General features: G+C 63.8%; 55 protein-coding genes (1 of these 55 running past the window's edge). 31 read left to right on the forward strand and 24 right to left on the reverse strand.

Translation table 11 applies throughout. From position 1 onward, the window contains the following. Positions 1 to 206: 206 nt before the first annotated feature. From lysM to NKI66_RS22840, 3 genes are all read right to left on the reverse strand, one after another. On the reverse strand, positions 207 to 680 hold the full coding sequence (gene lysM / locus NKI66_RS22830) for a peptidoglycan-binding protein LysM (protein WP_023810635.1): 474 nt from the start codon (positions 678 to 680) through the stop codon (positions 207 to 209). 154 nt (positions 681 to 834) lie between these two features. Further along, positions 835 to 1,272 carry an alternative ribosome rescue aminoacyl-tRNA hydrolase ArfB gene (gene arfB, locus NKI66_RS22835; RefSeq protein WP_023810634.1) on the reverse strand — a complete coding sequence of 146 codons (438 nt, stop codon included), beginning with the start codon at positions 1,270 to 1,272 and terminating at the stop codon, positions 835 to 837. An 84-nt stretch (positions 1,273 to 1,356) separates the two neighbouring features. After that, positions 1,357 to 2,982 carry a phosphoenolpyruvate carboxykinase gene (locus tag NKI66_RS22840; RefSeq protein WP_128302730.1) on the reverse strand — a complete coding sequence of 542 codons (1,626 nt, stop codon included), beginning with the start codon at positions 2,980 to 2,982 and terminating at the stop codon, positions 1,357 to 1,359. A gap of 343 nt (positions 2,983 to 3,325) precedes the next feature. On the opposite strand from NKI66_RS22840, the gene NKI66_RS22845 reads away from it, so the two are divergent. From NKI66_RS22845 to NKI66_RS22915, 15 genes are all read left to right on the forward strand, one after another. Then, a complete protein-coding gene (locus NKI66_RS22845; RefSeq protein WP_013528337.1) occupies positions 3,326 to 4,027 on the forward strand; it encodes a response regulator transcription factor in 702 nt (233 codons plus the stop codon). Between the two features lie 20 nt (positions 4,028 to 4,047). Next, positions 4,048 to 5,832 (forward strand): sensor histidine kinase, encoded by a 1,785-nt coding sequence (locus NKI66_RS22850; RefSeq protein ID WP_023810632.1) that lies wholly within the window; start codon positions 4,048 to 4,050, stop codon positions 5,830 to 5,832. Positions 5,833 to 5,864: 32 nt separating this feature from the next. Continuing rightward, positions 5,865 to 6,311 (forward strand): HPr kinase/phosphorylase, encoded by a 447-nt coding sequence (locus tag NKI66_RS22855; RefSeq protein ID WP_023810631.1) that lies wholly within the window; start codon positions 5,865 to 5,867, stop codon positions 6,309 to 6,311. Positions 6,312 to 6,475: 164 nt separating this feature from the next. Beyond that, positions 6,476 to 6,877 (forward strand): PTS sugar transporter subunit IIA, encoded by a 402-nt coding sequence (locus NKI66_RS22860; RefSeq protein ID WP_010912939.1) that lies wholly within the window; start codon positions 6,476 to 6,478, stop codon positions 6,875 to 6,877. Then, complete coding sequence (locus NKI66_RS22865) at positions 6,874 to 7,170, forward strand: HPr family phosphocarrier protein (RefSeq protein WP_023810630.1); 297 nt, start codon at positions 6,874 to 6,876, stop codon at positions 7,168 to 7,170. Before NKI66_RS22860 ends, NKI66_RS22865 begins: the two co-directional genes overlap by 4 nt. 172 nt (positions 7,171 to 7,342) lie before the next feature. Then, on the forward strand, positions 7,343 to 8,743 hold the full coding sequence (gene ahcY / locus NKI66_RS22870; RefSeq protein WP_023810629.1) for an adenosylhomocysteinase: 1,401 nt from the start codon (positions 7,343 to 7,345) through the stop codon (positions 8,741 to 8,743). 199 nt (positions 8,744 to 8,942) lie between these two features. Continuing rightward, on the forward strand, positions 8,943 to 11,498 hold the full coding sequence (locus NKI66_RS22875) for a sensor histidine kinase (protein ID WP_352753063.1): 2,556 nt from the start codon (positions 8,943 to 8,945) through the stop codon (positions 11,496 to 11,498). An 8-nt stretch (positions 11,499 to 11,506) separates the two neighbouring features. After that, entirely contained in the window at positions 11,507 to 13,018 is a 1,512-nt protein-coding gene (tsaE, locus tag NKI66_RS22880) for a tRNA (adenosine(37)-N6)-threonylcarbamoyltransferase complex ATPase subunit type 1 TsaE (protein WP_352753065.1), read from the forward strand. Next, a complete protein-coding gene (locus tag NKI66_RS22885) occupies positions 13,015 to 13,743 on the forward strand; it encodes a nucleotidyltransferase family protein (protein ID WP_352611034.1) in 729 nt (242 codons plus the stop codon). The genes tsaE and NKI66_RS22885 overlap by 4 nt, the downstream gene beginning before the upstream one ends. Then, a complete protein-coding gene (gene addB / locus NKI66_RS22890; protein WP_352753067.1) occupies positions 13,740 to 16,874 on the forward strand; it encodes a double-strand break repair protein AddB in 3,135 nt (1,044 codons plus the stop codon). Before NKI66_RS22885 ends, addB begins: the two co-directional genes overlap by 4 nt. Next, positions 16,871 to 20,389 (forward strand): double-strand break repair helicase AddA, encoded by a 3,519-nt coding sequence (addA, locus tag NKI66_RS22895; RefSeq protein ID WP_352753069.1) that lies wholly within the window; start codon positions 16,871 to 16,873, stop codon positions 20,387 to 20,389. Before addB ends, addA begins: the two co-directional genes overlap by 4 nt. Positions 20,390 to 20,463: 74 nt before the next feature. After that, on the forward strand, positions 20,464 to 20,787 hold the full coding sequence (gene trxA, locus NKI66_RS22900) for a thioredoxin (RefSeq protein WP_352440514.1): 324 nt from the start codon (positions 20,464 to 20,466) through the stop codon (positions 20,785 to 20,787). A gap of 132 nt (positions 20,788 to 20,919) precedes the next feature. Further along, entirely contained in the window at positions 20,920 to 21,201 is a 282-nt protein-coding gene (locus tag NKI66_RS22905) for a cupin domain-containing protein (protein ID WP_023810622.1), read from the forward strand. A 71-nt stretch (positions 21,202 to 21,272) separates the two neighbouring features. After that, on the forward strand, positions 21,273 to 21,521 hold the full coding sequence (locus NKI66_RS22910) for a plasmid stabilization protein (protein ID WP_352440513.1): 249 nt from the start codon (positions 21,273 to 21,275) through the stop codon (positions 21,519 to 21,521). Further along, positions 21,518 to 21,931: a type II toxin-antitoxin system VapC family toxin gene (locus NKI66_RS22915; RefSeq protein WP_352440512.1), complete on the forward strand. Its 414-nt coding sequence runs from the start codon at positions 21,518 to 21,520 to the stop codon at positions 21,929 to 21,931. Before NKI66_RS22910 ends, NKI66_RS22915 begins: the two co-directional genes overlap by 4 nt. 138 nt (positions 21,932 to 22,069) lie before the next feature. Here the strand turns inward: NKI66_RS22915 and NKI66_RS22920 are convergent, their stop codons facing one another. From NKI66_RS22920 to NKI66_RS22945, 6 genes are all read right to left on the reverse strand, one after another. Then, a complete protein-coding gene (locus NKI66_RS22920) occupies positions 22,070 to 22,489 on the reverse strand; it encodes a VOC family protein (RefSeq protein WP_352753072.1) in 420 nt (139 codons plus the stop codon). A gap of 24 nt (positions 22,490 to 22,513) precedes the next feature. Continuing rightward, positions 22,514 to 23,839, reverse strand: a complete 1,326-nt coding sequence (locus NKI66_RS22925; protein WP_352440510.1) for a bifunctional folylpolyglutamate synthase/dihydrofolate synthase — start codon at positions 23,837 to 23,839, stop codon at positions 22,514 to 22,516. 118 nt (positions 23,840 to 23,957) lie between these two features. Then, positions 23,958 to 24,884 carry an acetyl-CoA carboxylase, carboxyltransferase subunit beta gene (accD, locus tag NKI66_RS22930; protein ID WP_023810617.1) on the reverse strand — a complete coding sequence of 309 codons (927 nt, stop codon included), beginning with the start codon at positions 24,882 to 24,884 and terminating at the stop codon, positions 23,958 to 23,960. 48 nt (positions 24,885 to 24,932) lie between these two features. Continuing rightward, a complete protein-coding gene (trpA, locus tag NKI66_RS22935; RefSeq protein ID WP_023810616.1) occupies positions 24,933 to 25,772 on the reverse strand; it encodes a tryptophan synthase subunit alpha in 840 nt (279 codons plus the stop codon). Between the two features lie 2 nt (positions 25,773 to 25,774). Continuing rightward, complete coding sequence (gene trpB / locus NKI66_RS22940) at positions 25,775 to 26,995, reverse strand: tryptophan synthase subunit beta (protein WP_023810615.1); 1,221 nt, start codon at positions 26,993 to 26,995, stop codon at positions 25,775 to 25,777. A gap of 33 nt (positions 26,996 to 27,028) precedes the next feature. Then, positions 27,029 to 27,688 carry a phosphoribosylanthranilate isomerase gene (locus tag NKI66_RS22945; protein ID WP_023810614.1) on the reverse strand — a complete coding sequence of 220 codons (660 nt, stop codon included), beginning with the start codon at positions 27,686 to 27,688 and terminating at the stop codon, positions 27,029 to 27,031. 110 nt (positions 27,689 to 27,798) lie between these two features. Here NKI66_RS22945 and NKI66_RS22950 point away from each other — a divergent pair, with 110 nt between their 5' ends. Beyond that, a complete protein-coding gene (locus tag NKI66_RS22950; RefSeq protein ID WP_023810613.1) occupies positions 27,799 to 28,017 on the forward strand; it encodes a hypothetical protein in 219 nt (72 codons plus the stop codon). A gap of 5 nt (positions 28,018 to 28,022) precedes the next feature. On the opposite strand, the gene NKI66_RS22955 is transcribed toward NKI66_RS22950, so the two are convergent. The 4 genes from NKI66_RS22955 to NKI66_RS22970 all read right to left on the reverse strand — a co-directional run bounded on the left by NKI66_RS22955 (position 28,023) and on the right by NKI66_RS22970 (position 31,489). Continuing rightward, the gene (locus NKI66_RS22955) at positions 28,023 to 28,781 is read right to left on the reverse strand and encodes a M48 family metallopeptidase (protein WP_023810612.1); all 759 of its coding nucleotides are present in this window, start codon (positions 28,779 to 28,781) and stop codon (positions 28,023 to 28,025) included. A 195-nt stretch (positions 28,782 to 28,976) separates the two neighbouring features. Continuing rightward, the gene (locus NKI66_RS22960; protein WP_023810611.1) at positions 28,977 to 29,459 is read right to left on the reverse strand and encodes a DUF2852 domain-containing protein; all 483 of its coding nucleotides are present in this window, start codon (positions 29,457 to 29,459) and stop codon (positions 28,977 to 28,979) included. 117 nt (positions 29,460 to 29,576) lie between these two features. Continuing rightward, on the reverse strand, positions 29,577 to 30,719 hold the full coding sequence (locus NKI66_RS22965; RefSeq protein ID WP_352753073.1) for a benzoate/H(+) symporter BenE family transporter: 1,143 nt from the start codon (positions 30,717 to 30,719) through the stop codon (positions 29,577 to 29,579). Beyond that, entirely contained in the window at positions 30,719 to 31,489 is a 771-nt protein-coding gene (locus NKI66_RS22970; RefSeq protein WP_023810609.1) for an alpha/beta hydrolase, read from the reverse strand. The genes NKI66_RS22965 and NKI66_RS22970 overlap by 1 nt, the downstream gene beginning before the upstream one ends. 203 nt (positions 31,490 to 31,692) lie before the next feature. Between NKI66_RS22970 and infC the strand changes: the two genes are divergently transcribed. The 9 genes from infC (at position 31,693) to NKI66_RS23015 (ending at position 39,480) form a co-directional block, all read left to right on the forward strand. After that, positions 31,693 to 32,229: a translation initiation factor IF-3 gene (gene infC, locus NKI66_RS22975; RefSeq protein ID WP_023810608.1), complete on the forward strand. Its 537-nt coding sequence runs from the start codon at positions 31,693 to 31,695 to the stop codon at positions 32,227 to 32,229. A 128-nt stretch (positions 32,230 to 32,357) separates the two neighbouring features. Continuing rightward, complete coding sequence (locus tag NKI66_RS22980; RefSeq protein ID WP_023810607.1) at positions 32,358 to 32,984, forward strand: methyltransferase family protein; 627 nt, start codon at positions 32,358 to 32,360, stop codon at positions 32,982 to 32,984. Between the two features lie 142 nt (positions 32,985 to 33,126). After that, positions 33,127 to 33,771, forward strand: a complete 645-nt coding sequence (locus NKI66_RS22985) for a methyltransferase family protein (RefSeq protein WP_023810606.1) — start codon at positions 33,127 to 33,129, stop codon at positions 33,769 to 33,771. Positions 33,772 to 33,953: 182 nt separating this feature from the next. Further along, a complete protein-coding gene (gene rpmI, locus NKI66_RS22990; RefSeq protein WP_006201248.1) occupies positions 33,954 to 34,157 on the forward strand; it encodes a 50S ribosomal protein L35 in 204 nt (67 codons plus the stop codon). A gap of 148 nt (positions 34,158 to 34,305) precedes the next feature. After that, a complete protein-coding gene (gene rplT / locus NKI66_RS22995; RefSeq protein ID WP_023672281.1) occupies positions 34,306 to 34,707 on the forward strand; it encodes a 50S ribosomal protein L20 in 402 nt (133 codons plus the stop codon). 141 nt (positions 34,708 to 34,848) lie between these two features. After that, positions 34,849 to 35,946, forward strand: a complete 1,098-nt coding sequence (gene pheS / locus NKI66_RS23000; protein ID WP_352554632.1) for a phenylalanine--tRNA ligase subunit alpha — start codon at positions 34,849 to 34,851, stop codon at positions 35,944 to 35,946. Next, positions 35,943 to 36,365, forward strand: a complete 423-nt coding sequence (locus NKI66_RS23005) for a GFA family protein (RefSeq protein WP_023810604.1) — start codon at positions 35,943 to 35,945, stop codon at positions 36,363 to 36,365. The genes pheS and NKI66_RS23005 overlap by 4 nt, the downstream gene beginning before the upstream one ends. Further along, positions 36,362 to 38,839, forward strand: coding sequence for a phenylalanine--tRNA ligase subunit beta (gene pheT / locus NKI66_RS23010; protein ID WP_352753075.1), 2,478 nt, complete (start codon positions 36,362 to 36,364; stop codon positions 38,837 to 38,839). The genes NKI66_RS23005 and pheT overlap by 4 nt, the downstream gene beginning before the upstream one ends. A gap of 38 nt (positions 38,840 to 38,877) precedes the next feature. Then, positions 38,878 to 39,480, forward strand: coding sequence for a nucleotidyltransferase family protein (locus tag NKI66_RS23015; protein WP_128302735.1), 603 nt, complete (start codon positions 38,878 to 38,880; stop codon positions 39,478 to 39,480). Positions 39,481 to 39,752: 272 nt separating this feature from the next. On the opposite strand, the gene NKI66_RS23020 is transcribed toward NKI66_RS23015, so the two are convergent. Next, positions 39,753 to 40,748: an aldo/keto reductase gene (locus NKI66_RS23020; RefSeq protein ID WP_128302736.1), complete on the reverse strand. Its 996-nt coding sequence runs from the start codon at positions 40,746 to 40,748 to the stop codon at positions 39,753 to 39,755. A gap of 94 nt (positions 40,749 to 40,842) precedes the next feature. Here NKI66_RS23020 and NKI66_RS23025 point away from each other — a divergent pair, with 94 nt between their 5' ends. From NKI66_RS23025 to NKI66_RS23045, 5 genes are all read left to right on the forward strand, one after another. Beyond that, complete coding sequence (locus NKI66_RS23025; RefSeq protein WP_352753078.1) at positions 40,843 to 41,733, forward strand: LysR family transcriptional regulator; 891 nt, start codon at positions 40,843 to 40,845, stop codon at positions 41,731 to 41,733. A 58-nt stretch (positions 41,734 to 41,791) separates the two neighbouring features. After that, complete coding sequence (locus tag NKI66_RS23030) at positions 41,792 to 42,364, forward strand: cytochrome b (RefSeq protein WP_352753080.1); 573 nt, start codon at positions 41,792 to 41,794, stop codon at positions 42,362 to 42,364. A 68-nt stretch (positions 42,365 to 42,432) separates the two neighbouring features. After that, a complete protein-coding gene (locus tag NKI66_RS23035; protein ID WP_352753083.1) occupies positions 42,433 to 43,008 on the forward strand; it encodes a YceI family protein in 576 nt (191 codons plus the stop codon). Between the two features lie 69 nt (positions 43,009 to 43,077). Further along, positions 43,078 to 44,064 carry a Gfo/Idh/MocA family protein gene (locus NKI66_RS23040; protein WP_352753085.1) on the forward strand — a complete coding sequence of 329 codons (987 nt, stop codon included), beginning with the start codon at positions 43,078 to 43,080 and terminating at the stop codon, positions 44,062 to 44,064. A gap of 39 nt (positions 44,065 to 44,103) precedes the next feature. Next, the gene (locus tag NKI66_RS23045; protein ID WP_352753087.1) at positions 44,104 to 45,762 is read left to right on the forward strand and encodes an FAD-binding dehydrogenase; all 1,659 of its coding nucleotides are present in this window, start codon (positions 44,104 to 44,106) and stop codon (positions 45,760 to 45,762) included. A gap of 29 nt (positions 45,763 to 45,791) precedes the next feature. On the opposite strand, the gene NKI66_RS23050 is transcribed toward NKI66_RS23045, so the two are convergent. The 7 genes from NKI66_RS23050 to bcoG form a co-directional block, all read right to left on the reverse strand. After that, positions 45,792 to 46,730 carry an alpha/beta hydrolase gene (locus tag NKI66_RS23050; protein WP_352753089.1) on the reverse strand — a complete coding sequence of 313 codons (939 nt, stop codon included), beginning with the start codon at positions 46,728 to 46,730 and terminating at the stop codon, positions 45,792 to 45,794. Between the two features lie 208 nt (positions 46,731 to 46,938). Then, entirely contained in the window at positions 46,939 to 47,721 is a 783-nt protein-coding gene (locus NKI66_RS23055) for a carnitinyl-CoA dehydratase (RefSeq protein ID WP_352753091.1), read from the reverse strand. Next, positions 47,714 to 49,792 (reverse strand): acetate--CoA ligase family protein, encoded by a 2,079-nt coding sequence (locus tag NKI66_RS23060; RefSeq protein ID WP_352753094.1) that lies wholly within the window; start codon positions 49,790 to 49,792, stop codon positions 47,714 to 47,716. The genes NKI66_RS23055 and NKI66_RS23060 overlap by 8 nt, the downstream gene beginning before the upstream one ends. A gap of 3 nt (positions 49,793 to 49,795) precedes the next feature. After that, entirely contained in the window at positions 49,796 to 50,959 is a 1,164-nt protein-coding gene (locus tag NKI66_RS23065) for an acyl-CoA dehydrogenase family protein (RefSeq protein ID WP_023810592.1), read from the reverse strand. Between the two features lie 4 nt (positions 50,960 to 50,963). Further along, positions 50,964 to 52,067, reverse strand: a complete 1,104-nt coding sequence (locus NKI66_RS23070) for a carnitine 3-dehydrogenase (RefSeq protein WP_023810591.1) — start codon at positions 52,065 to 52,067, stop codon at positions 50,964 to 50,966. Further along, a complete protein-coding gene (locus NKI66_RS23075; protein ID WP_023810590.1) occupies positions 52,064 to 52,693 on the reverse strand; it encodes an HD domain-containing protein in 630 nt (209 codons plus the stop codon). Before NKI66_RS23075 ends, NKI66_RS23070 begins: the two co-directional genes overlap by 4 nt. Before the next feature lie 22 nt (positions 52,694 to 52,715). Then, positions 52,716 to 53,633 (reverse strand): 3-dehydrocarnitine:acetyl-CoA trimethylamine transferase BcoG, encoded by a 918-nt coding sequence (gene bcoG / locus NKI66_RS23080; RefSeq protein ID WP_023810589.1) that lies wholly within the window; start codon positions 53,631 to 53,633, stop codon positions 52,716 to 52,718. A 77-nt stretch (positions 53,634 to 53,710) separates the two neighbouring features. Between bcoG and NKI66_RS23085 the strand changes: the two genes are divergently transcribed. Then, positions 53,711 to 54,691 (forward strand): GlxA family transcriptional regulator, encoded by a 981-nt coding sequence (locus tag NKI66_RS23085; RefSeq protein WP_023810588.1) that lies wholly within the window; start codon positions 53,711 to 53,713, stop codon positions 54,689 to 54,691. Between the two features lie 14 nt (positions 54,692 to 54,705). On the opposite strand, the gene NKI66_RS23090 is transcribed toward NKI66_RS23085, so the two are convergent. From NKI66_RS23090 to xylA, 3 genes are all read right to left on the reverse strand, one after another. Further along, on the reverse strand, positions 54,706 to 54,909 hold the full coding sequence (locus NKI66_RS23090) for a hypothetical protein (RefSeq protein ID WP_023810587.1): 204 nt from the start codon (positions 54,907 to 54,909) through the stop codon (positions 54,706 to 54,708). A 177-nt stretch (positions 54,910 to 55,086) separates the two neighbouring features. Beyond that, positions 55,087 to 55,563, reverse strand: a complete 477-nt coding sequence (locus NKI66_RS23095) for a GNAT family N-acetyltransferase (RefSeq protein WP_023810586.1) — start codon at positions 55,561 to 55,563, stop codon at positions 55,087 to 55,089. Between the two features lie 252 nt (positions 55,564 to 55,815). Further along, positions 55,816 to 56,351, reverse strand: partial view of a xylose isomerase gene (gene xylA / locus NKI66_RS23100; RefSeq protein ID WP_023810585.1) — the end only. The gene runs 790 nt beyond the window's last position; 536 of the gene's 1,326 nt are visible here — the last part of the coding sequence; its start codon lies beyond the right edge, outside the window — the gene reads right to left on this strand; its stop codon occupies positions 55,816 to 55,818.

Here is a 56,351-nt window from a genome sequence, read left to right on the forward strand (position 1 = left end):
GACCTGGCATCTCAAAACACGAACAGGATGGAAACGAATCTCCATCCTGTTCGATAGGTCTTACCAGATCCTCATCCAGCCCAACTTAAGTGAACTGCATTAGACCCGAAAGCCGCCGTTCTAACTCTTTGTTTGGCACAATTCCGGACGGAAAACCGTTTCACACTTTTCCTGGAATTGCTTTTCGCAAATTGGCATCGCCTTGATCAGGCGAGATCTGGGATGCGCAGCACCTGGCCCGGATAGATCTTGTCGGGATGGGTCAGCATCGGCTTGTTGGCCTCGAATATGACCGTGTTCTTGACGCCTTGGCCCTGGCCGTAGCTTTTCTCGGCGATCTTCCAGAGATTGTCGCCCTTCTTCACCGTGTAAAAGGTGGGCTCCTTGGCCGGGGCGGCGGCCGTGCCAGACGCTGGCGCGACCTGCAATTCGTCCGCCTGCACCTTGGAGACGCCGAGCGTGTTGCCGACGGCGATGACTGCCTTTTCGAAGATCGATTGATCCTTGACCACGCCCTTCAGCACCGCCGTGTCACCCTTGACGACGACCTCGACGCCATCGGTGCCGAGTTTGTGCGAATCGAGCTCCTTCTTGAGTGTGTCGGCCGAGGGTGCGGCTTCGTCGTCACCGCCGATGCCCAGTTTCTTGCCGACGCTCTTGACGAAATCGAACATGCCCATCCTTGGGTCTCCCTTGCTAATGGCAATGGTTGAACCTTGCATCTGCGGTCCAAAATGGGAAGTCGTTTTGTGCGCGTGCCTAGATCCAAGAGATAGAGCATGATGTCGCCCGAAACCGCTTCACACTTTTCGGCATCATGCTCTGGTGTGGTGCTTAATCGTTCTCCACCCGGCCGCGCAGCTTCTTGATCGTGCCGCGCCCGGCCTTGCTCTTCAGCCGCCGCTCCACGGCGCCCTTCGATGGCCGTGTCTTCTTGCGCGGCGGCGGTGGCGGTTCGGCGGCCTTGGCGACCAATGCCGTCAGCCGTGCCCGCGCATCCGCCCGGTTCTGTTCCTGGGTGCGGAAGCGGCCTGCCTCGATGACGATGACACCGTCCTTGGTGGCACGCTGGCCGGCAAGTTTGATCGTCCGCTCGCGCACGCGCTCCGACAGACCCGTTGCGTTGGCCGCGTCGAAGCGCAGCTGCACCGCCGTCGCCACCTTGTTGACGTTCTGGCCGCCGGGGCCGGACGAGCGGATGAAATCCTCGTGCAGGTCGCCCGGATGGATAACCGCATCGCCTGATATGATGATGTTGTCGTCGCTCGCCATGCCGCAGTCATGGCGCGGCGGATCGAAAAAGAAAAGGCCCGATCGAACCGGGCCTTTCAACGAAAGCTGAACCCTGTGGCGCGATTACTCCGCCGCTTCCTGCATGCGCGGCGCGGCGCCCAGCACCACGGCATCGACATGGCTTTCGAATTTCTCGAAATTGACGGCGAACATGCCGACCAGCCTTGCCGCCTGCCGGTCATAGCCGGCCTTGTCGGCCCAGGTCGCCCGGGGGTCCAGAATCATCGGGTCGAGAATGCCGCTGTCGACGCCCGGGACAGCCACCGGCACCGCGAAACCGAAATGAGGGTCGGTGCGGAACTCGGCCGTCTTCAGCGAGCCGTCAAGTGCGGCGGCAAGCAAGGCGCGCGTCGCCTTGATCGGCATGCGCTTGCCGGTGCCGTAGGCGCCGCCGGTCCAGCCGGTATTGACCAGCCAGCAATCGGCGCCGTGGCCTGCAATCAGCTCGCGCAGCAGATTGCCGTATTCAGAGGGATGGCGCGGCATGAACGGCGCACCGAAACAGGTCGAAAACGTCGCTTCGGGCTCGGTTACCCCCTTTTCGGTTCCGGCCACCTTGGCGGTGTAGCCGGAGAGGAAGTGATACATCGCCTGCGCCGGGGTCAGCCGCGCGATCGGCGGCATCACGCCGAAGGCGTCGGCGGTCAGCATGATGATGTTGTTGGGATGGTTGGCGCGGCCGGTCTTGCTGGCATTGGGGATGAAGTCCAGCGGGTACGCGCAGCGTGTGTTTTCGGTCAGCCTTCCGTCGTTGAAATCCGGCACGCCATCGGCGTCGAGCACGACATTTTCCAGCACCGTGCCGAAGCGCTGCGTGGTGGCGAAGATTTCCGGCTCGGCTTCCGCCGACAGCTTGATCGTCTTGGCGTAGCAGCCGCCTTCGAAATTGAAGATGCCGTGCGGTCCCCAGCCATGCTCGTCGTCGCCGATCAACGTGCGCGAGGGATCGGCCGAGAGCGTCGTCTTGCCGGTGCCCGACAGGCCGAAGAAGATGGCGGCGTCGCCGGCCGCACCCTCATTGGCCGAGCAATGCATCGGCATCACGCCTTTCGCCGGCAGGAGATAGTTGAGCATGGTGAACACCGACTTCTTCATCTCGCCGGCATAGGAGGTGCCGCCGATCAGCACGATCTTGCGCGAAAGATCGACGGCGATCACCGTTTCGGTGCGGCTGCCGTGACGGAGGGGATCGGCGCGGAAGGACGGCAGGTCGATGATCGTCATCTCGGGCACGAACTGCTCGAGTTCGGTGGCACCGGGACGAATGAGCAGATTGCGGATGAACAGCGAGTGCCAGGCAAATTCGGTGATCACCCTGGTCGGCAGCCTCGACTCCGCATCGGCGCCGCCGACCAGATCCTGGACGTATAGATCCTTGTCCGCGGCGTGCGCCTGGAAATCGGCGAGCAGCGTGTCGAACTGGGCCGGCGAGATCGCCTTGTTGTTCTCCCACCAGACATGTGGTTCGGTGTCACCGTTGCGGACGACGAACTTGTCCTTGGGCGAGCGGCCGGTGTGCTGGCCGGTCTCGGCGACCAGCGCGCCATGGGCGGTCAAGCGGGCCTCGCCGCGCCGGATCGATTCCTCATAAAGGGTAGCCGCACCGAAATTATAGCGCACCACGCCGGTGGTTTTCAGGCCGATATGATCGATCGCGCAGGCGGAATTGCGTTTGCCGACTTCCGACATCGAGTGTCCCTCTTGGATTTGCCGCATCTTTGCCGGCACGTTTCCAGCACGCCCACTACGCGGGCTGAGATGGTCAGAACCAGAAAAGGCAAATGATATCAAATCATTAATCGATTTAAATATTTTGAAAGTTGTTTAAATCGTTTATATGTGCAAAAAGTTTCGCGGTTGCCCAAAGGATTGGCGATGTACGTTCGTCCAACCCATGTCGAGGTAGGATTGTGGCCGCCGGCATGCCGCGCGTGACAGCGGACAAGGCCTATGCCACATTTTGTACCTAATTTGTCCTGCAAAAGCCCCTTCTCTACGACAGAAGGGACAGCTCATGAGGGAGCCGCTTGAAATGGCAACAATCGCGCTTGTCGATGACGACCGCAACATTCTGACATCGGTGTCGATCGCCTTGGAATCCGAGGGGTATCGCGTCGAGACCTACACGGATGGTGCGTCGGCGCTGGAAGGCCTGGCGGCACGCCCGCCGAACCTTGCCATCCTCGACATCAAGATGCCGCGCATGGACGGCATGGAACTGCTGCGCCGGATGCGCCAGAAGTCCGACCTGCCGGTGATCTTCCTGACCTCCAAGGACGATGAGATCGACGAGTTGTTCGGTCTCAAGATGGGCGCCGACGACTTCATCCGCAAACCCTTCTCACAGCGCCTGCTGGTCGAGCGCGTGCGCGCCGTGCTGCGCCGCGCCAGTGCCCGCGAGGCTGCCGCCAAGACGCCAAGCCAGCAGGCCCGCTCGCTCGAGCGCGGCCAGCTCGTCATGGACCAGGAGCGCCACACCTGCACCTGGAAAGGCGAGCCGGTGACGCTCACCGTCACCGAGTTCCTGATACTGCATTCGCTGGCGCAGCGTCCTGGCGTCGTTAAAAGCCGTGATGCGCTGATGGATTCGGCTTATGATGAACAGGTCTATGTCGACGATCGCACCATCGACAGCCACATCAAGCGGCTGCGCAAGAAGTTCAAGGCCGTCGACGACGACTTCGAGATGATCGAAACCCTTTACGGAGTCGGATACCGGTTCCGCGAAGCGTAAGTAGCAGGGCCTGCTATTCGATGGCAGTGGAAACACAGCGAACAAGACCGGCGGGCGCCTCCAGGCGGCCGTCCCGGATCATGCCGTCCTTCGTCTCGAAGATCACGGTGCCGATGCGCCGCTTCCTCGGCCATCATATCTTTTCCAGCCTGACGCGGCGTATCCTGTTCCTCAACCTTGCCGGCCTCGCCGTCCTGGTGACCGGCATCCTCTATCTCAACACCTTCCGCGACGGACTGATCGACGCCCGCGTCGAAAGCCTGATGACCCAGGGCGAGATCATCGCCGGCGCCATTGCCGCGTCGGCGACCGTCGAGACGGATTCGATCAGCATCGACCCGGAAAAGCTGCTTGAGCTGCAGGCCGGCGAAAGCCTGGGACCCGGCTCCGACCAGCTCGACAATCTCGACTTCCCGATCAACCCGGAGCGGGTCGCGCCGGTGCTGAGAAGGCTGATCTCGCCGACCAGGACCCGCGCACGCATCTATGACCGCGACGCCAATCTGCTGCTCGATTCGCGCCACCTCTATTCGCGCGGCCAGATCCTGCGCTACGATCTGCCGCCGGTTGAAGAGGAAGAGCCCGATCTTGTCGAGCGCATCCAGAAATTCGTCTTCGACTTCTTCCGCAACACCGAGCTGCCGGTCTATCACGAGCAGCCGGGCGGCAATGGCGCCGCTTTCCCGGAAGTGGTCAAGGCTCTCACCGGCAGCCCGTCGACCATCGTGCGCGTCAGCGAGCAGGGCGAGCAGATCGTTTCGGTGGCGGTGCCGATCCAGCGCTTTCGTGCCGTCCTGGGCGTGCTGATGCTGTCGACCGAAGGCGGCGACATCGACAAGATCGTCGCCGCCGAGCGCAAGGCGATCCTGCGCGTCTTCGGTATCGCGGCCCTTGTCACCGCCATCCTGTCGATGCTGCTTGCCTCCACCATCGCCAATCCGCTGCGCCGGCTGTCGGCGGCGGCGGTGCGGGTGCGGCGCGGCGTCAAGAGCCGTGAAGAGATCCCCGACTTTTCCGACCGTCAGGACGAGATCGGCAATCTGTCGATCGCCATACGCGACATGACCAACGCGCTCTACGCCCGTATCGAGGCGATCGAAAGCTTTGCGGCCGACGTGTCGCATGAATTGAAGAACCCGCTGACGTCGCTGCGCAGCGCGGTGGAAACCTTGCCGCTGGCCAAGAACGACGATTCGCGCGGCCGGCTGATGGATATCATCCAGCACGATGTCAGGCGGCTGGATCGGCTCATCACTGATATTTCCGACGCCTCGCGCCTCGACGCGGAGCTCGCGCGCGAGGATGCCGGGACCGTCGATTTGAAGAAATTCATCACCGATCTGGTCGCCGTTTCGCGCGAAGCGACGCGTAACAAGAAGGCGGTCGAGATCGAGTTCAAGGCCGCCAAACTGCCGCAAGGCGTCAAAGGCTACGTCGTCGTCGGGCATGATCTGCGCATCGGCCAGGTCATCACCAATTTGATCGAGAACGCCCGTTCCTTCGTTCCCGAGGACCATGGCCACATCAGCCTCTCGCTGGCGCGTGCCGGCAAGTTCAACATCGTCACCGTCGACGACAATGGCCCCGGCATCCGCGCCGACAACATCGACCGCATCTTCGAGCGCTTCTACACGGATCGGCCGGCCGGCGAGGCATTCGGCCAGAATTCGGGCCTTGGCCTGTCGATATCCAGGCAAATCGTCGAGGCTCATGGCGGCACGCTGACCGCCGAGAACATCCCCGGCACCAAACCCGGCGAGATCAAGGGCGCACGCTTTGTGGTGACATTGCCGGCCGAAGGCTGAGAGCATGAATTCCAACCACGCTTGGTCCAGCCGTGCAGCCTGAAAATATTCACGCGACAATGGTTTTGATCGGCGAGCGCGGCATTCTCGTCACCGGAGCATCCGGCTCGGGCAAGACGACGCTGGCGCTGGCGCTCATCGACCATTGTCGCCATCGCGGCCTGTTCTCGCGGCTCGTCGGCGACGATCAGCTCTTCGTCGAGGCGCATGCCGGGCGGCTGCTGTGCCGCGCTCCCGCCGCCATAGAAGGCCTCGCCGAGGTGCCGGGGCTCGGCCCCCGACCTCTGCCATTCGAGCCGGCAGGCCTCGTCGACCTCCATGTCCGCCTGGTGCCGGCCGGCGAAGCGGTGCGCTTCCAGGAGGATACCGCAAGCAGCATTGCGGGCTGTCTGGTGCCGCGGGTCGACGTGGTCGAACGCAATGTCCCAGCGGTCTTGCCGGTCGTGATGGCGCGGCTGTCGATCGCGCCTTTTCTATGATCCGTTCCGGGTTTTTTGCTGCAATGCGTCAAAATGGCATGTGCCTGCGCAATTTTGGGCTTGTCAACGGGCCGTGCGTCGACAAGATAGCGCTCCCGCCGCCTGGATTGGCTGGCGAGCATAAAATGCGCCTGTGAAGCGGCGATGACGGGAGCCACCAAAGAATGATCGGACTCGTGCTTGTAACGCACGGTCAACTGGCCACCGAGTTCCGACATGCCGTCGAACATGTCGTCGGGCCACAAGACAATTTCGAAACCGTGGCGATCGGTGCCGACGACGATATGGAGCAGCGTCGCCGCGACATCGTCGACGCTGTTGCCCGTGTCGATACCGGGGCGGGCGTCATCGTGCTGACCGACATGTTCGGCGGCACGCCCTCCAACCTTGCCATTTCGGTGATGGAATCCGGCCGCACCGAGGTGATCGCCGGCATGAACCTGCCGATGCTGATCAAGCTCTCCTCGATCCGCAAGGGCGACAACATGGCCGCCGCGCTCGATGAGGCTCAGGCCGCCGGTCGCAAATACATCAACGTCGCCAGCCAGCTCCTGAGCAGCAAATGAACGCCCTGTCCCCGGAAAAAGATCAGATTGTCCGGGACTTTCCCATCATCAACCAGCGTGGCCTTCATGCCCGCGCTTCGGCGAAGTTCGTCCAGCTGGCCAGCGGCTTCGATGCCTCGGTGCATGTCGAGAAGGACGGCGTCAAGGTCGGCGGCACCTCGATCATGGGCCTGATGATGCTGGCGGCAAGCCCCGGCTATTCGATCCGCGTCACCGCCAGCGGGCCGGAGGCCCGGCAGGTCATCGACGCCCTGGAGCAGCTGGTGGCGTCCCGCTTTGGCGAGGAATGCTGAGTGCAGATGCGCGTCTGAGAGACATGCAGGGATAAAGATTTCTTTATATCCCATTGTCGACCCTGCTCCGATCTGCTAGTCAGGCCGGCAATTCGCGCCCTTCGACGCGCCGACCGGCGCGGGCGTGTCCGCAACAAATTCGCAAGCACAACATTCGCATCGGAGTACTGCCATGACGGGTAGCAAGGACTATGTGGTCGCCGACATCTCGCTTGCCGGCTGGGGCCGCAAGGAACTCGAGATCGCCGAAACCGAAATGCCGGGCCTGATGGCCTGCCGTGAGGAATTCGGTCCCAAGCAGCCGCTCAAGGGCGCGCGCATCACCGGTTCGCTGCACATGACGATCCAGACGGCGGTGCTGATCGAGACGCTGAAGGAGTTGGGCGCCGATATCCGCTGGGCCTCCTGCAACATCTTCTCGACCCAGGACCATGCGGCCGCGGCCATCGCCGAAGCCGGCATCCCGGTGTTCGCCGTCAAGGGCGAGTCGCTCGAGGAGTATTGGGACTACACCGACAAGATCTTCCAGTGGGCCGATGGCGGCCTCTCCAACATGATCCTCGATGATGGCGGCGATGCCACCATGTACATCCTGATCGGCGCCCGCGCCGAGGCAGGCGAGGATGTGCTGTCCAACCCGCAGAGCGAGGAAGAGGAATACTTCTACGCCCAGGTCAAGAAGCGCCTGAAGGCTTCGCCCGGCTTCTTCACCAAGCAGAAGGCGGCGATCCGCGGCGTCACCGAAGAGACGACCACCGGCGTCAACCGCCTATACCAGCTGCAGAAGAAGGGCCTGCTGCCCTTCCCCGCCATCAACGTCAACGACTCGGTCACCAAGTCGAAGTTCGACAACAAATATGGCTGCAAGGAATCGCTGGTCGACGGCATCCGCCGCGGCACCGACACGATGATGGCCGGCAAGGTCGCTGTCGTGTGCGGCTATGGCGACGTCGGCAAGGGCTCGTCGGCCTCGCTCAAGGGCGCCGGCGCCCGCGTCAAGGTCACCGAGGTCGATCCGATTTGCGCCCTGCAGGCGGCGATGGACGGTTTTGAAGTCGTCACGCTGGAAGATGCGGCCCCCACCGCCGACATAGTCATCACCACCACCGGCAACAAGGATGTCGTCACCCTCGACCATATGCGCTCGATGAAGGACATGGTCATCGTCGGCAACATAGGCCACTTCGACAATGAGATCCAGGTCGCCGCGCTGCGCAATTTGAAATGGACAAACGTCAAGCCGCAGGTCGACATGATCACCTTCGCGGACGGCAAGCGGATGATCCTTTTGTCGGAAGGGCGGCTGCTCAATCTCGGCAACGCCACCGGCCACCCGAGCTTCGTCATGTCGGCATCCTTCACCAACCAGGTGCTGGCCCAGATCGAGCTCTACACCAAGCCCGGCCAGTACGAGAACCAGGTCTATGTCCTGCCCAAGCATCTCGACGAAAAGGTCGCGCGCCTGCATCTCGACAAGCTCGGCGCCCGCTTGACCGAACTGTCCGGTGAACAAGCCGCCTATATCGGCGTCACGCCGCAGGGTCCGTTCAAGCCGGAACACTACCGCTATTAACCAAAGCTAAAATTACTACCAGATATTGAGGCCGGGCGATTGACTTTTCGCCCGGCCATATTTTTGCGCGCCATCAGCCTTCACGTCGATTCGGCGAGGGGTTATTGTCAGGTGATTCGGCGATGCTTCCAGCCCAAGAGGGTCAAGAGAAGCACGCATCAGGGCGGTCTTGCATTCAGGCGGCGGAGAGGACCAAGACATGCCGGGGCAACACCCGCACAGGGCGGGACGGGCCGTTTCCGGCGGCCATGACGATTCGGGGATTGCTGGCTCCGCCCTGGAAGGCGGGAGCCTGTCCTGGTGCGCCCGCGCGTCGACATTCCTTGCCACCGCCGCGCTCGCGGTCCCCTTGACAGGCGCCGTCGCGCATGCCGAAACCGCTGCTGCCAGCGTGGCTGGACTGTCGCTGAGCGCCATCGAGGTCATGCAGCTTGCCGTGTTCGTCGGCGTGACTGGTGCCGCACTGATATCGGCCATCGTTCTCATCCGCGAAAGAGCCCGCACCTCGGCGGAGAATGTCGAACTCAGGAGCCGCCTCGCCGACATCAACGCGGCGCTCCGCCGCTCGGAGGCGCTGCTCAATCTGCGCGACCAGCGCGTGGTCGTCTGGGCGGCGGAAAACAAGAAGCCCGAGCTCATCGGCACATTGCCCGTCGAAAGCGGCGCTCCCGAGGATAGGGCCGCTTTTCTTGCTTTCGGCCGCTGGCTGATGCCGCGTTCGGCGGCGGCACTCGAACATGCCGTCGCGGGATTGCGCGAGAAGGCCAAACCCTTCGACCTCGTCATCGAATCGCAGGCCGGTGCGCCGCTCGAAGTGCATGGCCGCAAGAGTGCCGCGCATGTGCTCGTGCGTTTTGTCTCGCTCTCGGAGACGCAGCGCAGCCAGGCCAGGCTGAAGATCGAGAACCAGCGGCTGGCCGCCGACCACGACACGATGATCGGCCTGCTCGACGCGCTGAACATGCCGGCATGGCTCCGCGGCGAGGACGGCGGGCTGAAGTGGGTCAACCGCGCCTATGCCGATGCCGTCGAAGCCGAAAATGCCGAAGCCGCGGTTCGGGAGAAAAAGGAGTTCCTCGGCGGTCAGGCGCGCGATGCGATTGCCGCCCAGCACAAGACGCATCCGGTTTTCGAGCAGTCGCTGTCCACGGTGATCGAAGGGGATCGCCGTGTGTTCGCGGTCACCGATTTCGCCGGCAGCGATGGCTCGGCCGGCCTTGCCTGCGACACCAGCGCCATCGAGACCGTTCGCGGCGAATACGAACGGACCGTCAGGAGCCACGCCGACACGCTCGACCAACTCAATACGGCGGTCGCCATTTTCGATACCGACGAGAAGCTGCGGTTCTTCAATCAGGCCTTCCAGAAGCTTTGGGGCCTCGATGCAGGCTTCCTGCACAGCGCTCCCGACAATGCCTTGCTGCTCGACCGGCTGCGCAGCGAAGGCAAGATCGCCGAACAGCCTGAATGGCGCCGCTGGAAGGAAGGCCTGCTCGGCGCCTATCGCGCCGTCGAATCCCAGGAACATTGGTGGCATCTGCCGGATGGCAAGACCATTCGCGTCGTCGCCAATCCGCAGCCCAAGGGCGGCGTGACCTGGGTGTTCGAGAACCTGACCGAGAAGATGGACCTCGAAAGCCGCTACCAGACAGCGGTGCGGGTTCAGGGCGAGACGCTCGACAATCTTGCCGAAGGCGTGGCGGTGTTCGGACCCGACGGCAGGCTCCGGCTGTCGAATCCTGCCTTTGCCACTCTCTGGGGATTGAGCGGTGAAGCGGCCAAGCCCAGCGTCCATGTGTCGGCGATACGTGACCTCTGCGACCGGCAGGCTGCGGACAGCCCCTGGCCCAGCTTCGTTGCCGCCATCACCGGCTTTGACGACGAGCGCCGCGACCGCCACGGACAGACCGAGCTCAACAACGGCAATGTGCTGAGTTACGCCATGATCCCGCTGCCCAACGGGCAGGTGATGATGACCTTCGTCGACGTTACCGACAGCGTCCATGTCGAGCGGGCGCTGAAGGACAAGAACGAGGCGCTGCAAAAATCCGACCAGCTCAAGAATGAATTCGTCCAGCACGTCTCCTATGAACTGCGCTCGCCGCTGACCAACATCATCGGCTTCACCGAACTCCTGTCGCAGCCCACGACCGGTCCGCTGTCGCAGAAGCAGCGCGAATATGTCGAGCATGTCAGCTCGTCCTCCTCGGTCCTGCTCACCATCGTCAACGATATCCTCGACCTGGCGACGGTGGACGCCGGCATCATGCAGCTCGACATTTCCGAGGTGCAGGTCGATCGCACCATCGCCGCTGCGGCCGAACTGGTGGCCGACCGGCTGGAAGAGCATTCGATCAGTCTCCAGGTCGACGCCGTCGCGGCGCCGAAGACGTTTCATGGCGATGAGGTCCGCGTCCGCCAGATCCTCTACAATCTGCTCAGCAACGCCGCCAATTACGCTCCGGAAGCCAGCATCATCCGGCTCACTTGCCGCCATCTGGCGGATGGGGTGGAATTCTCGGTTCATGACGACGGCCCCGGCATGCCGCCGGATGTGCTTGATTCGGTGTTCCGCCGTTTCGAGCCGCGCGCCAATGGCGGCCGCCGGCGCGGCGCCGGCCTCGGCCTGTCGATCGTCAAGAGCTTCGTCGAGCTGCATGGCGGCAGCGTTCGCATCGAAACCGGCAAGGACAAGGGCACGACCGTCATCTGCACCTTTCCAGACATGCCGGGCATCCGCGCCGCGGCCGAGTAGCGCGTTCGATGACCGGATTGCTGCTGGAGCGATTACTCGCCGACGAGACCCACACAGCGCGGCTGGGCGAAGATCTGGCGCTGTCGCTGCGCCCGGGCGACGTGCTCGCCCTCAAGGGCGATCTGGGCGCCGGCAAGTCGACGCTGGCGCGGGCCTTGATCAGGACCCTGGCCGACGATGCCGGCCTCGACGTTCCGAGTCCGACCTTCACATTGGTGCAGAGCTACGACACCCGCATTCCGGTCCATCATTTCGATCTCTACCGCCTGTCCTCGGCGGACGAGCTCGATGAGCTTGGGTTCGACGAAGCCCTGGCGCAGGGTGCTGCTTTGGTCGAATGGCCGGAACGGGCGGAAGCCCATCTGCCGAAAACCACGATCCTGATAGAGCTCGTCCAGCATGGCCACGGCCGGCTGGCGCGATTGTCAGGGCAGGGTGATGCCTTCGATCGGGCGGCACGATCGCTGGCCATGCGCGACTTTCTCGTGAACGCCGGCTGGGGGGAAGCGCAGCGCCGCCATTTCATCGGCGATGCTTCGGCCCGCTCCTACGAGATCGTTTCGCTGCCGGACCAAAAGCCGCGGGTCTTAATGAACTCGCCACGGCTGGTTCTCGGCCCCCCTGTGCGCGACGGCAAGCCCTATGCCGAGATCGCGCATACCGCTCAGTCGGTCTCCGCCTTCGTTGCCATCGACCGCGCCTTGAAGGAAGGCGGCGTCAGCGTTCCGGAAATCCATGCCGAGGACCAGGAGCAAGGTTTCCTGCTTCTCGAACATCTTGGTTCCGAAGGTTTCCTCGGCGGCGATGGCCAGCCGCTGGCCGAGCGTTACGCAGCGGCGGCTGAGCTGCTGGCCATGATGCACGGCAGGGCCTGGCCGCAGCGCCTGGAAACAGGGCAAGGCGGCTTCCACGATGTGCCGCCTTTCGACCGCGACGCCATGATGATCGAAGCCGATTTGCTGGTCAACTGGTACGTGCCGGCGATATCGGGCGGCCCGCCAAGTGACAGCTTGCGCGCCGGTTACCACAGGGAATGGAACGCGCTCCTCGACCGGCTGCAAGGCCGCGAGTACACGCTGATGCTGCGCGACTTCCATTCACCCAACATCATCTGGCGCGGCGACCGTTCAGGGAATGATCGGCTGGGCATTGTCGATTTCCAGGATGCGCTGATCGGCCCTTCGGCCTATGATGTCGCCTCGCTCGCCATGGACGCGCGGGTCACCATCTCGCCCGAGATCGAGAAACAGACGCTGGATGCCTATGTCGCGGCGCGCTACACAGCCGGTGCTTTCGACGAAGCAAGCTTCCTGGAATCCTACGCCATCATGGCGGCGCAGCGAAATTCCAAGATCCTCGGCATCTTCGTCCGTCTCGAAAAACGCGACGGCAAGCCCTACTATCTGAAGCACCTGCCGCGCATCCGCGATTATCTGCGCCGGGCCTTGTCTCATCCGGCGCTGGCAAGCCTGCGCGAGTTCTACGACGCCCACGGTTTGCTGGAGGAGCGAGCGCTGTGACAGCAGGACCCGACACCGCCATCGTACTTGCCGCCGGGCTCGGCAAGCGCATGCGGCCGATTACCGACACCATCCCCAAGCCGCTGGTCAGGATAGCCGGCAAGACGTTGCTCGACTGGAGCCTCGACAGCCTGGCCGCCGCCGGCGTCGGCAAGGCGGTCGTCAACGTCCACTATTTTCCCGAACAGATCGTCGCCCATGTCGCCGCGCGCCGCGCGCCAAACATCGTCATTTCCGACGAGAGCGAACAACTGCTCGATTCCGCCGGCGGCATCGTCAAGGCGTTGCGGGAACTGGGCGATCAGCCCTTCTACATCCTCAACGCCGACACGTTCTGGATCGATGACGGTCCTCTCAATCTCCAGCGCCTCGCCCTTGCATGGGACGCGGCGAAAATGGATATTCTGCTGATGCTGGCGGATCTCCAACAGGCGACCGGACACTGCGGCAGCACCGATTTCCTGGTGGCGCCGGATGGCGGCTTGCGGCGTTCGAAAGGCGACCCGGCGGGGCTGATCTATGCCGGGGCGGCGATCGTCCATCCGCGCCTGTTCGAGGGTGCACCGGCCGGGCCGCACTCGCTCAACGCCTATTTCGATTCCGCCATCGCGGCCGGCCGCCTGTTCGGCATGCCGATGCATGGCCACTGGATCACCGTCGGCACGCCCGATGCCGTACCGCTCGCGGAAGCGGCGGTCGCCGGTGCGCTCATCGAGTCGCAATGAGCGGCTCCAGCCGCGTTTTCTCGATCCCGCCCGGAGCGCCGTTTCTGCCGACGCTTGCCGAGGCGCTGCTTGCCGGCCGTCTTGTCCCGGGGTTTCGATTTGACGGCGACCCGCTCGCTTTGGCCGATGTCACCATCTATGTGCCGACACGCCGTGCTGCGCGCGCTCTGCGGGGTGTCTTCGTCGACAGCCTGGCGGCACGCGGCGGCGGCGGCTCGGCGATCCTGCCGGTCATCCGGCCACTGGGCGAGTTCGACGAGGATGAGGCCGCATTCGAGACGGAGGCATCGGCGGCCATCGATCTCGCGCCGCCGATTTCGGCAACCGAACGCCTGTTGCTGCTGACGCCGCTGGTTCGGGCCTGGAAACGCCGGCTGCCGGCGCATGTCGCCGCCCTTTTCGCCGAGGAGATCGTCATCCCGGCTTCCACCGCCGACGCAATCTGGCTGGCGCGCGATCTCGCCCGGCTGATGGACGAGATCGAGACGGAAGGCACCGACTGGGCCAAGCTCACCGATCTGGTGACCGGCAACCTTGCCGGGTGGTGGCAGGTGACCCTCGAATTCCTCGGCATCGTCACCGAAGCCTGGCCGAAATTCCTCGCGGAAAGCGACCGCTCCAATCCGGCCGCGCATCGCAGTGCGCTGATCCGCGCCGAGGCGGCGCGGCTGCTGCGCAATCTGCCCGCTGGCCCCGTTATCGCCGCGGGCTCGACCGGCTCCATACCCGCCACGGCCGAACTGCTTGCCGCCATCGCCGGCCTGCCCGGCGGCGCCATCGTGCTGCCCGGCCTCGACCGGACGCTGGACGAAGCGTCGTTCCAGGCAATCGCCGCGCCTGGCGCGCGTCCAGCCGTGCTCGGCCACCCGCAATATGGCCTGGCCAGGTTGATCGCCAAGGTCGGCGTGCTGCGCGGCGACGTCGACGAGCTCGGCGTGGCCGAACCGCGTCTGGCGCTCCGCGCCGCTCTTGTCGGCGAAGCGCTGCGGCCGGCCGAGACCACCGAACTCTGGGCCGAGACACGTGCGGGCTTCCCGGCCTCCGATATGGCCGGCGCCTTCGCCGGGGTGACCTTGCTCGAAGCTGCAAGCGAACGTGATGAAGCGGTCGCCATCGCCGTCGCGCTCAAGCGCGCGGTTGAACAGCCCGGCCAAAGGGCGGCTCTCGTCACCGGCGACCGCGCGCTGGCGCGGCGCGTCTCGATCGAGCTCCAGCGCTTCGGCGTCGCCGCCGACGATTCCGGTGGCACGCCGCTCGCCAACACCCCCGCGGCCAGCCTGCTCAGGCTGGCGCTCGAGGCATTATTCAGGCCAGGCGATCCGGTCGGCCTGCTGTCGCTGCTCAAGCATCCGCTGCTTGGCCTTGGCCTCGAACGGGCCGATGTGCGCCACGCGGCGGAACTGGTCGAGCTGGTGGCGCTGCGCGGCGGCACCGGCCGCCCCGACATCGTTTCGCTGCCGGAACTGTTTGAGGCCCGCCTCACCGGCCTGGGCGGCGGCAGCCGGCAGCCCTTCTGGTTTTCCCGGCTGACCGTGCGCTCCATCGAAACCGCCCGGAATTTGCTTGAACGTCTCAAGCAGGCGCTGGCGCCGCTCGCAGCCTTCCGCGGCCGGGACGATGCCGACCTTGCCGCGCTTGTCAGGGCCAGTGTCGCCATCCTCGAAAATCTCGGCCGCACCGTCGATGGCGGCCTTGCCGAACTCTATGCCGGTGACGCCGGCGAGAAGCTTGCCGAACTGCTGCGCGGGCTGGTCGCGGCTTCGGCTTCGCTATCCTTCGCGGCGACCGCGTGGCCCGATATCATGGCGGCGCTGATCGCGCCTGAAACGGTCAAGCCGGCACACGGCACCGACCGGAACATCGCCATCTGGGGCGCGCTGGAAGCGCGCTTGCAGACCGTCGATACGCTGGTCATCGGCGGGCTCAACGAGGGCGTGTGGCCGCGCAAGCCAGAGAGCGACCGCTTCATGTCGCGGCTGATGAAGACCGGCATCGACCTCGAACCGCCGGAACGGCGCATCGGCCTTGCCGCGCATGATTTCCAGATGGCCATGGGGGCTGGGAAGGTCGTGCTGTCCCGCTCGGCGCGTGCCGGCGACGCACCCGCCGTGCCATCACGCTGGCTGCAGCGGCTGTTGACCTTCATCGGCAACGATCAGGCAGCAGAGTTGCGCCGGCGTGGCGACGAACTGCTCGCCTGGGCGCGCGCGCTGGATACAGGCCCAAGGCAGGATTTCGCGCCACGGCCGCAGCCGAAGCCGCCCTTGTCGGTGCGCCCGACGCATTTCTCGGTCACCGAGATCGAGACCCTGCGCCGTGACCCCTACGCCGTCTATGCAAGACGCATCCTCGGCCTGATGCCGCTCGGTCCGGTCATTCGCGATCCTGGTGCGGCCGAGCGCGGCACGCTGTTTCACGCCATCCTGCACCTGTTCTCAGGCAGCGTCGCCGATCCGCGCGCGCCCGATGCGCTTGCCGGCCTTATCGCCGCCGGTCACGCCTGCTTTGCCGAAGCCGCCCTTCCTGCCGATGTCGAGGCGGTGTGGTGGCCACGTTTCGAGAAACTCGCCGCAAACATCATCGAGTGGGAGCGCACGCGCGCCGATGCGGTGACAAGGCGCCATGCCGAGGAGCGCGCCGGAAAGACCGTCGTCGGCCAGTCCGGCGTGACGCTGTCCGGCTACGCCGACCGCGTCGATCTGCTGGCCGGCGGCATGGCCGACATACTGGATTACAAGACGGGGTCCTCGCCGTCCAAGGCGCAGGCGCACACACTGCTTGCGCCGCAACTGGCGTTGGAGGGCGCGCTGCTCAGGCGCGGCGCCTTCAAGGATCTGGGCGCGCGCGAGCCCTCTCAACTGGCCTTCATCAGGCTGAAGCCGAATGGCGAGGTGTTCGAGGAATCCATCCTCGAACACAATCGCCAGCCGCGGACCGCGACCGATCTTGCCGAAGAGGCCTGGGCGCGGCTGGAAAAGCTGTTGATCCACTATGCCGATCCTGCGACGGGTTATCTGTCGCGCGCGCTGCCGTTCCGCGAAGGCGAGACCGATGGCGACTACGACCATCTTGCCCGCGTGCTCGAATGGTCGGCAGGCGGCGATGCCGGTGACGAGGGAGGGGAGGCATGAAAAAGGCCTATCCGATCCCCAGCGACACCGCGACCAGCCAGGCCCGCGCCGCCGATCCCGGCAATTCCGCCTGGGTGTCGGCGAATGCCGGATCCGGCAAGACCCATGTGCTGGCCCAGCGCGTCATCCGGCTGCTGCTGCGCGGCACCGATCCGTCAAAGATACTGTGCCTGACCTATACGCGTGCCGCCGCCGCCAACATGTCGAACCGGGTGTTCTCGACGCTGTCGGAGTGGACGACGCTTGGTGACGCGGACCTTGCGGCAAAGGTCGAGGCGCTGGAGGGCCGCCGGCCCGATCTCGAGACCATGCGCCGGGCGCGGCGCCTGTTTGCTGAGGCGCTTGAAACGCCTGGCGGGCTGAAGATCCAGACCATCCACGCCTTCTGCGAATCGGTGCTGCACCAGTTCCCGCTGGAAGCCAATATCCCGGCCCATTTCGAGATGCTCGACGGCCAGATGGAGGCATCGCTTTTTGCCGCGGCGCGCCGCGAGATGATTTCGGGCACATCCGCCGGTGACAGGGATCTGGCCGAGGCTTTTGCCGCCATTCTCGATCGGGGCGGCGAAGCCGGGCTAGACGCCTTGCTGGGTGAGATCGTGCGCAAGCGCGACGGCTTGCGCAATTTCATCGACGCCGTCGGGCGTGACGGCACGCGCTTCCAGGCCCTGTTCGACGAATTCCATTTCCACCCAGGCCAGACGGCCGAGGGCATAGCCGCTTCGGTATGGCCGTTGCCGGGTTTCCTGCCCGACTATTTTGCCGGCTTCGCCCACGCAGCCGAGGCCACCGACGCCAGATCGGTGCTGAACAACATCTTGCCCTATGCGCGGCAGGCTTTCGCCGAGGGCGATCCCATTCGGCGCCTGCAACTGCTCGCGCGAGCCTTCCTCAAGACGGATGGCGACGCCTACGACCCGGCAAAGGCCTTCAAGAAGGCCCTGGTCGACCGGCTGCCGGATCTGGCGGAGCGCTATCTCTCGGCCGCCAACGCCATCGTCGAAACCACCGACCGGCTGGCCCTGTTCCGGATGCTGGAGGGCACAGCTGCCGCGCTGACCATCGCCGACTGGCTGATCGCCCGCTACGAAATGCTGAAGCGCAGCCGCGGCTTTCTCGATTTCAACGACCTGATCACCCGCACCGTCAACCTGCTGGCGCGACCAGACGCCGGCCCCTGGGTGCAGTACAAGCTCGACCAAGGCATCGACCATATCCTGCTCGACGAGGCGCAGGACACCAGTCCGGACCAATGGGAAGTGGTGAAACGGCTGGCGGAAGAATTCTTTGCCGGCTTTGGCGCGCGCGACAGGGTCCATCGCACGGTCTTCGCCGTCGGCGACGAGAAGCAGTCGATCTATTCGTTCCAGGGTGCCGCCCCGGACTCCTTCGCCGACAGCCGGCTGTTGTTCGCGGGACGAGTGCGCGACGCAAAGGCGTCCTTTGCCGACCTCAAGCTGACCTGGTCGTTCCGCTCGACCGACGATGTTCTGACCGCGGTCGACCGCGTCTTTGCCGACGCGAGCGTGCGGCGCGGCATCAGCCATGATCCCGATCCGCTGCGCCACCAGGCGATCCGCACCGACGCACCGGGCTATGTCGAGGTGTGGCCGTCAGTCGGCGCCGATGTCGTCGATGAGCCCGACGACTGGACGCAAGCCATCGACCATGCGCACGCGCCGGCGGTGCGCGTGGCCGAGAACGTCGCCGCCACCATAGCCGGCTGGATCGGCACCGGTGAGATCATCGAGGGTCGCGGCAAGCGGCTGCGGCCGGGCGATGTCCTGGTGCTGGTGCGCAAGCGCGATCGCTTCGTCCATGCGCTGACCCGCGCACTCAAACGCCGCGACATTCCGGTCGCCGGCGCCGACCGGCTGAGCCTGCCCGGGCACATCGCGGTCAAGGACCTGATTGCGCTCGGTCACCTCCTCATCCAGCCGCAGGACGACCTGTCGCTCGCCGCGGTGCTGCGCAGCCCGATCTTCGATCTGCCGGAAGAGACGCTTTTCACGCTCGCCGCGCAGAGGCCGGCTGGCCTGTCGTTGATCGCATCGCTGCGCCAGCACGCCGGCGAAAGCGAGAGAATGGCGAAGATCGTCGCTCAGGTCGACATCTGGACGAACGAGGCCGCCTTCAAACCGGTGTTCGAGTTTTACGCTTGCCTGCTGGCGCGCGATGGCGTGCGCCGCAAGATGATCGCGCGGCTTGGGCCCGAAGCCGGCGACATTCTCGACGAGTTCCTGAGCTTCTGCCTTGCCGAGGAGCGGACCGGCCTGCCGGGGCTGGAAGCCTTCCTGTCGACGCTGGAAAACGCCGGTCCCGAGATCAAGCGGGAGATGGACCAGACCCGCGACGAGGTCCGGGTCATGACCGTGCACGCTGCCAAGGGGCTGGAAGCGCCGGTCGTGTTCCTGGTCGATGGCGGTTCCGCCCCGTTCAGCGACCAGCATTTGCCGCGCCTGATGCCCTTCGACGGCTCCGGCGCGAACTGGGACGGCAAGGGCTATCTCTGGCGCTCGGCCAGCGACGTCGCCAACGGCTTTTCCAAAGCAGCGGCAGCGCGGGCACGGGAACTCGCCGACGACGAATACCGCCGGCTGCTCTATGTCGGCATGACCCGTGCCGAGGACCGGCTGATCGTCTGCGGCTATCACGGCAAGCGGGCGCCGAACGCCGGCACCTGGCACTCGATCGTCAGCCGCGCGCTGATCGGCGCGCCGGAAAGCGAACAGCGTGCGCATCCCGCCGGCGGCGAGCCGGTGCATCGTTTCCATGTCACCAAGCTGCCGCCGGTCGCACAGGCTTCCAGCGAGCAGGCGCGGCGGACGGATGCTTTCGGACCTTTGCCGGCGACTTTGTTCCGGCCCTTGCCGCCCTTCGAGGATCTGCCGCGTCCGCTGTCGCCATCCGGTGCCTCGGCGCTGATAGACGAAGGCAAGGAAGCTGTGGTCGACAAGACGTCTCCGGTGCTGGACGCCGATGCCGAGCCGGGCTTTGCCGTGCTGCGGGGGCTTGCCCTGCACAAACTGCTGCAGATGTTGCCCGGCATTGCGGAGCCTGACCGCTCGGACGCCGCCGAGCGCTATCTCGCACGAACGGGTGCTGATTGGCCTCCGTCAGAGCGTAAAAAGGCCCTGGCGTCGGTCACGTCAATCCTTGCCGATCCCGGCTTCGGTCAGCTGTTTGCACCGTCGTCGCGCGCCGAGGTCGCGATCATGGGCAGCCTGGAGGTCAAGGGCAAGAAGCGCTCGATTTCCGGCAAGATCGACCGGCTGGCGGTGACATCGGACAGTGTGTCGATCGTCGACTACAAGACCAATCGGCCGGCGCCCGGCTCTCTGGCCGAGGTTACGCCGGCCTATGTCCTGCAGCTCGCGCTCTATCGCGCCTTGCTGCAACCGCTCTATCCCGGCCGCATGGTCAAGGCGGCCTTGCTGTTCACCGAGGCGCCACGGCTGATCGAACTGCCGGCCAGCGCCATGGACGACGCTCTTGCTCGACTCACGCGAGCGTGACACAACACCTGCTTGAAGAAGGGCGCGATCGCCACCACATTTGGTGGTACAAAAACTTTCAAAAGGATTTCCATATGGCAACCGTGAAGGTCGACAAGAGCAACTTCCAGGCTGACGTGCTTGACGCCAGCGTACCGGTCGTCGTCGATTTCTGGGCGGAATGGTGCGGCCCCTGCAAGCAGATCGCTCCGGCGCTCGAAGACATCGCCACCGAACTCGGCGCCAAGGTCAAGATCGCCAAGCTGAACATCGACGAGAATCCCGAGCTTGCCGCCCAGTTCGGCGTGCGCTCGATCCCGACGCTGATGATCTTCAAGGGCGGCGAAATGGCCGACATGAAGGTCGGTGCGGCGCCGAAGACCGCGCTGTCGCACTGGATCAATGGCAACCTCGCCTGACCTATCTGAAATTCCTGATATCAAGCCCGGCCTCGCGCCGGGCTTTTTGTTGGCGTCATTGGTAACAGGCTCTGGCCCTCACATCCGGGCAATCCATGTCTTCTGTTGGCAGCGCAAGCAGGGAGAAATGATATGACCGGATCCGCCAAGGCCACCGTCTTCATCGACAATGAGCGCGTCATCGTCACCGAATACCGCTTCCAGCCCGGCGACAATACTGGCTGGCATCGCCATGGCCATGACTATGTCGTGGTGCCGCTGATGGACGGCAAGGTGAAGCTGGTGACCAAGGATGGCGAGAACTTCGCCGAGATGAAGAAGGGCGCACCCTATTTCCGCAAGGAAGGCGTCGAGCACGACGTGATCAGCGCCAATGAGGGTGAATACGCCTTCATCGAGATCGAGCTGAAGTGATGGCGTGCCATCATCTGCCATCTTGATGGCAGGGGCAGGAAAGGCTATATCTTTTCAAAAGGGAGTTTGAAATGGCCGAACCCCAGCTTTCCGTCCGCAGCGCAAAAGCACGTGATCTTGCGCATCGACTCGCTCGTCGCGAAAACCGCTCAATAGCTGATATCGTCGAACGCGCGCTTGAATCCTATGAGATTCGCGAGGCCGGGCGAGAACCGGCATCCGCCTTCTACTCCCGCCTGACGGCAAGCGTTGGCGTCGACATCGATCTGGAAAAAATCATCCGGGAAAACCGCAAGGTCCATACAGGGCCGGAGCTTTGATTTTCGTCGACACCAATGTGATTTCTGAGAGCCTTGGAAAGGCGCCTGACGCGGCTGTCATGGCTTGGCTGGTTCGCAACGATACCGAACTGGCGCTTCCCACGGTGGCGATTGCCGAAATCGCTTTCGGTATCCAAAAGATACGACCTGACGAGCGTGCCGATCGCCTGGAGCAAGGTCTCTCCCAATGGCGCCATCGCTTTGCCGGTCGCATTTTTGGGCTGACGGAGGAGGCGGCTCTGGCTTATGGCGAGATTATGGGAACGGCGACGCGCAAGGGCCGGGGCATGTCGGCACCCGATGGCATGATTGCAGCGATAGCGCGCGTGAATGGCGGTCGGCTGGCAACGCGTAACCTGAACGACTTCGGCCCGGCCAACCTCGAGCTGATCTCACCTTGGGATTTCTAATGCATGTCGCCCAAAAGTGATCTCTGTTTTGGGAAGACGACATGCATAAAAACAATGGCCTAAAGCGGGTCACCTGAATCCGTTCAGACGCGACACGCGTTAGGGCGTTTCACCGTTTCACGGAAAAGGAGGAATGCTCTACCAATCGGCGATGCGGTCGCCGCCGGCGAACTGTGCGCTTTTGCCGGTGTATTCGAACAGCTCGATCTTCACGCCGTTGGGATCGCGGATCCACGCCTGGAAAGTGTCGTCGCAGGCGTGCTTCTTGGCCGTGACGTCGATGCCCTTCGATTTGATGTGATCGATCGCAGCATCGATGTTTTCCACCTCGAGGCAGAAATGGTTGATCTGGTTCTGCTCGGTGTAGGCCGTGCCGTCCTTCTGGAACACCTCGATGTGGCTGCGCCCGCCGCAATTGAGGTAGAACCCGAAAATGTTGCCGTCGCGCAGGAAATTGAACTGCGTATCCAGGCCCAGCACGTCGCGATAGAAGCTTCGCGTTGCCTCCAGGTCATGCGCGAAGATGCAGACGTGAGCGAGCTGCTTGACCTTGATCATGACGGGTTCCTCGCAACTCCGACCTCAGGTCGGCGGAGTGCCGTTCTCGGCCAGCACCGCGCCGGTCAGATACAACGAACCGCTGATCAGGATGCGTGGCGCCGGGCCGTCCCAGGTGTCGCGCAGCAGCATCAGCGCGCTGGCGACGGAACTCACCGGCTCGGCGGTCAGCCCGGCTTCCGTCGCGCGGATCGCCAGTTCGTCATTAGGCACGCCGGCCTCGCTGAGGCTCACCGGCACCGTGTAGACATGCCGGGCGAGGCCCTTGAAGGCACGGAAATAGCCGCTCTGGTCCTTGGTGTTGATCATGCCCGAGATGAGGAACAGCGGACGCGGGTTCTTCTCTTCCTGCTCGGCCAACGCTTCGGCAACCACCACGCCGGCGCCCGGATTGTGGCCACCGTCGAGCCAGATGTCGGCGCCCTTGGGTGCCAGTTCGGCCAGCCGGCCCTGCATCAGCTTCTGCATGCGGCCGGGCCAGGCGACATTGATCATCGCCTTTTCGGCGGCGCGATGGCTGATCTCGAAACCGGCCGCCTTGACCGCGGCGATCGCCGCCGCCGCATTGGCGAACTGGTGGCGTCCGGGCAGCCTGGGCGGCGGCAGGTCCATCAAGCCGTCTTCGTCCTGGTAGACCATGCGGCCGTTTTCCTCGAAGGCAAGGAAATCCTGGCCGTAGACGAAGGTGGGGCATTCAAGCCGCTCGGCGGTTTCGATCAGCACCTGCAGCGCCGTCTCGCTCTCCTGCGCGCCGATGACCACCGGACAGCCGGGCTTGATGATGCCGGCCTTTTCGGCCGCGATCAGTTCGACACGGTCGCCGAGATAGGCCTCGTGGTCGAGCGACACCGGCATGATCACCGACACGGCGGGCTCCTTGACGACATTGGTCGCGTCGAAGCGGCCGCCGAGCCCGACCTCGATGATGGCGGCGTCGGCCTGGTGTTCGGAAAACAAGAGGAAGGTGACTGCGGTGAGAATCTCGAAGACGGTGATCTTCTCGCCCTCATTAGCCCTGGCGGCACGGGCAATAGCATCGGCGAAAACCCTGTCTTCGACCAGCCTGCCGCCGCCATCGGCGGCCAGCCGGTAACGCTCATGCCAGTTGACCAGATGCGGCGAGGTATGGACATGGACGCGGTAGTCCGCGGCCTCGAGCAGGGCGCGCGAAAAGGCGGCGCACGAGCCTTTGCCGTTGGTGCCGGCGATGTGGATGACCGGGGGCAGCCGATCCTGCGGATTGTCAAGCCGCTCCAGCAGCCGCGAAATGCGGTCGAGCGAAAGGTCGAAGCCTTTCGGATGAAGTGCCATCAGGGCTTCGATTTCGCGGTCGGCGGCAAGCGTCGTCATGGGTAGAATCCTAGCGCATGAGCCTGAAAACCAGAATCGTTTCGGATGGCCATGGCAATCAAAAGCTACAGCGCGCCGAAGCCCTCGTGCAATCGCGGTCGCGGCGCCTCGTGTCGCTTCAGGCTTGCGGCCGAGCTTCCGCGGCGACCGCCGCCGGCGGCAGGATTTCCGGCTCCAGCGGCTTTTGCTCCTCCGGCAGCTTGAGCAGCATCTTGAGCAGCCGCGATATGGTTTCGCGCAGCTCCAGCCGCGACACCACCATGTCGACCATGCCGTGCTCCATCAGATATTCGGAGCGCTGGAAGCCGTCGGGCAATTTCTCGCGGATCGTCTGTTCGATGACGCGCGGTCCGGCAAAGCCGATCAGCGCGCCGGGCTCGGCAATGTGCACGTCGCCCAGCATGGCGTAGGAGGCGGTCACGCCGCCCGTGGTCGGGTTGGTCAAAACGACGATATAGGGCAGGCCGGCTTCCTTCAGCCGGTCGACACCGATCGTTGTCCGCGGCAATTGCATCAGGGACAAAATACCTTCCTGCATGCGGGCGCCGCCGGAAGCGGCGAACAGGATCAGCGGCCGCTTGCGCTGCAGGGCCACTTCGAAGCCATGCACGATGGCGTCGCCGGCAGCCATGCCGAGCGAGCCGCCCATGAAGGCGAAGTCCTGCACCGTGACCACCACCGGCAGACCCTCGACGGTGCCCAGCGCATTGATGATCGCGTCCTCAAGGCCGGTCTTGGCCTTGGCGTCCTTCAACCGGTCGACATAGCGCTTCTCGTCGCGGAATTTCAGCGGATCCTGCATCACCTTGGGGTTGTCCAGGGTCTCGTATTTGCCGCCATCGAAGAAGAATCTCAGCCGCTCCTTGGCCGAAATCTTCATATGATGGCCGGACGAGGGAATGACGAACTGGTTGGATTCCAGGTCCTTGTGGAACACCATCTCGCCGGTCTCCGGATCCTTGATCCAGAGATTCTCGGGCATGTCGGTGCGCCGGCCGAGCATCGAATTGATCTTCGGGCGAACGTAATTGGTGATCCAGTTCATCGCTTCGGCTCCTGTCCTGACGAAGATTTGGCTAAAGACGTAGGGAAACTATTCGGCAGCAGCAAGGCGGGCCGAGCGCACACCTTGCGCAAGGCCGCTGACCAGCGTGGCGACGGCTTCGGCCGGATCGGCGGTCTTTTCGCCCTTCGGTCCCAGCACATTGGCCACCGCATTGACGATCGCGGTGCCGACGACGACGCCGTCGGCATTGGCGCCGATCACCCGGGCCTGCTCGGCGGTCTTGACGCCGAAGCCGACGCAGACCGGCAGGTCGGTGTGGCCCTTGATGCGCTTGACCGCCGCCGCCACCTTGCCGGTGTCAGCCAGCGCCGAGCCGGTGATGCCGGTCATCGAGACGTAATAGACGAAGCCCGACGTGTTCTGCAGCACTTTCGGCAGGCGCTTGTCGTCGGTGGTCGGCGTCGCCAGCCGGATGAAGTTGATGCCGGCCTTGAGCGCCGGAATGCACAGTTCCTCGTCCATCTCGGGCGGCAGGTCAACGACGATCAGCCCGTCGATGCCGCTGGCGATCGCGTCCTTGAGGAAGCGGTCGACGCCATAGATGTAGATCGGATTGTAATAGCCCATCAGCACGATGGGCGTCTCATTGTCGCCAGCACGGAAGTCGGACGCCATCTTCAGCGTCTTGACCAGCGTCTGGCCGCCCTTCAGCGCCCGCAGGCCCGCTGCCTGGATCGCCGGGCCGTCGGCCATCGGATCGGAGAACGGCATGCCGAGCTCGATGATGTCGGCGCCAGCCTTGGGCAGTGCCTTCATGATCGACAAAGAGGTGTCGTAGTCGGGGTCGCCGCCCATGAAATAGGTGACGAGCGCCGGGCGGCCCTCGGTCTTCAGCTTCGCCATGCGGCGGTCGATGCGGGTCACCATGATCAGATCTCCATGCCCAGCATCGAAGCCACCGTGTGCACGTCCTTGTCGCCACGGCCGGACAGGTTGACGATGACGATCTGGTCCTTGTCCATGGCGGGCACGATCTTCACCGCATGCGCAATGGCATGCGCGGATTCCAGCGCCGGGATGATGCCTTCGACGCGCGTCGTCAGCTTGAAGGCCTCCAGCGCTTCGTCGTCGAGGATCGGCACATATTCGACGCGGCCTGAATCACGCAGCCACGAGTGCTCCGGGCCGACACCAGGGTAATCGAGGCCGGCCGAGATCGAATGGCCATCCATGATCTGGCCGTCAGAGTTCTGCAGGAGATAGGTACGGTTGCCGTGCAGCACGCCGGGCGCGCCGGCATTCATCGACGCGCAATGCTCGATGCCGTCGAGACCGCGCCCGCCGGCTTCGATGCCGATGATGCGGACATCCTTGTCGTCGAGGAACGGATGGAACAGGCCGATGGCGTTGGAGCCGCCGCCGACAGCGGCGATGATCGTGTCCGGCAGCCGGCCCTCCTGTTCGAGGATCTGCGCCCGCGCCTCGATGCCGATCACCGACTGGAAATCGCGCACCAGCTCCGGATAGGGATGCGGGCCCGCAGCGGTGCCGATCAAGTAATAGGTGTCCTCGACATTGGTCACCCAGTCGCGCAACGCCTCGTTCATGGCGTCCTTCAGCGTGCCGTGACCGGCGGTCACCGGCCGCACTTCGGCGCCGAGCAGCTTCATGCGGAAGACATTGGGGCTTTGCCGGGCGACGTCGGTGGCGCCCATATAGACGACGCAGGGAAAGCCGAAGCGGGCCGCGACCGTGGCCGACGCCACGCCGTGCTGGCCGGCGCCGGTCTCGGCGATGATGCGCTTCTTGCCCATGCGCTTGGCCAGCAGGATCTGGCCGAGGCAATTGTTGATCTTGTGCGAACCGGTATGGTTCAGATCCTCGCGCTTGAAATAGACCTTTGCGCCGCCGAGATGCTTCGTGAGGCCTTCGGCGAAATAAAGCTTCGACGGCCGTCCGGCATAGTGGGTCGACAGGTCAGTCAGCTCGGCCCTGAAATCCGCATCGTTCTTGACCTCGTTCCAGTGCCGCTCCAGATCGAGGATCAGCGGCATCAACGTTTCGGCAACGAAACGACCGCCGAAAATGCCGAACATGCCCTGTTCGTCGGGTCCGGTGCGGAAGGAATTGGGTGTCGCCGGCTTGTTCATCGCCGATCTCCTGGCTTGTCGTTTACAGCACGCTCAGGCTGCGCGGGTGTTCCGCGCGGCCCTGACGGCCCGGAAAAACTGTTCGATCAGCGCCGGATCCTTGATGCCCGGCGCGCTTTCCACGCCTGAGGAAATGTCTATTCCGGGCGGGTCGGCAAGCCGAAGGGCATCGCCGATATTGGCGGCGTTGAGCCCACCGGAAAGCATGTAATCGACGCTGCCGTCAAGGCCGGCGAGGATGTGCCAGTCGAAGGCCACGCCGTTGCCGCCCGGCAGTTGCGAGCCTTTCGGCGGCTTGGCGTCGAACAGGAACCGGTCGGCTATGCCGATGAACGGCTTTATCCGTTCGAGATCGGCGGCCTCGCTGAGCGGCAGCGCCTTCATCACCGGCAGGCCATAGCGGGCTTTGACCTCGGCGACGCGATCGGGCGTTTCCGCACCATGCAGCTGCAGCATGTCAGGCTGCATTTTGGCAACGATTTCATCAAGGAAGGCGTCGCTGGTATCTACGGTGACGGCAACCGCCATCGCCTTGCCGCGCGCAGTCTCGCGCAGACGGCCAGCCTCGGCAGGTTCGACATAGCGCGGGCTTTTGGCGAAGAAGATAAACCCGACATGGCTGGCGCCGCCGGCCAGCGCCGCGGCCATTGCCCCGTCGGTCTTCAAGCCGCAGATCTTGATGTCGAGTGCCATGGCGCGGGAATTGGCATGAAAAGCGAAAAGAGTCGAGAAAAAGCATGCTGTTTGCCGACACGGCCAAAGGCGCTACCTATGGATGAACAGGACACGGCGGGAGCACGATCATGACCGACAGGACAATTGCCGAACTCAGGCAGAAGGTCGCGCAGGCGCGCGAGGTCATCGCGCACCTGATCGACAAGGCTGCCTTCAACGGCGCCGAAGCGCACCGGGCGCTCGACTATTTCGGCGGCGATGAATTCGACGGCAATTTCCTGCCGTGGCCGCATCATGGCGATGAGGGGTTGCGGCCTGAGGACTTGAACGCCGCAAACGACGACTGAGCGATCTACTCGAACATGATCGCCTGCAGCGCACCGCCATTGCGCTTCAGCCAGTCCTTGCAGCGATCGGTGTCGGGGCAGAGCTTTTCGCACAATTTCCAGAATTTCGGACCATGGTTCATCTCCTTGAGATGCGCCACTTCATGCGCGACGAGATAGTTGATGACCGGCGACGGCGCCATCATGATGCGCCAGGAGAAGGACAGATTGCCTTCGGAGGTGCAGGAGCCCCAGCGGCTCGACGTGTCCTTGAAGCGGACGGCCTTGGCGCGTTTGCCTAACGCCTGGGTGTGCTTGAGCACCAGCTTCTCGATGTCCTTCTTGGCCTCGCGCTTGAGGAAGTCGGCGATGCGGCGCGGTAGGTGTATGCGATCGCCGTGCACGATCAGCAGCGGGCCGCGCTCATCGCTCGACACCGTCACGGTCCCGCGCTTTGATGGCTCATGGACGATGCGGTGCGCCACGCCACGCACCGGGATCCTGATGCCGGGCCGCACCTGCGGCCGCGTCGGCACCTTGGCCAGTCGCTGCTCCAGCCAGTCCTGGTGCCGCTCGAGGAACCTGTCTACCTCGCCGCGGCGCAGGCCTGGCGGCACGGTGATGCGCAGACCCTGGCCGCCTGAATCGATGCGCAGCGTCATTCGGCGCGCCCTGGCGCTCTCGACGATCTTGAGCGGCAGCGTGCGGCCGGCGATGCAATATTCGCGTTCCACGACAGGCGTGGGCTTGGGCTTTGTCAGATTGCGAAAGAAGCCGAGAGTCATGGCGGGACGATACGCGATTCGAGAAAAACGACTAGAACAAAAAAGAAACGGCGCCGCTCGCGCGACGCCGTCGTCATACCTTGGCCTGTCCTACAGCGCCGCGCGTCCTCTGGGACGCGCAAAGGACGCTGTAGCACTTTAAGTTGGCGCATGACCCGAAAACCGGTTCCGGTTTTCGGGGTTATGCGTCGGGCCTCAGTCGTCAAGCAGGTTCGAACCCTTGCCACGCTTGGTGGTCGTCGTTCCGGCGCCCGGATCGGTCTTCGTCGGAGCCGTCGACTTGTTGCGGTTGGCCATGAACCGGTCGAACTCGTCCTGATCCTTGGCGCGGCGCAATTCGCGGGCATACTCGTCGAACTGGGTCAGCATCTCGTCGAGCTTGCGACGCTCTTCGTTCAGGCGCTCCAGTTCCTTTTCGCGCCAGTCGTCGAAAGCGACGTTGCCGGTGCGGGCGGAGCCATTGCCCCAGCGCGCGGCCTTGTCGGAACCGCGGCGGCATCCGGCGAAGATGCCGTCGGTCGCGCGGTTGACGTCACGCTTGAAGCCATCGAGGCGGTCGCCCCAGATGATGTAGGCGAGCATGGCGAAGCCGAGTGGCCAGAACACCATGAAACCCACAACCATCAACGCGATGGTTGCGGGCGTCCAGGCCGGACGGATCAATGCGGATGTGTTCATTTTCTCCCATTCCTTCGGTTGGAGACAGCCAAACCCGGCTGCGTGGAATCGAAATGGGAAGAGAAAAACGGCGATTCAAGACAATGTCCGCCAAATCCGGACAAGCATCTGAAATGATTACCGCTTTTTGATCATATCGAGGGAAAGCACGACCAACCCGGCAATCAGGCCCCAGAATGCGGCGCCAACGCCGAACAGCGTCAGGCCCGACGCGGTGACGACAAAGGTGACGGTGGCGGCCATGCGATCCGCCTCTTCCTTCAGCGCGATAGACAGCGCGTTGGCGAGCGACGCCATCAGCGCCAGGCCTGCCACCAGCACGATCAGGCTCTGCGGCAGCACCGCGAAGATCGCCACCAGCGAAGCGCCGAAAATAGCAAAGATGAGATAGGCGAGCGCATAAAACGGCCCGGTCTTCCAGCGCTCGGCGGGATCGGGGTGGACGTCCGGCCCGGTGCAGATCGCCGCCGAGATCGCCGCCAGATTGGTCGTCGAGCCGACGAACGGCGCCGACAGCAGCGAAAACAGGCCCGTGACACCGATCAGCGGGCCGGGCTCCGGGTGATAGCCGGCGGCGCGCAGCACGGCGAGGCCGGACAGGTTTTGCGACGCCATGGTGACGAGGTAGAGCGGCAGTGCCAGGCCAATCACCGCCTTGGTGGTGAAGTCAGGCGCAATCAGCGTCAGCGTCGACAGTTCCGGTGTCGGCAGGCCACCGACACGGCCGGTGAGGAAAGCGGCGAGGCCACCGCCGATCAGAACCGCCAGCACCGACAGCGCCGGGTTGAACAGCCTGATAACGAAGAAGACGGCGATCAGCGGCAGGATCAGCCACGGGTCGATCGGAATGGTCTTCACCGCATTGAGCGCGAAGGTGACGACGATGCCGGCCAGCATGCCCGAGGCGACGGAGGGCGGTATCCTCGAGATCAGCTTGGTCAGGGGCCGAAACAGCCCTGTGGCGATCAGAAGGACGCCGGTGACGATGAAGGCGGCGACGGCCTCGCTCATCGAAAAGCCGCTCGATGCCGCGATCAGCGCCAGGCCCGGCGTCGACCAGGCGGTGATGACAGGCATTTTCGTGCGCCATGACAGCCACAGGCTCTCGATCGCCATGGCCAGGCAGATCGTCGTCACCCAACTTGCCGTCTCGATCTGCGTCGCACCGACTGCGGTGGCGGCTGCGATGACGATGGCCAGCGTGCCGCCGAAGCCGACGATCGCCGCGACGAAGGCGGATATCGGGATGGAAAGGCGCATCAGTTTCCCCTCTGCGCCATCGCATCGACGGCCCGCACCAGCATGTCGAGATCTTGGGGTCGCGACAAGCGATGGTCGCCGTCGGGGATCAATGACAGTGTCACGTCGTCGGCGGGCAGCAAGCTGACCAGCTTCAGTGCGTGGCTTGCAGGCACGTCCGCATCGGCCAGGCCCTGCAGGATGTGCACCGGGCAATGGGTGTCGATCGGGCCTGTCATAACCCGGTTGTAGCGCCCGTCCTCGATCAGGGCGCGGGTGTAGATGTAGGGTTCCGTGGAATAGTCCGACGGCTCTTCGAAGAAACCTTTTTTGGCGAGATCGCGCTTCTGCGCCTTGGTCAGCACCGGTTCGACCAGGTCGGCGGTGAAATCCGGGGCTGGCGCCAGCAGCACCATGCCGGCGACGTTGCTATCGCCTGCCTTGCGCAATTCCTGCACCATGCGCAGCGCGATCCAGGCGCCCATCGAGGAGCCGACCAGGATCTGGCTGCCCCGGGTGAAATGCCGGAACACGGCAAGGCTCTGCGCAAGCCATGTCGAAATCGTGCCGTCGGCAAAGGCGCCGCCGGATTCGCCATGGCCAGAATAATCGTGGCGCAGGAAGGCGCGGCCTTCTTTCGCCGCCCAGTCCGTCAGCGTCTGCGCCTTCGTGCCCAGCATGTCCGACTTGTAGCCGCCGAGCCAGACGATGCCTGGCGCAGAGCCAGCAGTATGGCGCACCGCGATGCGCGATCCATCTACATCCAGAAAGATTGGGGGCGTAGCAGTCATGGCTTTTCCTCAACGCGGGTCTTGTGACACAGCCGGTGGCGTGGCGAAAAGTGCTCACGATGTTGTTTGTTTGGTGCAGAGCAGCGATCAGGGTGATTTTCTGTCAATGCTGTGCTATTGACTCCGCCCGCGCGCTCACCACATTGCGCGTCCACGCATCAACACTGACGAACCTGAACGAAACGGCCAAGGAGACCACGACCATTCGCAGACCTTTCAAAGCAGCGGCGCCGACCAAGGATGGCCCGCGCTCCAACCGTGACATCCGGGTTCCCCGGGTCCAGCTTATCGACGCCGATGGCCAGAACCGCGGCGATATTTCCATCAACGATGCGTTGCTGCTCGCCGAAGAGGCTGGGCTCGATCTCGTCGAGATATCGCCCAATGCGGTGCCCCCCGTCGTCAAGATCCTCGATCTCGGCAAGTTGAAATACGCCAACCAGAAGAAGGCGGCCGAGGCGCGCAAGAACCAGAAGGTCATCGAGATCAAGGAGATCAAGATGCGCCCGAACATCGACAGCCATGACTACGAGACCAAGATGAAGGCGGTTCGCCGCTTCTTCGAGGAAGGCGACAAGGTCAAGCTGACGCTGCGCTTCCGTGGCCGCGAGATGGCGCATATGGAACTCGGCATGCAGCTTCTGAACAAGGTCCGCGAGGAAGTGGCGACGATTGCCAAGGTCGAAGCGGAACCGAAGCTCGAAGGCCGCCAGATGATGATGGTGCTGTCGCCGCGCTAGAGCGATCCCCGTCAAAAGCAAAGGCCGCTTCGGCGGCTTTTGTTTTGTTTTGCCTCCGCCATGATTTCTCCGCAAGTTGCTTCGACAAGGATTCTGGTTGCCGGTCCTCGCGGCGAAAGGATTCTCCCATGACCGCTGCGGCACGTTCTACAAGTGAAATGGGTCGCTATCAGCGGCGCCGGCGCGTCCTGCTGGCGCTGCTAATCGGCGCTTTTTGCGCTTTGCTGATCTTCGGCGGCTCCCCGCACGATGAACTGACCCACGAACGCATAGAGGCGCACGGGATCGCCCTGATACTGATCGGAATCGGCGGCCGGCTCTGGTCGATCCTCTATATCGGCGGCCGCAAGTCGGCCGAAGTGGTTGCAACCGGCCCATATTCGGTGATGCGCAACCCGCTGTATTTTTTCTCCACCGTAGCGGCCGTCGGCATCGGCACCCAGACCGGCAGCGCGATCGTCGCGGTAGCGTCGGCGGTTTTGTGCGCGGCCGCGTTCCACATCGTCACGCTGCGCGAGGAACGGCATTTGACGACCGTGCTCGGGGCGCCGTACAAGGACTACGTTGCACGGGTGCCGCGTTTTTTTCCCAATCCCCGGCTTTATCGCGATCAGGCCGAGGTCACCTTCACACCGCGCATCTTCAATCACACGCTGCGCGACGGCTTGATGTTTCTGGTTTCCATACCGTTTTTCGAACTCATCGAGTCCGGACAGGAAAGCGGTGTAATTCCCGTCCTCTTCTGGCTGTATTGAGCTGCGGTAGGCAGTCAAAAGAGGCGACATGCATTAAATCCGCCTGAATTATCCTGCAAGCCGTCCCAACGATCGGCGGGGCCCTGTTTTCTTGGCCAGAAGCTGCGATCGCCGGCAAGTTTTTCGACGATCGGATTCCGCCATGGTCAATGAAATCAAGTCTGCGCCCGTCGAGGCACACGGGCTGGGCAACTACCAGCATATGCGCCGCATGGTGCTTGCGGTGCTGGTGGTGGTGCTGTTTCTGGCACTGCTGTTCGGCCAATCGACGTTTCCGCCTGAAACCTGGGTGCATGAGTCGATCGAAATGTTCGGCGTGCTGCTGATTTTCCTCGGCATCGTCGGGCGCCTTTGGGCGACGCTCTACATAGGCGGGCGCAAATCTTCCGAGGTGGTGACCGGCGGGCCTTATTCGATCACCCGCAACCCACTTTATGTGTTCTCGACCGTGGCCGCGGCGGGCGTCGGCGCCCAGATCGGCTCGTTCTCCGGCATCATCCTCTTTGCGCTGCTGTGCGCGGGTGCCTTCCACATCGTCATCCTGCGCGAAGAGAAGTTCCTCAAGGAAGCGCTCGGCGCGCCGTACCAGGCCTATCTGGAGAAGGTGCCGCGCTTCTTCCCGAAGCTGTCGCTCTACCAGGAGGGCGATACGGGCAGCTTCAAGCCCCGCCTGTTGCTGACCACGCTGCTCGACGGCCTGGTCTTCCTCGTCGCCCTGCCGGCCTTCGAGCTGATAGACGGAGCCCAGCTGTCAGGCATGTTGCCGGTCTGGTTCACGCTGCCCTGACCAAGGACACAGCGCCGCATCTCCACAGGTGTTGCACGCGGGCCGTCTTTGACGTATAGCACCGCCGTTCAAGAAAACCGCCCGGCAGGGCATGCCGTGGCGGTTTCATTTGCTTTTCGGGCTTTGGTCGGCCCGAAGCGAACAAGAAGCGCGATAGTGCGCCAACAATACGGAGTAGCAAAATGCCCAAGATGAAGACCAAATCGGCCGCCAAGAAGCGGTTCAAGATCACAGGTACGGGTAAAGTCCTGTCGGCTGCGGCCGGCAAGCGTCACGGCATGATCAAGCGTTCCAACAAGTTCATTCGAAATGCCCGCGGCACGATGGTTCTGGCTGAACCGGATGGCAAGAAGGTCATCAAGAATTTTCTGCCGAACGGTCTCTAGGGAATGATGCCAAAAAGTTGCAGACTTTTTGGAAAACATCATTCGCCAAAATAAGATCATTCGGTCCGGACACGCATTTGTTTTACGCAATTCCGAACGGAAAACCGCAAGGCACTTTTCCTGGAATTGCTTTTAAGGAGATCATGACATGGCACGCGTAAAAAGAGGCGTCACTTCGCACGCCAAGCACAAGAAGGTCCTGAAAGCCGCCAAAGGCTTCTACGGCCGCCGCAAGAACACCATCCGCATCGCCAAGCAGGCGGTGGAAAAGTCGATGCAGTACGCGTATCGCGACCGCAAGAACCGCAAGCGCTCGTTCCGCGCGCTGTGGATCCAGCGCATCAACGCCGCGACGCACGAGCATGGCCTGACCTATGGCCGCTTCATCGACGGCCTCAACAAGTCGGGCATCGAGATCGACCGCAAGATCCTGTCGGACATGGCCATCCATGAGCCGCAGGCTTTCGCAGCCCTGGTCGCCAAGGCCAAGGTGGCGCTCGAATATCTGAAGAACACCACGCCGAACGCTTTTGAAAGCGCTGTCGCCTAAGACCAGCGCTTCCCAAGCATTCGCAATTCTGATTTGGGGAACCCGCGCTGGCACGGCTGGCGCGGGTTTTTCTTTTGCCTGAACTTTCAACTTAAAAGTGACTTTCACTTTGAGCTGATTTCCAACGTAGCGAGTTTGACCGTGAACGACGCAACCACTGGCCTGGATACGCTTGAAAACTCACTTCTGGCCGAAATCGCCTCGGCCGCCGATGAGCCGGCCATCGAGGCCGTGCGCATCGCTGCTTTCGGCAAGAAGGGCGCCGTGTCCGAGATGCTGAAGACCCTTGGCGCCATGACCGCTGAGGAGCGTCAGGTCAAAGGCCCCGCAATCAACGGGCTCAAGAACCGCGTCACAGATGCGCTGACGGTGCGCAAGGCCGAGTTGAAAGATGTGGCGATCACCGCCCGCCTCGCCGCCGAAAGGGTCGATGTGACGCTGCCGGTGCGGCAGTCGCCGGCCGAGCGCGGCCGTATCCACCCGATCAGCCAGGTCATCGATGAGATCGCGGCGATCTTCGGCGACCTCGGGTTTTCCATCGCGGAAGGTCCCGATATCGAGACCGATTACTACAATTTCACTGCGCTGAATTTCCCCGAAGGCCATCCGGCGCGCGAGATGCACGACACCTTCTTCTTCCAGCCGGACGAGAAGGGCGAGCGCAAGCTTTTGCGCACGCACACTTCGCCGGTGCAGATCCGCACCATGGAGACGAAGAAGCCGCCGATCCGCATCGTCATTCCGGGCAAGACTTACCGCCAGGATTCGGACGCCACTCACTCGCCGATGTTCCATCAGGTCGAGGGGCTGGTGATCGACAAGACGGCCAACGTCGCCAACATGAAGTGGGTGCTGGAGGAGTTCTGCAAGGCCTTCTTCGAGGTGCCGCAGGTCAAGATGCGCTTCCGGCCGTCCTTCTTCCCGTTCACCGAGCCGAGCCTCGAGGTCGACATCCAGTGCGACCGCTCGCGGCCGGGCGAAGTGCGCTTCGGCGAAGGCTCCGACTGGATGGAGATCCTCGGCTGCGGCATGGTCCATCCCAACGTGCTGCGCCATGGCGGGCTCGATCCGGACGAATATCAGGGCTTTGCCTGGGGCATGGGCATCGACCGCATCGCCATGCTGAAATACGGCATGCCGGACCTGCGCGCCTTCTTCGATGCCGACGTGCGCTGGCTGTCGCATTACGGGTTCAGGCCGCTCGACATGCCGACGCTGTTTGGGGGCCTGAGCGCATGACAGCGCCCTACGCCGGCGGCTGTCGCTGCGGCGCCGTGCGGTTCGAGGCATCGGCCGAACCGCACCACGTCAGCTATTGCCATTGCGGCGATTGCCGGCGGGCCAGCGGCGCGCCTGTATCGGCCTTTGTCGGCTTCCCGGCCGGTCAGGTCGCGTTCACCGGCAAGGCGCTGAAGATGTTCGAGAACGGCCCGGTGACGCGCTCGTTCTGCGGCACTTGCGGCTCACCCATCGCCTATGTCGACGAGCGGCTGGAAGACGACATCTACTTCATGCTCGGCGCCATGGACATGCCAGCCGATTTTGAACCCACGCTGCATGCCTATGTCGGCGAGCAGCTGCCCTACCTGCATATGTCCGACGACCTGCCGAGACATCTGAAATCAAGCGTCAAAAGACCAGACGGAACAGCCCCATGAAATTCACCCTCTCCTGGCTCAAGGACCACCTAGAGACCGACGCTACGCTCGACGAGATCGTCGAGCGGCTGACCTCGATCGGTCTCGAAGTCGAGCATGTCGACGACAAGTCAAGCCTGAAGCCCTTCGTCATCGCCAGGGTGCTGACGGCGGTCCAGCATCCCGATGCCGACCGGCTGCGCGTGCTGACCGTCGATACGGGCGACGGCAAGCCACCCGTGCAGGTCGTCTGCGGCGCGCCAAACGCCCGCGCTGGCCTGATCGGCGCCTTTGCCGCGCCCGGCACCTATGTGCCCGGCATCGACGTGACGCTGGCGGTCGGCAAGATCAGGGGGGTCGAAAGCCACGGCATGATGTGTTCCGAGCGCGAGCTGGAACTGTCAGACGAACACAACGGCATCATCGACCTGCCCGAGGATGCGCCGGTCGGCACCAGCTTCGCCGCCTATGCGCATATCGACGATCCGGTCATCGAGATCAATTTGACGCCGAACCGGCCGGATGCCACCAGCGTCTATGGCATCGCCAGGGATCTGGCGGCGAGCGGGCTTGGCCGCCTCGTTGGCGGCGCCATCATGCCGCATGTCGGCAATGGCATGTGTCCGGTCAAGGTGACGATCGAAGCGCCGGAGCTTTGCCCCGGCTTCGCGCTCAACCTGGTCAAGGGCGTCAAGAATGGGCCGTCGCCAAAATGGCTGCAGCAGCGGCTGATCGCCATTGGCCTGAGACCCATCAGCGCGCTGGTCGACATCACCAACTACGTCACCTTCGACCGCGGACGCCCGCTGCATGTGTTCGACGCCAGCAAGGTTGCCGGCAATCTCGTCGTGCGCCGCGCGCGCGATGGTGAAAAGGTGCAGGCGCTCGACGGCCGCGAATACACGCTGACGCCGGAAATGTGTGTCATCGCTGATGACAATGGCGTCGAGTCCATCGCCGGCATCATGGGCGGCGAGCATTCGGGCTGCGACGAGAACACGACCGACGTGCTGATCGAATCCGCCCTTTGGGATCCGATCACCACGGCGCGCACCGGCCGCACGCTCGGCATCATCACCGACGCGCGCTACCGCTTCGAGCGCGGCGTGGACCCCGAATTCATGGTTCCCGGCGTCGAGTTGGCAACGAAACTGGTGCTCGATTTCTGCGGCGGCACGCCGACCGAAATGGAAGTCGTCGGTTATGCCGACTATCAGCCGAAGATCGTTTCCTTCCCGCTGGCGGAAGTGAAGCGGCTGACCGGCATCGAGGTCGACGAGGATGAGAGCCTATCTATCCTTGAGCGCCTGGGTTTCAGTGCAGAGCCAACCTATCGACCCCATGCCAACTATGTTGCTCCGCCGCCCGGCACACGAGATTTCTCGTCTCAAGAAAAGATATCGGGCGTCTTCGACGTCGCCGTGCCGTCCTGGCGCCCCGACGTCGATGGCAAGGCAGATCTGGTCGAGGAAGTCATGCGCATCCACGGCGTCGACAACATCGCGCCGCAGCCGCTCGGTGCGCATGACGCGGTCAACGCCAGGATACTCACCACGCTGCAGGTCCGTACCCGCACCGCCAAGCGCGCGCTTGCCGTGCGCGGCATGATGGAAGCCGTCACCTGGTCGTTCATTCCGGCCAAGCATGCCGAGCTGTTCGGCGGTGGCCAGACCGCGCTGAAGCTCGCCAACCCGATCGCCGCCGACATGTCCGACATGCGGCCGTCGCTGCTGCCCGGGCTGATCGCCGCTGCACAGCGCAATGCCGACAAGGGTATTGGCGACGTGGCGCTGTTCGAAGTGTCGGGCACCTATGAGGGCGACGGCGCCGACCAACAGCGGCGCGTCGCCGCCGGTGTGCGTCGCGGCACCGCCAAGCTCGACGGCTCCGGCCGCAACTGGGCCGGCAATTCGGGTGCGGTCGGCGTGTTCGACGCCAAGGCCGACGCAATCGCCGCGCTCGAAGCCTGCGGTGCGCCGGTCGAGCGGCTGCAGATCGAGGCCGGCGGTCCAGCCTGGTACCATCCCGGCCGTTCCGGCACCATCAAGCTCGGCCCGAAAACCGTGCTCGGCACCTTTGGCGAATTCCACCCGAAGACGCTGGAGGGGCTCGATGTTTCCGGGCCGCTGTGCGGCTTCGAGGTGTTCGTCGATGCGGTGCCCGAACCGAAGGCCAAGCCGACGAAAACCAAGCCGAAACTGGAACTGTCCCCCTTCCAGGCGGTCAAGCGCGACTTCGCTTTCGTCGTCGACAAGTCGGTCGAGGCCGGCACGCTGGTGCGCGCAGCGCTCGCCGCCGACAAGAAGCTCATCACCGCCGTCTCGGTCTTCGACATCTTCGAAGGCGCGTCGCTCGGCGAGGGCAAGAAGTCGATCGCCATCGAAGTGTCGATCCAGCCGGTCGAAAAGACGCTGACCGACGAGGATTTCGAGGCGCTGGCCAAGCGCATCATCGAGAATGTCGGCAAGCAGACGGGCGGCGTTCTGCGCGGCTAAGACTTGCGAGCAGATGGCGAATCGCCCTCCAAAGGGCGATGGACCATCTGCGCTATTCCGGACTTCCTTTCGAAGAACAGCGCGCGGCGTTTCTCGCCATCGTGCTTGCCGACCCGCTGTTACGCGACGCGCTGGCGCGGGCTCGCACGCTCGACCTGCCGGACTGGCTGGTGGTGTCCGGCGCGCTCTACAACAGTGTCTGGAACCACCTGACCGGCAAGCCCCCGGGTTACGGCATCAAGGATGTCGACCTGTTTTATTTCGATGACGCCGATCTATCCTACGAGGCGGAGGATGCGGTGATCCGCCGGGCGGAGAAGCATTTCGAAGGACTGCCGCTGCCGGTCGAGGTGCGCAACCAGGCGCGGGTGCATCTTTGGTATCCGCAGAAGTTCGGACAGCCGTGCCCGCGCTATACGAGCGCCAGCGAATCCGTCAGCTATTTTGCGTCGAAGACCCATGCGGTGGGTGTGCGATACGATGCGGATGGGCAGCTCGAGATCGTGGCTCCATTTGGTCTTGACGATATTTTTTCGTTCCGCATCACACCGAACCGGGTGATGGACAATCAGCGCACGCATGAGGTGAAGGGCAGACGCGCCCAGGAGTATTGGCCGGAGACCACTGTCGTGCCTTGGTAGGGAGTTGCCGGAATGTTGGCGCGAGGCACCCCCCCCCTCTGGCCTGCCGGCCATCTCCCCCGCAAGGAGGGAGATTGGCAACTTCATCGGCGGCACCCTTCTTGCAACGTTGGTGATTGGCGAAAGCCGGCGTGACATCCGATCTCCCCCCTTGCGGGGGAGATGTCCGGCAGGACAGAGGGGGGTGCCTCGCGCCAACGTCACGCAACCTTCTGCACCATCGCGCATGAAAAGGGGCGCCGAAGCACCCTCTTCCGCTTACTCACCAGCTTTCACCCATTCACCAGCGCCAACTCCTTCTGCGCATAGCGCCTACCGACCACCTTGTCGGGCGACAGCGCATCGCCAATCGCCTGCACCTCGACCGCGCTCAGCGCGATCCCGGCCGCTGCCGCATTCTGCTCGAGATGGCGGATCCTTCTTGCACCGGGGATCGGCACGATGAAATCGCCCTGATGCAGCACCCAGGCCAGCGCCAGCTGCGCCGAGGTCACGGCCTTTTCAACAGCCAGCTTTTCCAACGTGGCGATGACGGCGGCATTGGCTTCCATCGCCTCGGCTTGGAAGCGCGGCAAGGTCCGGCGCCAGTCGTCGTCGCTCAAGGCCTCGGGCTTGCCGATCGTGCCGGTCAGCAGGCCACGGCCGAGCGGACTGTAGGGAACGAAGCCGATGCCCAGCTCGCGGCAGACGGCGAACACCTCGTCTTCCGGGTCGCGGCTCCACAGCGAATACTCGCTCTGCACGGCCGATATCGGATGAACGGCATGGGCCCGGCGGATGGTCGCGGCACTCGCCTCGGACAGGCCAAGCGCGCGCACCTTGCCCTCGCGCACCAGTTCGGCCATGGCGCCGACCGTATCCTCGATCGGCACGTTGGGGTCGACACGGTGCTGATAGTAGAGGTCGATCACATCGGTGCCCAGCCGTTTCAGCGAGGCCTCGGCGACCGCCTTGACGTGCTCGGGGCGGCTGTCGACGCCCGCCATGCGGTCGAGGCCTGTGCCTTCCTCCAAAATCTTGAAGCCGAATTTTGTCGCGATCGTCACCTTGTCACGCACCGACTTCAGCGCCTTGCCGAGCAGGATCTCGTTCTCGTAAGGGCCATAGACTTCCGCCGTGTCGAAGAAATTGACGCCGATGTCGACTGCGCGGTGCAGCGTGGCGATCGCATCGGCTTCCGCTTGGCCGCCATAGGCGAAGCTCATGCCCATGCAGCCGAGGCCGACGGGGTAGACGTTCAATTCAGTTCCTAGCTTGCGGGTTTGCATAACGCGTCTCCTTGTTGCGATGCGGGAAATAGCGCCTTGCCGTGTGTTCGATAATCGGCTTTCATTTGTACAGGCTGTCCTAAAAGATAGATCAATGAATCGCGCACATCTTTCCCAATTGGCCGTGCTGGCAACCGTCGCCCAATGCGGCAGCTTTCGCGGCGCAGCCAAGGAGCTAGCCATCGCGCCGTCGGCGGTCAGCCATGCGGTGTCCAGCCTGGAGGCGCGGCTTGGCGTTAGGCTGCTGGCGCGCAGCACGCGCAGCGTCGCGCCGACCGAAGAAGGTGCGCAGTTGCTGGAGCGGCTGCGGCCGGCGCTGTCGGAGATCGACCTGGCGCTGGAGACGGCAATCGAAGCGCGCGACCGGCCGGCCGGCAATCTGCGGCTGACCGTGCCGCGCACGGCGGCCCATTTGGCGCTGACGCCACGGCTGGGCGCCTTTGCGTCGGCCTATCCCGACATCGTGCTGGAGATCGTCATCGAGGACCGCTTCACCGACGTGGTGGAAGGCGGCTTCGATGCTGGCGTCAGGCTAGGCGAGAGCCTGCAGCGCGACATGATCGCGGTGCGCATCGGGCCGGACCTTCGCGGCGCGGTGGTCGGCGCCCCGGTCTATTTCGAGGTGAGCCCCAAGCCGCTCCACCCGCGCGACCTAGCCGGCCACCGCTGCATCCGCTTCCGCTTCTCCAGCGGCATCCTCTACCGCTGGGAATTCGAGAAAGGCCGCGAGACGATCGAGATGGCGGTGGAGGGACCGCTGATCCTCGATGAGGACCATCTGATCGCGCAGGCGGCGGTCGACGGCGCCGGGCTCGCCTTCGTCTTTGAGGATTATGTCCGCGCCCCGCTCGCCGACGGCAGGCTGATCCGCGTGCTGGAGGACTGGTGCCCGCCCTTCGACGGCTTCTTTGTCTATTATCCGAGCCGCCGTCAGATGCGGCCAGCGCTCCGGGCGTTTGTCGATTTCTTCAAGGTGAGTGGATAGAGCGGGCTCGCCCCTCCCCCTGGTGGAAGAAAACCGGCATCGCGGTCGTTCACCAACGATGCAAGCATCGATCACCAACAGCACGAACAGCTACGGCTGGGGCGCGATCATTCTCCACTGGCTGATTGCGCTCATCTTCATCGGCCAGTTCGGACTCGGCTTCGTCATGGTGCGGCTGACCAGCCAGCGCACCGCCTTCGAACTGATCCAGCTGCACAAATCCTTCGGCTTTCTGCTGCTCGGCCTGATCGTCCTGCGCATCGCCTGGCGCCTTGGCAATGTATGGCCGCCGCTGCCGCGCTCGGTCGGGACTCTGGAGCGTCGGGCGGCACCGTTGGCCCATTTTGCGCTCTACGCGTTCCAGCTTGCCTTGCCCTTGTCCGGCTGGGCGCTGGTGTCGGTCTCGATGCTGGAGATTCCCAGCCTGCCGTTCAACCTGTTCATCATGCCGAACCTGCCGCTGGCCGAATCGGATGGTGCCGAAAGCTTCTGGGCGGCGGCGCACTGGTATCTCGCCTATGCCGGCATGGCTCTGGTCGCGCTCCACGTCGCGGCGGCACTGCGGCATCATTTCCAGCTCAGGGATGGCGTGCTCATGCGCATGATCACGCCTTCGTCAGATCCGGAATAGAGCGAGCGGTTCATTCGTTCATGGAGTGAGGGCGCAAGAAATGCGCTGCCTCCAACAAGGAACATCCCATGTACACGCGCATCCTCGGATTTGCGGCGGTCGCCGCTTGCCTTGCCATGCCTGTTTCAGCGGCCGTCGCGCTTGGTGACGCCGCCGGCAGCTATTCGATCAGCCCGGCCAGCTCCAGCATCCGCTTCTCCATCGACAAGGTCGGCGGCGGCGGCCTCAATGGCGCCTTTGCCCGCTTCAAGGGGTCGATCCGCATCGACAACAGCGATGTCGGGCGCTCGCAGGTCAATTTCACCATCTTTCCCGAAAGCGTCGGCACCGGCCAGGGCCGTATCGATGCCTTCCTGCGCTCCGACGCGGTGTTCGATGCCGCCAACAGCCCGGAAATCCAGTTCCGCTCGACCAGTGTGACCCGAACCAGCGACACCACGGCCCTGGTCTCCGGTAGGCTGACGGCGCGCGGCAAGACGTTCCCGGAAAAATTCACGGCCGAGTTTGGCGGTCTCAAGGCTGGCACCATAAAATTCCATGTCACCGGCAAGGTGTTGAGGTCACGCTACGGCATGGATGTCGGCACGCCGATCTATTCCAACATCGTCGACTTCGACATGACGCTGACCGGCAAAAGGGGCTGACCCTCGTCATTGGCTTTTCCGGCAATTTCGGGCAAACCTCGTTGCCTGTAATCGTGATGGAGAAGCCTGATGTTCCGATGGGGTGTGTTGTCGACGGCCAAGATCGGCCGCGAGCATTTGTTGCCGGCCATGGTCGAGGCGGAGAACGGCGTGCTGTCGGCGATCGCCAGCCGCGACCTGTCGAAGGCCAAGGCGCTGGCCGACCGCTTCGGTGCGCGGCATGCCTTCGGCTCCTATGAGGAACTGCTCGCCTCGAAAGAAGTAGACGGCGTCTACATCCCGCTGCCGACCTCGCAGCATGTCGAGTGGGCGGCAAAGGCCATCGAAGCCGGCAAGCACGTGCTGGTCGAAAAGCCGCTGGCGCTCGACGCCAACGACATTCTTCCGCTGATCAAGCTGCGAGACCAGAAAAAGGTGCTGGTCTGCGAGGCCTTCATGGTCATCTACCACCCGCAATGGATCAAGGTACGCGACCTGATCGCCAGCGGCGCCATCGGCCGGCTGCGCCATGTGCAGGGCGCCTTCTCCTACTACAATGTCGACCCCGACAACATGCGCAACCAACTCGACCTCGGCGGCGGCGCGCTGCCCGACATCGGCGTCTACCCGACCGTGTCGACGCGCTTTTCGACCGGCAAGGAGCCGCTGCGCGTGCAGGCGACGATCGAGCGCGACCAGAAATTCGGCACCGACATGTACTCCTCGATCCGCGCCGATTTCGGTGACTTCGAACTGTCCTTCTACCTGTCGACGCAGATGGCGGCGCGCCAGGTCATGGTGTTCCACGGTGAGAAGGGTTTCATCGAGTTGTTCTCGCCTTTCAATGCCGGGCTCTACGACCACCACCGCGTCGAACTGCACAACCAGAACCACTCCGAGGCGCAGGTGTTCCGCTTTCCCGGCACGCAGCAGTACCGGCTGGAGGTCGAGACCTTCGCGCGTGCGGCACAGGGCGGCAAGGAGCGCGTCTTCACGCTGGAGGAATCTGTGCTCAACCAGAAAGTCATCGATGCCATCTTCCGCGCCGGCGGCACGGACGGCTGGGAGACCGTCTGACCCCGGCAATAAAGTAACCGGCTAATTCTGGGAGGAAAGATGGCTGACGATGCGGACGTGATCATTGTCGGCGCTGGCCTTGCCGGGCTGGTTGCCGCCGCCGAGCTTGCCGAGGCCGGCAAGAGAATCATCATCGTCGACCAGGAGCCGGAGCAGTCGCTCGGCGGCCAGGCGTTCTGGTCGTTCGGCGGCCTTTTCCTCGTCGATTCGCCCGAGCAGCGGCGCATGCGCATCCGCGATTCGCATGACCTGGCGCTGGAAGACTGGCTGGGCACCGCGGCTTTCGATCGGCCCGAGGATTTCTGGCCGCGCAAATGGGCGGAAGCCTATGTCGGCTTTGCCGCCGGCGAAAAACGCTCCTGGCTGATGCAGCGCGGCCTGAAATTCTTCCCCGTGGTCGGCTGGGCCGAGCGCGGCGGCGGCAATGCCATCGGCCACGGCAATTCGGTGCCGCGCTTCCACATCACCTGGGGCACCGGCCCCGGCGTTCTCGAACCGTTCGTGCAGCGCGTGCGCGAGGCGCAAAAACGCGGATTGATAAGCTTCAAGTTCCGTCATCGGGTCAATGAACTGACGCGGACGGGTGCTGTTGTGACCGGTGTGCGTGGCGACATCCTGCAGCCCAGTGCTGTCGAGCGCGGCCACAAGAGTTCGCGCGAAATATCAGGTGATTTCGAGCTTCACGCCCAAGCGGTGATCGTCGCCTCCGGCGGCATCGGCGCCAACCATCAACTGGTGCGGGAGAATTGGCCCAAGCGGCTTGGCACGGCGCCCAAGCGCATGATCACCGGTGTGCCCGACCATGTCGACGGCCGCATGCTGGCGATCACCGAACGGGCCGGCGCCTCGATCGTCAACCGCGACCGCATGTGGCACTATGTCGAGGGCATCAAGAACTGGGCGCCGATCTGGACCGACCATGCGATACGCATCCTGCCCGGCCCGTCATCGCTGTGGCTCGATGCGCGCGGCAAGCGCTTGCCGGTGCCGCTCTATCCCGGTTTCGACACGCTGGGCACGCTCTCCCACATCATGAGCACAGGCTTTGACTATTCCTGGTTCATCCTGACCAAAAAGATCATCCAGAAGGAGTTCGCGCTGTCGGGCTCTGAGCAGAACCCCGATTTGACCGGCAAGAGCTGGCGCCAGGTACTCGGCCGCGCCACATCTGGCATTCCGGGTCCGGTCAAGGCGTTCATGGAGAAGGGCGAGGATTTCATCGTCGAGGCTGATTTGCCGGCGCTGGTCGCGCGCATGAACGCGCTTGCCGGCGGTGAGCCGCTTCTTGAGGTGGCCCAGGTCGAGCGCGAAATCCGCGCCCGCGACCGGCAGCTCGACAATCCGTTCTCCAAGGACATGCAGATCACCGCTTTGCGCGGCGCCCGTGCCTATCTCGGCGACCGCCTGATCCGCACGGCCAAGCCGCACAAGATGCTCGATCCGGCAAATGGCCCGCTGATTGCGGTGCGGCTCAACATCCTGACCCGCAAGACGCTGGGCGGCCTGCAGACCGATCTCGACAGCCGCGTGCTGGGTGCCGACGGCCAACCGGTCGCCGGGCTCTATGCGGTCGGCGAAGCCGCCGGTTTCGGCGGCGGCGGCGTGCATGGCTATGCGGCGCTTGAGGGTACCTTCCTCGGCGGCTGCATCTTTTCCGGCCGCGGCGCCGGCCGGGCGGCGGCGGCGGCCATGCAATAAGGCCCAAAACCGCGAGACGATAAAACCGCTCACCAGAGCCAGGCGCCCTGTCCAAGGGCGGCCACCGCCTCAGTGATCCGGGTGAAGCTAACTCGGGCGCGGCTGACCGTGTGCCGGGCTCGGAGATAGCCATGCACCAGCCCCGGTTCCTCGAACCAATATGCCCGTCCGCCGGCCGCGACGATGCGGTCGCGATAGGCTTCGCCGTCGGACGACAGGGGATCGCATTGCGCGGTGATCAGCACGGTCGGCGGCAGGTTGGCAAAATCGGCATCGGCAAGCGGCGACTGCGTGATGTCGCCGGTGCCGTCTTGCCCGCCGGTGCGGATGTTCTTGTAGAATTCGAGATCGCGCGTGGTCAGCATCGGCGCTTCGGCATGCGTTATGTACGATCCTTGCGACCGGTCGCCGCCGAGGCCGGGATAGATCAGCACCTGGCCAACGGGCCTTTTCGAATGGTCACGTGTGGCATGGCTGACGGCGGCGCAGAGATTGCCGCCGGCGCTGTCGCCGCAGAGCACGATAGGATAATCGCGATTGGCGGCGGCCCATTCGAAGGCGCTCATCAAATCGTCGAAGGCGGCCGGATGCAGATGTTCCGGCGCCAGCCGGTAGTCGACCGAGACCACCTCATAGCCGGTGCGGGCGCACAGCTCGGCGCAGACATCGTCATGGCTGTCCAGTCCGCCGAGGATGAAACCGCCGCCATGGGCATAAAGCACCGTCACTGCCGCCTGCGGCGCGCTTCGGTAGATGCGGATCGGGATGTCGTGCGTGAGGGTTGAAATTGCGGAGGTTTCGACCGCAACGCCGTCGGGATGGCCGGCAAAGAATTCGCGGCACATGCGGTCGTAGATCTCGCGCTGCTGCGCGATCGTGTAGCCGATCGTATCGGGCGGGTAATAGGAATTCGTCCGCTCGATAAAGGCCCAGGTCTCGGCGTCGATGAGGGTTTTGTAGTCGGTCATGAGTGAGGCTGCCGAAGTCGAACCTGGGCACCCCCCTCTGCCCTGCCGGCCATCTCCCCCGCAAGGGGGGAGATTGGCAGTTTCGATCGCGGTGCTCTTCTTGCAACGTTGACGATTGGCGAAAGCAGAAACGACATCCAATCTCCCCCCTTGCGGGGGAGATGCCCGGCAGGGCAGAGGGGGGTGTGACGGGACGCCATCGTTCCCACTACTTCCCCTTCCACACCGGATCGCGCTTTTCCGCAAACGCACGAAAGCCTTCCATATTGTCCTCGGAGCCGTAGAGCGCATCGACCGTCGGCAGCTGCCGGCGCGTCACCCTGTTCATCGCGTCCTGGAAAGTCAGCGATTCCGCCACCCGCGCCGTTTCCTTGATCGCGGCAAACACCAGCGGCGGGCCGCTGGCGAGCAACCGGGCGATCTCCCAGACGCGCTCCTCGAGCTTTTCCTTGGGCAGCACTTCGTTAACCAGGCCCCAGCGATGCGCTTCAGTGACATCCATCCAGCGGCCGGTGAGCAGAAGGTCCATGGCGACATGATAGGGGATGCGCTTCGGCAGTTTGATCGTCGCCGCGTCGGCCAGCGTACCGGCGCGGATTTCGGGCAGCGCGAAGGAGGAATGGTCCGAGGCGTAGATGAGGTCGCAGGACAGCGCCAGCTCGAAGCCACCGCCGACCGCCATGCCGTTGACGCAAGCGATCACCGGCTTGTTGAGGTCGCGCAGTTCCTGCAGCCCGGCAAAGCCGCCGACGCCATAGTCGCCGTCGACCGCATCGCCGCCTGCAGCGGCCTTCAAATCCCAGCCGGCGCAGAAGAACTTGTCGCCTGCGGTCTTGACGATGGCGACGCGCAATTCCGGATCGTCTCGGAATGCCTTGAAGGTCTCGCCCATCAGCCGCGAGGTCTTCAGGTCGATGGCGTTGGCCTTGGGCCGGTCGAGCGTGACTTCGAGGATGGTGCCCTCGCGGCGGGTCGAAATGACGTCAGACATTCTTCTTGTCTCCCAGCACCAGCAGTGCGTCGGCGATCCAGGCGCCCTTGCCTTCGGCGCAGACGATCAGCGGGTTGATGTCGAGTTCCTCGATCTCGCCGGCATTCTGCTGCACGAAGGCGGCAATGCCCGAGATGGCGTCGATGGCAGCGGCGACATCGGCTTTCGGCCGGCCGCGATAGCCTTCGAGCAGCGGGAACAGTCTCAGGCCGCGAAGCGCCGCCTCAATATCGTCGCGCGTCGCCGGCAGCATCAGCGTGACGCTGTCGCGCAACAATTCGACCAGCACGCCGCCGGTGCCGAGCGTCATCACCGCGCCGAACATCGGATCGCGGGTGAAGCCGACAATGAGTTCGGCGACACCGTCGCGCACCATGCGCTCGACATAGAGCCCGGTGCCGAGCGGCAGCAGGTCATGCGCTGCGGTGCTGACGGATTCGGCATCCCTGAGATTGAGCCTGACAGCGCCAACTTCGGATTTGTGAGTGACGCCGAGCGCCTTCAGCGCCACCGGGAAGCCGAGCGCCATGGACGAGATCACCGCCTCGACCGCATTGGCGGCGCGTTCGCCCTTCGGCACCGGCAGGCTGGCCTTGATCAGCCGTGACTTCGCCTCGGCCTCATCGGGCGTGACGTGGTCACCGCCAGGCGCACCGGATGCGGACGTGTCGATCGGCTGCGCCTGCGGCTCGTGCCACGCCCAGCCGATGAAGGCTGCCGCCTGGGCGGCGTCCATGGCTTCGGAAATGCCGAACAACGGCACCATGCCGCGTGCCATCAACTCGGCGGTGTATTCCTCCGGCAGGTTCTCCGGCAGCGAGGAGACGATCGCGCCGTGCGCTTTATTGGTCTTCAGTGCCGATTCGAAGGCGCGCAGCGTCGCCCACCAATCGGTGACCGAGCAGCGGTCGGGGCGCGGGAAATCGAGCACCAGCATGTTGAGGTCGAAGCCGCCCGACACCATGGCGGTGAAGGTGGCGGTCATCGCCGGCTCGTTGTTCCAGATGAAGGTGTGATAGTCGAGCGGGTTGGCGACCGCGACCAGCGGCCCGAGCGTCGATTTGACATGGGCGCGGTGGCTGTCGATCAGCACAGGGAAATTGACCCAGCGCCCTTCGGCGCTGTCGGCCATGACGGAGGCCTCGCCGCCGGAGCAGCTCATCGACGACAGCCTATAGCCTGGCAGCGGGCCGGTGATGTGCAGCAGCTTCAGCGCCTCGATGAAGGCGGGGATCGAATCGACTCTCGCAATGCCGAGCCGCCGCAGGAACGCACCCGAGGCCGCGTCCGAGCCGGCCAGCGAGGCGGTATGCGAGACAGTCGCCTGCCTGGCCTGTTCGGAACGGCCGACCTTCATGGCGATGATCGGCTTCTTCAGCTCGCGCGCCCGTGCCGCCAGCCGCTCGAAGCCGGCTACCGAATCGAAAGCCTCGATATGCAGGCCGAGCGACGTGACCCGCTCGTCCTCGATCAGGCCGAGCGCCATTTCGGACAGGCCGGTCTGCGCCTGGTTGCCGGCGGTCATCAGGAAGGCGATCGGCAGGCCGCGCCTTTGCATCGTCATGTTGATGGCGATGTTGGAGGACTGGGTGATGATGGCGACGCCCTTGCCGCCCTCGGCCAGTCTTATCCCGCCATGCTGGTCGGGCCACAGAAGCGCGCCGTCGGCATAATTGATCAGGCCGTAGCAATTCGGCCCGATGATCGGCATCGAGCCGGCCGCCCCGACCAGCTCGGCCTGCAGCCGCTCGCCGTCGTCGTCATAGGCCTCGGTTTCGAGGAAGCCGGCGGCAAAGCAGACGGCGCCGCCGGCGCCGCGTTCGGCCAGCGCCTTGACCACCTCTATGGTCAAATGCCGGTTGACGCCGACAAAGGCGGCGTCCGGCGCGGCCGGCAGGTCGGCGACCGAGCGATAGGCCTTGCGGCCGGCGACCTCGTCCTTGGTCGGATGCACCGGCCAGATCTCGCCGGCAAAGCCCATCTTGATCGATTGCGCGACGACGGCTGCAGCCTGCGCACCGCCGAATACGGCAATCGACTTCGGCCGCAGGAGACGCTCAAGTTTATGCATATGTTATGCCCCAAACGGACGCAGCAGCGCCCGTGAAATGATGTGGCGCTGGATTTCCGACGTGCCCTCCCAGATGCGCTCGACGCGGGCGTCGCGCCAGATGCGCTCCAGCGGCAAATCGTCCATCAGCCCCATGCCGCCATGGATCTGGATCGCTTCATCGGCAACGTATGCAAGCATTTCGGTGGCCTTCAGTTTGGCCATGGCCATGTCCTGGTCGGTGACTGTGCCCTGATCGTACTTCCAGCCGGCTTCGAACACCATCAGGTCGGCGGCCTTCAGTTCGGTCGCCATGTCGGCAAGCTTGAACGATACGCCCTGGAACTTGCCGATCTGCTGGCCGAATTGCTGGCGCTGCGCGGCATATTCGACGGCATGGCCAAGCGCCCGCTCGGCGCGGCCGAGGCAGGTGGCGCCGACCTGCAGCCGGGTGGCGCCGAGCCAGGAATTGGCGACGTCGAAACCCTTGTGGACTTCGCCCAACACTTGGGCGGCGGGCAGCCGGCAATCGTCGAATTCGAGGATGGCGTTGGTGTAGCCGCGATGCGAGACGTTGCGGTAGCCATCGCGGACGGTGAAGCCCTTCGTCCCTTTGTCGACGAAGAAGGCGGTGATCTTCTTGCGTTTGCCGCGCGGCGAATCCTCTTCGCCTGAGGCCATGAAAACGATGGCAAAGTCGGCGAGGTCGGCGTGGGAGATAAAATGCTTGGTGCCGTTCAGCACCCAGTCGTCGCCGTCCTGCACCGCCGTCGCCTTCATGCCGCGCAAATCGGAGCCTGCGCCCGGCTCGGTCATCGCCAGACAGTCCCATTTCTCGCCGCGGATGCAGGGGAACAGATACTTCTCGCGCTGCTCGGGCGTGCCGGCCAAGAGGATGTTGGAGGGCCGCGCCACGCAGGTCCAGTGCAGCGCATAGTTGGCGCGGCCGAGTTCCTTTTCGTAGAGCAGCCAGGTCACCGTATCCAGGCCAGCGCCGCCGACATCGGCCGGCATGTTGGCGGCATAGAGCCCGGCTTCGATCGCCTTGACCTTGATCTCCTCGATCAGGTCGCGGCGCAGCACGCCGGTGCGCTCGACCTCGCGCTCATGCGGGTAAAGCTCGTTCTCGACGAACGCACGCGTCGTCTCGACGATGAGCCTCTGTTCCTCCGACAGCCCGAAATCCATGCTCTCAGCCTTTCTTCTTGCCGGTCTTTTTCTTCGGCTTTTCGGCTCTCTTGACCGGTTTCAAGGCTTTGGCCTTCTCGGCCGCCTTGGAGGCCGTGGGCTTCTTCGCCGCCAGCTTGGCCAACTGCCTGGTATAGTCCTTGTGCAGGGCGCCGGCGCCCCAGCCCTTGCCTTTGTTCTGCTTCGACAGCGCATCCATGATGGCGACCAGATTGTCGTCGCGGATCTTTTCCAGTTCGCGGATCGACAGGCCATGCGCCTGGTCGTCCGACTGCGTGGCGATCAGGTCGACCAACTCGTCGTTGAACTCCGGCACATCCATCAGCTTGGTCCATGGCCATTTCAGGCAGGGCCCGAACTGCGCCATGAAGTGGCGCATGCCGGCCTCGCCGCCGGCGACGCGATAGACCTGGAACATGCCCATCTGCGCCCAACGCAGGCCGAAGCCGTAGCGCATGATGTCGTCGAGTTCCTCGACCGTGCAGATGCCGTCCTTGATCAGCCACAGCGCCTCGCGCCATGCCGCTTCGAGCAGGCGGTCGCCGACGAAGGCCTCGATCTCCTTGCGGATGACGACCGGCTTCATGCCGATCGAGGCATACATCTCCTTGGCGACCTCGATCGCCTCGGGAAAGGTCTGCTCGCCGCCCACGATCTCGACCAGCGGCAGGAGATAGACCGGGTTGAACGGATGGCCGACGACCAGCCGCTCCGGATGCTTCTTCATCGCCACCTGCATGTCGGTCGGCTTGATGCCGGAGGTCGATGAGCCGACAATCGCATTGGCCGGCGCGTGGGTATCGATCTCGGCGAGCACCCGGTGCTTGAGGTCGAGCCGTTCCGGCACGCTTTCCTGAATGAAATCGGCATCGGCCACTGCCTCGGCGATGGTCTTGGCGAAGGTCAGCTTGCCCTCCTTGGGCAGGCCGCCGGGCACCATCTGCTTGTAGGCGCGGCGCGCGCCCTTCATCACTTCGCCGACCTTGCGCGACGCCTCGGGATCGGGATCGAAGATCGACACGTCGATGCCGTTGAGCAGCAGCCGCGCCACCCAGCCGGCGCCGATGACGCCGCCACCGATGGCGGCTGCCTTGTTGATGATGCTCATGCGGAAGCTCCGGTTCTGGTCATGGCGGTTGTGGGATCTATGAGCGGCACGCGTTCGCCGGCGCGGATCACGGACGGGTCGTAGGCCTTGCGGGCAAAGGCTTCGAGCACGAAGGGCCGGAAGAATTCGATCGGCAGGGTGTCATAGTCGGGGTCGAAGCTCGACTGGTCCCAGCGTTCGCAAAACTGGTCGCAATCGTCGAAATAGGCGTGGCCGGCAAAGCGGTCGCGCGCATGGCGGTTACCGCCCAGATGATGGGCATAGTAGAGCCGCTGGAAGTCGCCATGCTTTTCCACCACCCAGGTGCATTGTTCGCGCACGAAGGGTTTCAGGATCGAAGCGGCATATTCGTCGTGATTGTATGGCGCGTAAATGTCGCCGATGTCGTGCAGCAGCGCGCAGGCGATCCAGTCGGTGTCGGCGCCGTCGCGCCAGGCACGCGTCGCCGCCTGCAGCGAATGGCCGAGCCGGGTGATCTTGTAGCCCGACAGGCCCGCGTCGAGCTGCACCAGCGCATCGAGCAGCCGCTCGCCTGTCCTTGCCGCATAGTCGATCTCATGCGCGGTCAGGAACTCGTAGTCGTCCCGGTCGCCATCCTTCATCGCGGTGAATTTTACGGTAGTCATGCCGACCCTCCCGATGAATAATTTATGCCGCGATCGGCGCCCGCTTGGTGAGGTTGAGCTTTTGCCGCACCTCTTCCGGCCCAAGAATCCTGGCGCCGAGATTGGTGACGATGCTGGCGGCACGCTCGACCAGCTGCGCATTGGTCGCCAGCACGCCCTTGTCGAGCCACAGATTGTCTTCGAGACCTACCCTGACATTGCCGCCAGCCAGCACCGCCGCCGCGGCATAGGCCATCTGGTTGCGGCCGATGGCGAAGGCCGACCAGTTCCAGGTGGACGGGACATTGTTGACCATGGCCATGAAGGTGTTGAGGTCGTCAGGCGCACCCCACGGCACGCCCATGCAGAGCTGCACCAGCGCATCAGGGTTGAGTACTTTTTCCTCGACCAGCTGCTTGGCGAACCACAGATGACCGGTGTCGAAAGCCTCGATCTCCGGCTTGACGCCGAGCGCCGTCATCATGCCGCCCATGGCGCGCAGCATGCCGGGCGTGTTGGTCATGACATAGTCGGCTTCGGCGAAATTCATGGTGCCGCAGTCGAGCGTGCAGATTTCCGGCAGGCACTGGCGCACATGTTCCATGCGGTTGGTGGCGCCGCCCATGTCGGTGCCTTTTTCGTTGAGCGGCAGCGGCGCTTCCGGCGATCCGAACACCATGTCGCCGCCCATGCCGGCGGTCAGGTTCAGGATGACGTCGACTTCCGCCGCGCGGATGCGCTCGGTCACTTCGCGGTAGAGATGCACATCGCGCCTCGGCTTGCCGGTTTCGGGATCGCGCACATGGCAGTGCACGATCGCCGCACCCGCCTTGGCTGCGTCGATGGCGGAATCGGCGATCTGCTTGGGCGAGCGTGGCACATGCGGGCTGCGGTCCTGCGACCCGCCGGACCCGGTCACGGCACAGGTAATGAAGACCTCACGGTTCATCGCAAGCGGCATGGAACTCTCCTCCGATAGAAACAGACCACAACAATGCCCGACTTGCCGGAAACTGTTTTGCGCTTTACGAAGCTTCCATGACAAAAAGCGAAAAACCGACGATCTTTCGCGCCGAGCGTCTGCCGCTCAAGGTGACGCTGCTGGTGTTTTCCGGCTCGTCGATCATGTGCGTGGCCTCGGCCGTCGATCCGCTGCGCGCCGCCAACCGTATCTCCGGCGAGACCCTGTTCGATTTTCGGCTGGTCTCGGTGACCGGCGAGGCTCCGGTCACCACATGCGGCCTGCCGGTGGCGGTCAGTGGCCGTTTCGACGCGGGCGAGCCAACCGACGTCCTTGTCGTCGTCGCCGGCTTCGGCACCCAGAACTATGCAACTTCGGCTTTGTTGTCCGGACTGCGCCGGGCCGCACGCACGGCGCGTGCTTGCGGCGGTGTCGAGGCGGGCACTTGGCTGGTGGCACGCGCCGGCCTGCTGGAAGGGCGCAGCGCCACCACCCACTGGGAGGACATGGAGGATTTTTCCTCGGCCTTCCCTGGCGTCGATGTCCGCCCGGATCGCTACGTCATCGACGGGCCGGTGTTCACCTCGGGCGGCGCTTCGCCGACCTTCGACCTGATGCTGCATCTCATCCGCACGCGGCTCGGCATGGCGGTGGCGCTCGATGTCGCCAGCGTCTTCATCTATGACCAGGCGCGCGCCGCCACCGACGCACAGCCGCTGGTCTCGCTCGGCCGGCTCGACGGCTACGATCCGCGGCTGGCGCATGCGATCCGGCTGATGGAAGCGCATGTCGACCAGCCTCTGACCATAGAGGCGGTGGCAAAGCGTGCCGGGGTGACGGCACGGACGCTGGAAAGCATCTTTCGCAAATCTATCGGCGAGACACCGGGCGCCTATTACCTCAGGCTGCGCCTCGGCGCCGCGCGCCGGCTGGTGGTCGATACGAGGGTTGCCATGGCCGATATTGCCGGGCGGACCGGGTTCTCGTCCGCCGCCGCATTTTCGAGAGCGTTTTCAAGGACTTTCGGCGAAGCGCCGGTCAGATTGCGGAGGGGGTAGGTTTCAACGGGCGATCACGCCGCGTTCTGACGGTCGCCGTCGATCTGCGAGCGCATCTGCCTGGCCAGACGGGTCTCGAAGCGGCTGGCGACAGCGCGATCCCATTCGTTCGCAATCTTGGCGTCGTCGGATTTCCTCGGCATCGCCATCAGCCGGTCGATGATCGATCCGGCCTCGCCAGGTGAGAGCAGGGCGTCGATTTCACGTTCGTTCTGCATATCGGTTCGCCTCCTTCTTCCTCTCCCGCCACGAGCCAGTCTTATACGAGATTCGTGACGGCAGTTTGAAGGCAAGAGCGAGGTCATTGAAGGGCGTCGAAGGGCAAAACCATGTCGCGGGACCGGGCAATGCGCAAAGCTGTTCCTGCGCCTTGGCAGGTCAGGTCAAGGAGAGATCTACAGCCGCTTTTCGAACAGCACCGTGGTGAAGCCACTGTCCCATTCGTCGTCTGGATAGCGGTTTTTCTCGATATAGCCGACCGCCTTGTAGAGTGCTTGTGCGGGCAGATTGAACGTGTCGGTTTCCAGCCGCGCCTGCGCCAATCCGGCGGCGCCGATCGCCTGTTCGGCGTGGGAAAGCAGCTTGCGGCCGACACCTTGCCCTTGACGGGATGCCGTCACGTGCAGGGCCTCGATGAAATCCGCGCGCCAATGGATCAGGCCGGCGACCTCGCCATCGATCTCGGCAACGGCGAATTCAGGCCAGCTCTGGTCGACATAGCGCCCGCCAATATCCGTCTCGACATAGCGCCGCGCCGCTGCTTCGGTGATGTTCGGCAGCCATGTGCCTTCGAAGGTTTCATGCAGCACCTGCTTCAACGCCGGAATATCGCTCGCCTGCGCCGGGCGCACGATGGTTCGATCCTCTGCCATTTTCCGTCTCCCGCCAATGCATGTCGCCCAAAAGCGCACAGCGATTTTGGGATGGCGACATGCATAAAATAAAGGCTGCCGCACGGGCCCTCTTTCGGCGGCACGCGTGGCATCTTGATCACACGCTGGCTGCCGAAGATCTGTGCGATCCTCGGCAGCCTCGTGCGAAGTGGGCTGACTAGCAGATGGCGATGGCGGCGGCTTTCAGCCAGTGGTGTCGGATGTCGGTCCAGAGATGGAGCGGCGCGCGCCTTACACGTAGCGGTTGACGATATTTTCCAGCAGTTCCTGGCGACCGGACCTCGGCTGCGGCTCGATCTTCTTCTTGACGACGCGCTCGGCGATATCCTCCAGCGTGCGCTTGCCGGCGAGCATCGCCTTGCCCTCGGCCGTGTTCCAGCCGGCATAACGTTCGGCCAGCGGCGCCGATAGCGCCTTGTCCTCGACCATGCCGGCCGCGGCTTTCAGGCCGCGTGCGCAAGAATCCATGCCGCCGATATGGCCGATCAGCAGGTCCTGCGGATCGAGCGACTGGCGGCGCAGCTTGGCGTCGAAATTGGTGCCGCCGGTCTTGAAGCCGCCGGCCTGCAGGACCTGATAGTAGGCCAGCGCCATTTCCGGCACGTTGTTGGGGAACTGGTCGGTGTCCCAGCCCGACTGGTAGTCGTTGCGGTTCATATCGATCGAACCGAAAATGCCGAGCGCATTGGCCAGAGCCAGTTCGTGCTCAAAGGAATGGCCGGCCAGGATGGCGTGGCCCTGCTCGATATTGACCTTGACCTCCTTCT

Origin of the sequence: Mesorhizobium sp. M0518, assembly GCF_040321125.1 — a bacterium.
GTDB lineage: Bacteria > Pseudomonadota > Alphaproteobacteria > Rhizobiales > Rhizobiaceae > Mesorhizobium.

Coding starts and splice junctions, on each gene's coding strand:
- lysM (WP_023810635.1), bottom strand. CDS start 680: ATGGGCATGTTCGATTTCGTCAAGAGCGTCGGCAAGAAACTGGGCATC.
- arfB (WP_023810634.1), bottom strand. CDS start 1,272: ATGGCGAGCGACGACAACATCATCATATCAGGCGATGCGGTTATCCAT.
- NKI66_RS22840 (WP_128302730.1), bottom strand. CDS start 2,982: ATGTCGGAAGTCGGCAAACGCAATTCCGCCTGCGCGATCGATCATATC.
- NKI66_RS22845 (WP_013528337.1), top strand. CDS start 3,326: ATGGCAACAATCGCGCTTGTCGATGACGACCGCAACATTCTGACATCG.
- NKI66_RS22850 (WP_023810632.1), top strand. CDS start 4,048: ATGGCAGTGGAAACACAGCGAACAAGACCGGCGGGCGCCTCCAGGCGG.
- NKI66_RS22860 (WP_010912939.1), top strand. CDS start 6,476: ATGATCGGACTCGTGCTTGTAACGCACGGTCAACTGGCCACCGAGTTC.
- NKI66_RS22865 (WP_023810630.1), top strand. CDS start 6,874: ATGAACGCCCTGTCCCCGGAAAAAGATCAGATTGTCCGGGACTTTCCC.
- ahcY (WP_023810629.1), top strand. CDS start 7,343: ATGACGGGTAGCAAGGACTATGTGGTCGCCGACATCTCGCTTGCCGGC.
- NKI66_RS22875 (WP_352753063.1), top strand. CDS start 8,943: ATGCCGGGGCAACACCCGCACAGGGCGGGACGGGCCGTTTCCGGCGGC.
- tsaE (WP_352753065.1), top strand. CDS start 11,507: ATGACCGGATTGCTGCTGGAGCGATTACTCGCCGACGAGACCCACACA.
- addB (WP_352753067.1), top strand. CDS start 13,740: ATGAGCGGCTCCAGCCGCGTTTTCTCGATCCCGCCCGGAGCGCCGTTT.
- addA (WP_352753069.1), top strand. CDS start 16,871: ATGAAAAAGGCCTATCCGATCCCCAGCGACACCGCGACCAGCCAGGCC.
- trxA (WP_352440514.1), top strand. CDS start 20,464: ATGGCAACCGTGAAGGTCGACAAGAGCAACTTCCAGGCTGACGTGCTT.
- NKI66_RS22905 (WP_023810622.1), top strand. CDS start 20,920: ATGACCGGATCCGCCAAGGCCACCGTCTTCATCGACAATGAGCGCGTC.
- NKI66_RS22910 (WP_352440513.1), top strand. CDS start 21,273: ATGGCCGAACCCCAGCTTTCCGTCCGCAGCGCAAAAGCACGTGATCTT.
- NKI66_RS22920 (WP_352753072.1), bottom strand. CDS start 22,489: ATGATCAAGGTCAAGCAGCTCGCTCACGTCTGCATCTTCGCGCATGAC.
- NKI66_RS22925 (WP_352440510.1), bottom strand. CDS start 23,839: ATGACGACGCTTGCCGCCGACCGCGAAATCGAAGCCCTGATGGCACTT.
- accD (WP_023810617.1), bottom strand. CDS start 24,884: ATGAACTGGATCACCAATTACGTTCGCCCGAAGATCAATTCGATGCTC.
- trpA (WP_023810616.1), bottom strand. CDS start 25,772: ATGGTGACCCGCATCGACCGCCGCATGGCGAAGCTGAAGACCGAGGGC.
- trpB (WP_023810615.1), bottom strand. CDS start 26,995: ATGAACAAGCCGGCGACACCCAATTCCTTCCGCACCGGACCCGACGAA.
- NKI66_RS22945 (WP_023810614.1), bottom strand. CDS start 27,688: ATGGCACTCGACATCAAGATCTGCGGCTTGAAGACCGACGGGGCAATG.
- NKI66_RS22950 (WP_023810613.1), top strand. CDS start 27,799: ATGACCGACAGGACAATTGCCGAACTCAGGCAGAAGGTCGCGCAGGCG.
- NKI66_RS22955 (WP_023810612.1), bottom strand. CDS start 28,781: ATGACTCTCGGCTTCTTTCGCAATCTGACAAAGCCCAAGCCCACGCCT.
- NKI66_RS22960 (WP_023810611.1), bottom strand. CDS start 29,459: ATGAACACATCCGCATTGATCCGTCCGGCCTGGACGCCCGCAACCATC.
- NKI66_RS22965 (WP_352753073.1), bottom strand. CDS start 30,719: ATGCGCCTTTCCATCCCGATATCCGCCTTCGTCGCGGCGATCGTCGGC.
- NKI66_RS22970 (WP_023810609.1), bottom strand. CDS start 31,489: ATGACTGCTACGCCCCCAATCTTTCTGGATGTAGATGGATCGCGCATC.
- NKI66_RS22980 (WP_023810607.1), top strand. CDS start 32,358: ATGACCGCTGCGGCACGTTCTACAAGTGAAATGGGTCGCTATCAGCGG.
- NKI66_RS22985 (WP_023810606.1), top strand. CDS start 33,127: ATGGTCAATGAAATCAAGTCTGCGCCCGTCGAGGCACACGGGCTGGGC.
- rpmI (WP_006201248.1), top strand. CDS start 33,954: ATGCCCAAGATGAAGACCAAATCGGCCGCCAAGAAGCGGTTCAAGATC.
- rplT (WP_023672281.1), top strand. CDS start 34,306: ATGGCACGCGTAAAAAGAGGCGTCACTTCGCACGCCAAGCACAAGAAG.
- NKI66_RS23005 (WP_023810604.1), top strand. CDS start 35,943: ATGACAGCGCCCTACGCCGGCGGCTGTCGCTGCGGCGCCGTGCGGTTC.
- pheT (WP_352753075.1), top strand. CDS start 36,362: ATGAAATTCACCCTCTCCTGGCTCAAGGACCACCTAGAGACCGACGCT.
- NKI66_RS23015 (WP_128302735.1), top strand. CDS start 38,878: ATGGACCATCTGCGCTATTCCGGACTTCCTTTCGAAGAACAGCGCGCG.
- NKI66_RS23020 (WP_128302736.1), bottom strand. CDS start 40,748: ATGCAAACCCGCAAGCTAGGAACTGAATTGAACGTCTACCCCGTCGGC.
- NKI66_RS23025 (WP_352753078.1), top strand. CDS start 40,843: ATGAATCGCGCACATCTTTCCCAATTGGCCGTGCTGGCAACCGTCGCC.
- NKI66_RS23030 (WP_352753080.1), top strand. CDS start 41,792: ATGCAAGCATCGATCACCAACAGCACGAACAGCTACGGCTGGGGCGCG.
- NKI66_RS23035 (WP_352753083.1), top strand. CDS start 42,433: ATGTACACGCGCATCCTCGGATTTGCGGCGGTCGCCGCTTGCCTTGCC.
- NKI66_RS23040 (WP_352753085.1), top strand. CDS start 43,078: ATGTTCCGATGGGGTGTGTTGTCGACGGCCAAGATCGGCCGCGAGCAT.
- NKI66_RS23045 (WP_352753087.1), top strand. CDS start 44,104: ATGGCTGACGATGCGGACGTGATCATTGTCGGCGCTGGCCTTGCCGGG.
- NKI66_RS23050 (WP_352753089.1), bottom strand. CDS start 46,730: ATGACCGACTACAAAACCCTCATCGACGCCGAGACCTGGGCCTTTATC.
- NKI66_RS23055 (WP_352753091.1), bottom strand. CDS start 47,721: ATGTCTGACGTCATTTCGACCCGCCGCGAGGGCACCATCCTCGAAGTC.
- NKI66_RS23060 (WP_352753094.1), bottom strand. CDS start 49,792: ATGCATAAACTTGAGCGTCTCCTGCGGCCGAAGTCGATTGCCGTATTC.
- NKI66_RS23065 (WP_023810592.1), bottom strand. CDS start 50,959: ATGGATTTCGGGCTGTCGGAGGAACAGAGGCTCATCGTCGAGACGACG.
- NKI66_RS23070 (WP_023810591.1), bottom strand. CDS start 52,067: ATGAGCATCATCAACAAGGCAGCCGCCATCGGTGGCGGCGTCATCGGC.
- NKI66_RS23075 (WP_023810590.1), bottom strand. CDS start 52,693: ATGACTACCGTAAAATTCACCGCGATGAAGGATGGCGACCGGGACGAC.
- bcoG (WP_023810589.1), bottom strand. CDS start 53,633: ATGCCGCTTGCGATGAACCGTGAGGTCTTCATTACCTGTGCCGTGACC.
- NKI66_RS23085 (WP_023810588.1), top strand. CDS start 53,711: ATGACAAAAAGCGAAAAACCGACGATCTTTCGCGCCGAGCGTCTGCCG.
- NKI66_RS23090 (WP_023810587.1), bottom strand. CDS start 54,909: ATGCAGAACGAACGTGAAATCGACGCCCTGCTCTCACCTGGCGAGGCC.
- NKI66_RS23095 (WP_023810586.1), bottom strand. CDS start 55,563: ATGGCAGAGGATCGAACCATCGTGCGCCCGGCGCAGGCGAGCGATATT.